The sequence below is a fragment of the Neotabrizicola sp. VNH66 genome, assembly GCF_049445895.1.
Taxonomy (GTDB): Bacteria; Pseudomonadota; Alphaproteobacteria; order Rhodobacterales; family Rhodobacteraceae; genus Pseudogemmobacter.
Window position 1 is genome coordinate 110240 of the sequence record NZ_JBMSDW010000008.1, and the last position, 55387, is coordinate 165626.

At 66.6% G+C, this 55387-nt stretch carries 54 protein-coding genes, 1 tRNA gene and 1 riboswitch (2 of these 56 cut by a window edge); of the genes, 25 read left to right on the plus strand and 30 right to left on the minus strand.

Annotated elements, in window-relative coordinates; all coding sequences use genetic code 11:
- The 5 genes from ACO2Q5_RS13260 to ACO2Q5_RS13280 all read left to right on the plus strand — a co-directional run.
- Positions 1–277, plus strand: partial view of a DUF1428 domain-containing protein gene (locus tag ACO2Q5_RS13260; RefSeq protein ID WP_423291768.1) — the 3' portion only. Its footprint begins 86 nt before the window's first position; only the last 277 of its 363 coding nucleotides appear in the window; its start codon lies beyond the left edge, outside the window; the stop codon is at positions 275–277.
- Between the two features lie 3 nt (positions 278–280).
- Entirely contained in the window at positions 281–1036 is a 756-nt protein-coding gene (locus ACO2Q5_RS13265; protein WP_423291770.1) for a VOC family protein, read from the plus strand.
- A 109-nt stretch (positions 1037–1145) separates the two neighbouring features.
- Positions 1146–4259: a valine--tRNA ligase gene (locus ACO2Q5_RS13270; protein ID WP_423291772.1), complete on the plus strand. Its 3114-nt coding sequence runs from the start codon at positions 1146–1148 to the stop codon at positions 4257–4259.
- Positions 4260–4412: 153 nt separating this feature from the next.
- Positions 4413–4745 (plus strand): DUF1992 domain-containing protein, encoded by a 333-nt coding sequence (locus tag ACO2Q5_RS13275; RefSeq protein ID WP_423291774.1) that lies wholly within the window; start codon positions 4413–4415, stop codon positions 4743–4745.
- A 76-nt stretch (positions 4746–4821) separates the two neighbouring features.
- Positions 4822–5922, plus strand: a complete 1101-nt coding sequence (locus ACO2Q5_RS13280; RefSeq protein ID WP_423291776.1) for a pyridoxal phosphate-dependent aminotransferase — start codon at positions 4822–4824, stop codon at positions 5920–5922.
- A gap of 15 nt (positions 5923–5937) precedes the next feature.
- Here the strand turns inward: ACO2Q5_RS13280 and ACO2Q5_RS13285 are convergent, their stop codons facing one another.
- On the minus strand, positions 5938–6333 hold the full coding sequence (locus ACO2Q5_RS13285; protein ID WP_423291778.1) for a DUF4177 domain-containing protein: 396 nt from the start codon (positions 6331–6333) through the stop codon (positions 5938–5940).
- A 317-nt stretch (positions 6334–6650) separates the two neighbouring features.
- Here ACO2Q5_RS13285 and ACO2Q5_RS13290 point away from each other — a divergent pair, with 317 nt between their 5' ends.
- A complete protein-coding gene (locus tag ACO2Q5_RS13290) occupies positions 6651–6929 on the plus strand; it encodes a hypothetical protein (RefSeq protein WP_423291780.1) in 279 nt (92 codons plus the stop codon).
- Positions 6930–6989: 60 nt separating this feature from the next.
- On the opposite strand, the gene ACO2Q5_RS13295 is transcribed toward ACO2Q5_RS13290, so the two are convergent.
- Together ACO2Q5_RS13295 and ACO2Q5_RS13300 are read right to left on the minus strand one after the other, a co-directional pair.
- Positions 6990–7076 (minus strand) — tRNA-Leu (locus ACO2Q5_RS13295).
- A 97-nt stretch (positions 7077–7173) separates the two neighbouring features.
- On the minus strand, positions 7174–8880 hold the full coding sequence (locus ACO2Q5_RS13300) for a peptidoglycan-binding domain-containing protein (RefSeq protein WP_423291782.1): 1707 nt from the start codon (positions 8878–8880) through the stop codon (positions 7174–7176).
- 106 nt (positions 8881–8986) lie between these two features.
- Here ACO2Q5_RS13300 and lipB point away from each other — a divergent pair, with 106 nt between their 5' ends.
- From lipB to ctaD, 3 genes are all read left to right on the plus strand, one after another.
- Complete coding sequence (gene lipB, locus ACO2Q5_RS13305; protein ID WP_423291784.1) at positions 8987–9664, plus strand: lipoyl(octanoyl) transferase LipB; 678 nt, start codon at positions 8987–8989, stop codon at positions 9662–9664.
- Between the two features lie 121 nt (positions 9665–9785).
- The gene (locus ACO2Q5_RS13310) at positions 9786–10196 is read left to right on the plus strand and encodes a c-type cytochrome (protein ID WP_423291786.1); all 411 of its coding nucleotides are present in this window, start codon (positions 9786–9788) and stop codon (positions 10194–10196) included.
- A 258-nt stretch (positions 10197–10454) separates the two neighbouring features.
- Positions 10455–12125, plus strand: a complete 1671-nt coding sequence (gene ctaD / locus ACO2Q5_RS13315; protein ID WP_423291788.1) for a cytochrome c oxidase subunit I — start codon at positions 10455–10457, stop codon at positions 12123–12125.
- Between the two features lie 84 nt (positions 12126–12209).
- Here the strand turns inward: ctaD and ACO2Q5_RS13320 are convergent, their stop codons facing one another.
- Both ACO2Q5_RS13320 and ACO2Q5_RS13325 read right to left on the minus strand, forming a co-directional pair.
- The gene (locus tag ACO2Q5_RS13320) at positions 12210–12821 is read right to left on the minus strand and encodes an HAD-IA family hydrolase (RefSeq protein WP_423291790.1); all 612 of its coding nucleotides are present in this window, start codon (positions 12819–12821) and stop codon (positions 12210–12212) included.
- Between the two features lie 161 nt (positions 12822–12982).
- A complete protein-coding gene (locus ACO2Q5_RS13325; protein WP_423291792.1) occupies positions 12983–13171 on the minus strand; it encodes a DUF3008 family protein in 189 nt (62 codons plus the stop codon).
- Between the two features lie 168 nt (positions 13172–13339).
- Here ACO2Q5_RS13325 and ACO2Q5_RS13330 point away from each other — a divergent pair, with 168 nt between their 5' ends.
- Positions 13340–13831, plus strand: a complete 492-nt coding sequence (locus ACO2Q5_RS13330) for a DUF2244 domain-containing protein (RefSeq protein WP_423291794.1) — start codon at positions 13340–13342, stop codon at positions 13829–13831.
- A gap of 50 nt (positions 13832–13881) precedes the next feature.
- On the opposite strand, the gene ACO2Q5_RS13335 is transcribed toward ACO2Q5_RS13330, so the two are convergent.
- A complete protein-coding gene (locus tag ACO2Q5_RS13335; RefSeq protein WP_423291796.1) occupies positions 13882–14340 on the minus strand; it encodes a GatB/YqeY domain-containing protein in 459 nt (152 codons plus the stop codon).
- Between the two features lie 190 nt (positions 14341–14530).
- On the opposite strand from ACO2Q5_RS13335, the gene carA reads away from it, so the two are divergent.
- Both carA and ACO2Q5_RS13345 read left to right on the plus strand, forming a co-directional pair.
- Positions 14531–15685, plus strand: coding sequence for a glutamine-hydrolyzing carbamoyl-phosphate synthase small subunit (carA, locus tag ACO2Q5_RS13340; protein ID WP_423291798.1), 1155 nt, complete (start codon positions 14531–14533; stop codon positions 15683–15685).
- 76 nt (positions 15686–15761) lie between these two features.
- Entirely contained in the window at positions 15762–17549 is a 1788-nt protein-coding gene (locus tag ACO2Q5_RS13345; protein WP_423291799.1) for a glycosyltransferase, read from the plus strand.
- Positions 17550–17572: 23 nt separating this feature from the next.
- On the opposite strand, the gene ACO2Q5_RS13350 is transcribed toward ACO2Q5_RS13345, so the two are convergent.
- A complete protein-coding gene (locus tag ACO2Q5_RS13350; protein WP_423291801.1) occupies positions 17573–18208 on the minus strand; it encodes a GntR family transcriptional regulator in 636 nt (211 codons plus the stop codon).
- A 117-nt stretch (positions 18209–18325) separates the two neighbouring features.
- On the opposite strand from ACO2Q5_RS13350, the gene ACO2Q5_RS13355 reads away from it, so the two are divergent.
- From ACO2Q5_RS13355 to ACO2Q5_RS13370, 4 genes are all read left to right on the plus strand, one after another.
- A complete protein-coding gene (locus ACO2Q5_RS13355; protein WP_423291803.1) occupies positions 18326–18976 on the plus strand; it encodes a pyrimidine 5'-nucleotidase in 651 nt (216 codons plus the stop codon).
- A 96-nt stretch (positions 18977–19072) separates the two neighbouring features.
- The gene (locus ACO2Q5_RS13360; protein WP_423291805.1) at positions 19073–19321 is read left to right on the plus strand and encodes a hypothetical protein; all 249 of its coding nucleotides are present in this window, start codon (positions 19073–19075) and stop codon (positions 19319–19321) included.
- Between the two features lie 64 nt (positions 19322–19385).
- Positions 19386–20585 carry a UbiH/UbiF family hydroxylase gene (locus tag ACO2Q5_RS13365; protein ID WP_423291807.1) on the plus strand — a complete coding sequence of 400 codons (1200 nt, stop codon included), beginning with the start codon at positions 19386–19388 and terminating at the stop codon, positions 20583–20585.
- A gap of 137 nt (positions 20586–20722) precedes the next feature.
- Positions 20723–21820 (plus strand): Hint domain-containing protein, encoded by a 1098-nt coding sequence (locus tag ACO2Q5_RS13370; protein ID WP_423291809.1) that lies wholly within the window; start codon positions 20723–20725, stop codon positions 21818–21820.
- 123 nt (positions 21821–21943) lie between these two features.
- Here the strand turns inward: ACO2Q5_RS13370 and ACO2Q5_RS13375 are convergent, their stop codons facing one another.
- From ACO2Q5_RS13375 to ACO2Q5_RS13385, 3 genes are all read right to left on the minus strand, one after another.
- Positions 21944–23068, minus strand: a complete 1125-nt coding sequence (locus ACO2Q5_RS13375) for an aminotransferase class V-fold PLP-dependent enzyme (RefSeq protein WP_423291811.1) — start codon at positions 23066–23068, stop codon at positions 21944–21946.
- A 129-nt stretch (positions 23069–23197) separates the two neighbouring features.
- On the minus strand, positions 23198–23659 hold the full coding sequence (locus ACO2Q5_RS13380) for an Lrp/AsnC family transcriptional regulator (protein WP_423291813.1): 462 nt from the start codon (positions 23657–23659) through the stop codon (positions 23198–23200).
- The gene (locus ACO2Q5_RS13385) at positions 23656–24114 is read right to left on the minus strand and encodes an Lrp/AsnC family transcriptional regulator (protein ID WP_423291815.1); all 459 of its coding nucleotides are present in this window, start codon (positions 24112–24114) and stop codon (positions 23656–23658) included. Before ACO2Q5_RS13385 ends, ACO2Q5_RS13380 begins: the two co-directional genes overlap by 4 nt.
- A gap of 126 nt (positions 24115–24240) precedes the next feature.
- Here ACO2Q5_RS13385 and ilvC point away from each other — a divergent pair, with 126 nt between their 5' ends.
- The gene (gene ilvC, locus ACO2Q5_RS13390; RefSeq protein ID WP_423291817.1) at positions 24241–25263 is read left to right on the plus strand and encodes a ketol-acid reductoisomerase; all 1023 of its coding nucleotides are present in this window, start codon (positions 24241–24243) and stop codon (positions 25261–25263) included.
- Positions 25264–25332: 69 nt separating this feature from the next.
- On the opposite strand, the gene ACO2Q5_RS13395 is transcribed toward ilvC, so the two are convergent.
- Entirely contained in the window at positions 25333–26166 is an 834-nt protein-coding gene (locus ACO2Q5_RS13395) for a hypothetical protein (protein WP_423291819.1), read from the minus strand.
- Between the two features lie 238 nt (positions 26167–26404).
- Here ACO2Q5_RS13395 and ACO2Q5_RS13400 point away from each other — a divergent pair, with 238 nt between their 5' ends.
- Complete coding sequence (locus ACO2Q5_RS13400; RefSeq protein WP_423291821.1) at positions 26405–27706, plus strand: MFS transporter; 1302 nt, start codon at positions 26405–26407, stop codon at positions 27704–27706.
- A gap of 57 nt (positions 27707–27763) precedes the next feature.
- Here ACO2Q5_RS13400 and glmM read toward each other — a convergent pair whose 3' ends face one another.
- The 8 genes from glmM to ACO2Q5_RS13440 all read right to left on the minus strand — a co-directional run bounded on the left by glmM (position 27764) and on the right by ACO2Q5_RS13440 (position 38542).
- Positions 27764–29107 carry a phosphoglucosamine mutase gene (gene glmM / locus ACO2Q5_RS13405; RefSeq protein WP_423291823.1) on the minus strand — a complete coding sequence of 448 codons (1344 nt, stop codon included), beginning with the start codon at positions 29105–29107 and terminating at the stop codon, positions 27764–27766.
- A complete protein-coding gene (gene folP / locus ACO2Q5_RS13410) occupies positions 29104–30123 on the minus strand; it encodes a dihydropteroate synthase (RefSeq protein WP_423291825.1) in 1020 nt (339 codons plus the stop codon). The genes glmM and folP overlap by 4 nt, the downstream gene beginning before the upstream one ends.
- 64 nt (positions 30124–30187) lie before the next feature.
- A complete protein-coding gene (locus ACO2Q5_RS13415; RefSeq protein ID WP_423291827.1) occupies positions 30188–31084 on the minus strand; it encodes a dihydroneopterin aldolase in 897 nt (298 codons plus the stop codon).
- A 106-nt stretch (positions 31085–31190) separates the two neighbouring features.
- A complete protein-coding gene (locus ACO2Q5_RS13420) occupies positions 31191–31952 on the minus strand; it encodes a cell wall hydrolase (protein WP_423291829.1) in 762 nt (253 codons plus the stop codon).
- Between the two features lie 200 nt (positions 31953–32152).
- Positions 32153–34696, minus strand: coding sequence for a putative PEP-binding protein (locus ACO2Q5_RS13425; RefSeq protein ID WP_423291831.1), 2544 nt, complete (start codon positions 34694–34696; stop codon positions 32153–32155).
- Between the two features lie 117 nt (positions 34697–34813).
- The gene (gene glyS, locus ACO2Q5_RS13430; protein ID WP_423291833.1) at positions 34814–37129 is read right to left on the minus strand and encodes a glycine--tRNA ligase subunit beta; all 2316 of its coding nucleotides are present in this window, start codon (positions 37127–37129) and stop codon (positions 34814–34816) included.
- A gap of 4 nt (positions 37130–37133) precedes the next feature.
- The gene (locus tag ACO2Q5_RS13435) at positions 37134–37610 is read right to left on the minus strand and encodes a DUF6446 family protein (protein WP_423291835.1); all 477 of its coding nucleotides are present in this window, start codon (positions 37608–37610) and stop codon (positions 37134–37136) included.
- Positions 37607–38542: a glycine--tRNA ligase subunit alpha gene (locus ACO2Q5_RS13440; RefSeq protein ID WP_423291837.1), complete on the minus strand. Its 936-nt coding sequence runs from the start codon at positions 38540–38542 to the stop codon at positions 37607–37609. The genes ACO2Q5_RS13435 and ACO2Q5_RS13440 overlap by 4 nt, the downstream gene beginning before the upstream one ends.
- 180 nt (positions 38543–38722) lie before the next feature.
- Here ACO2Q5_RS13440 and ACO2Q5_RS13445 point away from each other — a divergent pair, with 180 nt between their 5' ends.
- The gene (locus tag ACO2Q5_RS13445) at positions 38723–40507 is read left to right on the plus strand and encodes a serine protease (RefSeq protein WP_423291839.1); all 1785 of its coding nucleotides are present in this window, start codon (positions 38723–38725) and stop codon (positions 40505–40507) included.
- 164 nt (positions 40508–40671) lie between these two features.
- Here the strand turns inward: ACO2Q5_RS13445 and ACO2Q5_RS13450 are convergent, their stop codons facing one another.
- The 3 genes from ACO2Q5_RS13450 to metZ form a co-directional block, all read right to left on the minus strand.
- Complete coding sequence (locus ACO2Q5_RS13450; protein ID WP_423291841.1) at positions 40672–42123, minus strand: TrkH family potassium uptake protein; 1452 nt, start codon at positions 42121–42123, stop codon at positions 40672–40674.
- Positions 42124–42204: 81 nt separating this feature from the next.
- Complete coding sequence (gene folE2 / locus ACO2Q5_RS13455) at positions 42205–43296, minus strand: GTP cyclohydrolase FolE2 (RefSeq protein WP_423291843.1); 1092 nt, start codon at positions 43294–43296, stop codon at positions 42205–42207.
- A 131-nt stretch (positions 43297–43427) separates the two neighbouring features.
- Positions 43428–44609 (minus strand): O-succinylhomoserine sulfhydrylase, encoded by a 1182-nt coding sequence (gene metZ / locus ACO2Q5_RS13460; protein WP_423291845.1) that lies wholly within the window; start codon positions 44607–44609, stop codon positions 43428–43430.
- 51 nt (positions 44610–44660) lie between these two features.
- Positions 44661–44737, minus strand: a riboswitch (SAM riboswitch).
- Positions 44738–44815: 78 nt separating this feature from the next.
- Here metZ and ACO2Q5_RS13465 point away from each other — a divergent pair.
- The gene (locus ACO2Q5_RS13465) at positions 44816–45505 is read left to right on the plus strand and encodes a glutathione S-transferase N-terminal domain-containing protein (protein WP_423291847.1); all 690 of its coding nucleotides are present in this window, start codon (positions 44816–44818) and stop codon (positions 45503–45505) included.
- 308 nt (positions 45506–45813) lie between these two features.
- Positions 45814–47187 (plus strand): tetratricopeptide repeat protein, encoded by a 1374-nt coding sequence (locus tag ACO2Q5_RS13470; RefSeq protein ID WP_423291849.1) that lies wholly within the window; start codon positions 45814–45816, stop codon positions 47185–47187.
- Between the two features lie 26 nt (positions 47188–47213).
- On the opposite strand, the gene ACO2Q5_RS13475 is transcribed toward ACO2Q5_RS13470, so the two are convergent.
- The 4 genes from ACO2Q5_RS13475 to ACO2Q5_RS13490 all read right to left on the minus strand — a co-directional run bounded on the left by ACO2Q5_RS13475 (position 47214) and on the right by ACO2Q5_RS13490 (position 50294).
- Positions 47214–47840, minus strand: coding sequence for a hypothetical protein (locus ACO2Q5_RS13475; protein WP_423291851.1), 627 nt, complete (start codon positions 47838–47840; stop codon positions 47214–47216).
- 73 nt (positions 47841–47913) lie between these two features.
- On the minus strand, positions 47914–48537 hold the full coding sequence (locus tag ACO2Q5_RS13480; RefSeq protein ID WP_423291853.1) for an inner membrane-spanning protein YciB: 624 nt from the start codon (positions 48535–48537) through the stop codon (positions 47914–47916).
- An 11-nt stretch (positions 48538–48548) separates the two neighbouring features.
- A complete protein-coding gene (gene ftsY, locus ACO2Q5_RS13485) occupies positions 48549–49541 on the minus strand; it encodes a signal recognition particle-docking protein FtsY (protein ID WP_423291855.1) in 993 nt (330 codons plus the stop codon).
- A 60-nt stretch (positions 49542–49601) separates the two neighbouring features.
- Positions 49602–50294 (minus strand): lysoplasmalogenase family protein, encoded by a 693-nt coding sequence (locus ACO2Q5_RS13490; RefSeq protein WP_423291857.1) that lies wholly within the window; start codon positions 50292–50294, stop codon positions 49602–49604.
- A 63-nt stretch (positions 50295–50357) separates the two neighbouring features.
- On the opposite strand from ACO2Q5_RS13490, the gene ACO2Q5_RS13495 reads away from it, so the two are divergent.
- The 3 genes from ACO2Q5_RS13495 to ACO2Q5_RS13505 all read left to right on the plus strand — a co-directional run bounded on the left by ACO2Q5_RS13495 (position 50358) and on the right by ACO2Q5_RS13505 (position 52353).
- Positions 50358–51452 carry an alkane 1-monooxygenase gene (locus ACO2Q5_RS13495; protein WP_423291859.1) on the plus strand — a complete coding sequence of 365 codons (1095 nt, stop codon included), beginning with the start codon at positions 50358–50360 and terminating at the stop codon, positions 51450–51452.
- 68 nt (positions 51453–51520) lie between these two features.
- On the plus strand, positions 51521–51928 hold the full coding sequence (locus ACO2Q5_RS13500; protein WP_423291861.1) for a hypothetical protein: 408 nt from the start codon (positions 51521–51523) through the stop codon (positions 51926–51928).
- Between the two features lie 2 nt (positions 51929–51930).
- Entirely contained in the window at positions 51931–52353 is a 423-nt protein-coding gene (locus ACO2Q5_RS13505; protein WP_423291863.1) for a hypothetical protein, read from the plus strand.
- Positions 52354–52480: 127 nt separating this feature from the next.
- On the opposite strand, the gene xseA is transcribed toward ACO2Q5_RS13505, so the two are convergent.
- Complete coding sequence (gene xseA, locus ACO2Q5_RS13510; protein WP_423292011.1) at positions 52481–54115, minus strand: exodeoxyribonuclease VII large subunit; 1635 nt, start codon at positions 54113–54115, stop codon at positions 52481–52483.
- Between the two features lie 90 nt (positions 54116–54205).
- Here xseA and ACO2Q5_RS13515 point away from each other — a divergent pair, with 90 nt between their 5' ends.
- The gene (locus tag ACO2Q5_RS13515) at positions 54206–54448 is read left to right on the plus strand and encodes a ribbon-helix-helix domain-containing protein (protein ID WP_423291865.1); all 243 of its coding nucleotides are present in this window, start codon (positions 54206–54208) and stop codon (positions 54446–54448) included.
- Here ACO2Q5_RS13515 and ACO2Q5_RS13520 read toward each other — a convergent pair.
- From ACO2Q5_RS13520 to ACO2Q5_RS13530, 3 genes are all read right to left on the minus strand, one after another.
- Positions 54409–55044 (minus strand): DUF1638 domain-containing protein, encoded by a 636-nt coding sequence (locus tag ACO2Q5_RS13520; RefSeq protein WP_423291867.1) that lies wholly within the window; start codon positions 55042–55044, stop codon positions 54409–54411. The genes ACO2Q5_RS13515 and ACO2Q5_RS13520 overlap by 40 nt on opposite strands.
- 21 nt (positions 55045–55065) lie before the next feature.
- Positions 55066–55224 carry a hypothetical protein gene (locus ACO2Q5_RS13525; protein ID WP_423291869.1) on the minus strand — a complete coding sequence of 53 codons (159 nt, stop codon included), beginning with the start codon at positions 55222–55224 and terminating at the stop codon, positions 55066–55068.
- A 104-nt stretch (positions 55225–55328) separates the two neighbouring features.
- Positions 55329–55387 carry the final stretch of a corrinoid protein gene (locus ACO2Q5_RS13530; RefSeq protein WP_423291871.1) on the minus strand. 640 nt of this gene lie beyond the right edge of the window, so only the last 59 of its 699 coding nucleotides appear in the window; the start codon falls outside the window, past its right edge — the gene reads right to left on this strand; the stop codon is at positions 55329–55331.

Below are 55387 nucleotides of genomic sequence, written 5' to 3' on the forward strand. Positions count from 1 at the left end.
CTTCCGCGATCTGGGCGCGCTCACGCTGGTGGCGGGCTGGGGTGATGATGTGCCCCCGGGCAAGCACACCGATTTCCTGCGCGCCGTCGACCTGCAGGAGGGCGAGACCGTCGTCTTCTGTTGGATGACATGGCCGGACAAGGACACCCGCGATGCCGCCTATAAGAAGATGATGGAGCGGTCGGAGACCGACCCCGGCATGACGCCGGATGCCATGCCCTTCGACGGCAAGCGCATGGTTTATGGCGGTTTTACCCCCCTGATCATGGAAGGCTGAGCGATGCGCAAACACGGCAGACCCTATTGGTATGAGCTGATGACGGCCGATCCGGCGGCCTCGTCCGGGTTCTACGGTCCTGTTCTGGGCTGGACCTTCCGCGATGCCGGCATGGCCGAGATGCCCTATCTGCTGGCCTTCGCGGGCGAGGCGATGGTGGCCGGTCTCCCCACCCCGCCCGAGCCGATGCCGGATGCCTGGACACTTTATATCGAGGTCACGGATTGCGATGCCGCCGCGGCGCAGGTCACCGCTCTGGGCGGTCAGATCATCGCCGGGCCGGATGACATCCCGGAAACCGGGCGCTATGCCATCTGCACCGATCCGCAGGGCGCGGTCTTCGGACTGATGCAGCCGCTGCCGGGCGACACCAGCGCGGCCTTCGATCAGGCCAAGACAGGCCATGGCAACTGGCATGAGCTGCATTCCACCGATCCCGTCGCCGGGCTGGCCTTTTACGGTGCATTGTTCGGCTGGGAGAAAAGCACCGCGATGCCGATGGGCGAAATGGGGGATTACCAGCTGTTCCGCCATGGCGGCGCCGATATCGGCGGGATGATGCGGCTGATCGTTCCGGCCGACGTGCCGCCGCATTGGCTGCCCTATTTCGGTGTTGGCAGCGCAGGGGCGGCAAAAACCGCGATCGAGGCCGCGGGCGGCACGGTGATCCATGGCCCCGCCGAAGTGCCCGGCGGTGCCTTCATCGTCATGGCGCTGGACCCGCGCGGCGCGGGCTTTGCGGTGGTTGGCCCCGCCTGAGTGTCAAAGGTGGCGCCGCCCGCCCCGGGACGGCGCCGCGCAACTACGCAGAAACTTGCCCCTTCGGCCCGCAAAGGCTACATCCCGCGCAGCACACGGGAGACGCCAGATGCCGATGGAAAAGACCTTCAACGCCGCCGAGGCTGAGGCCCGCATTTCGAAAGCCTGGCTGGACGGCAAGGTCGGCCGCGCCGGGGCGAATGCCAAACCCGGCAAGCCCGCCTTTTCCATCATGATTCCGCCGCCCAATGTGACGGGCAGCCTGCATATGGGCCATGCCTTCAACAACACGCTGCAGGATGTGCTGACGCGCTGGCACCGGATGCAGGGGCATGACACGCTGTGGCAGCCCGGGACCGACCATGCCGGCATCGCCACCCAGATGGTGGTGGAGCGGGAGCTGGCCAAGACCAACCGCCGCCGCACCGATTTCTCGCGCCCCGAGTTTCTGGACCTCGTCTGGGAGCAGAAGAAGAAATCCCGCAGCCATATCATCGGCCAGCTGCAGCGCCTTGGCGCGACCTGCGACTGGGACCGCGAGGCGTTCACCATGTCCGGCGCCCCCGGCGCCCCCGCGGGCGAAGAGGGCAATTTCCACGATGCCGTGATCAAGGTCTTCGTGGACATGTACAACAAGGGCCTGATCTACCGCGGCAAGCGACTGGTGAACTGGGACCCGCATTTCGAAACCGCCATCTCGGACCTTGAGGTCGAGCAGACCGAGGTGGACGGCCATATGTGGCATTTCAAATATCCGCTGGCGGGCGGCGAGACCTATATGTTCCGCGTCAAGGACGAGGACGGCACTGTCGTCTTCGAACAGGAGCGCGACTATATCTCCATCGCCACCACCCGGCCCGAGACCATGCTGGGCGACGGGGCGGTGGCGGTGCATCCCTCGGATGAACGCTATGCCGCGCTGATCGGCAAGATGTGCGAAATCCCGGTGGGGCCGAAGGAACACCGCCGCCTGATCCCGATCATCGCCGACATGTATCCCGACCCGGATTTCGGATCCGGCGCGGTGAAGATCACCGGCGCGCATGACTTCAACGACTATGGCGTGGCGCAGCGCAACGGCCTGCCGCTTTACCGCCTGATGGACACCAGGGCGCGGATGCGCGACGACGGGCTGTCCTATGAGGAAAGCACCGCGCGGGCACAGGCGATCCTGGAAGGAGCCAGCTTCACCGAGGCCGAGGTCGATCTGATCAACCTCGTCCCGCCCGAACTGCGCGGTCTGGACCGCTACGAGGCGCGCAAGGCGGTGATCGCGCAGATCAATGCCGACAAGCTGGCCGCAACCGTGCTGGTCAAATCGGTCGATCCGGAGACGGGGGCCGAGCATCTGGAGCATGTGCCTTACGTCGAGGCGAAGAAGATCATGCAGCCCTTCGGCGACCGCTCGAAGGTGGTGATCGAGCCGATGCTGACGGACCAGTGGTTCGTGGACACCTCGCGCATCGTGGGCCCGGCGCTGGATGCCGTGCGCAACTCGGACACGGTGATCCTGCCCGAACGCGACACCAAGACCTATTTCCACTGGCTGGAGAATATCGAGCCCTGGTGCATCAGCCGCCAGCTGTGGTGGGGCCACCAGATCCCGGTGTGGTATGGTCTGGACATCTGGCCCGCGGGCTTCCGCGACGATCAGGGCGACAATGCGCTGGACGAGGTGGAGATCTTCCGGCTGCTGGCCGATGGCGGCTTCAACCATGCAGAGCCGGTCTATTTCTGCGACGCCACGCTGGACGGGGTGACGGAGAAGTTCCGCGATGCGCTGGCGCCGCTGCCGATGCCGCTGAACCATGCGCGCATCGTCGAAGTGGCCGACAAGGCCGAGGCGGTGGAAATGCTGGCCGCCGCGCTGGCCGAATACAACCTGACGCAGGACCCGACGAAGCTGGCCTATCCGGTCTGGCGCGATCCCGACGTGCTGGACACCTGGTTCTCGTCCGGTCTCTGGCCCATCGGCACGCTGGGCTGGCCGGAACAGACGCCGGAACTGGCGCGGTATTTCCCGACCTCGGTCCTCATCACCGGGTTCGACATCATCTTCTTCTGGGTCGCCCGGATGATGATGATGCAGCTGGCCGTGGTGGATCAGGTGCCGTTCCGCACCGTCTATGTCCATGCCCTTGTCCGTGACGAGAAGGGCAAGAAGATGTCCAAGTCGCTGGGCAATGTGCTGGACCCGCTGGACCTGATCGACGAATTCGGCGCCGATGCCGTGCGGTTCACCCTGTCGTCGATGGCCGCCATGGGCCGCGATCTGAAGCTGTCGAAAGACCGCATCGCCGGCTACCGCAACTTCGGCACGAAACTGTGGAACGCCTGCCGCTTTGCCGAGATAAACGGCGTCTGGGAGGGGCATGCCACGCAATCCGCCCCGCCCGCGGCCACCGCCACGGCGAACCGCTGGATCATCGGCGAGACGGCGAAGACGCTGGCCGAGGTGGACCTTGCGCTGGCCGAGTTCCGCTTCGACCAAGCGTCGGATGCCCTTTACAAGTTCGTCTGGGGCAAGGTCTGCGACTGGTATGTCGAATTTGCCAAACCGCTGTTCGACGGGCCGGATGCCGAAGAGACCCGCGCCGTGATGGCCTGGGTGCTGGATCAGTCGATGATCCTGCTGCATCCGTTCATGCCCTTCATCACCGAGGAGCTGTGGGCCACCACCGGCACCCGGGCAAAGCCGTTGGTCCATACAGACTGGCCGGAATATGGACCTGCCCTTCAGGATGCCGCCGCCGCGGCGGAGATGGGCTTTGTCACCGGGCTGATCGACGAAATCCGTTCCGCCCGGGCGCAGGTGCATGTGCCCGCAGGGCTGAAGATCGACCTTGTGGCCACCGACCTGTCGCCCGCCGCCCGCGCGGCCTGGGAGAAGAACGAGGCGCTGATCCGCCGCATGGCCCGGATCGAGGGCGTGTCGGAAGGCGCGGCGCCCAAGGGCTCGATCGCGGTCACGCTGGAGGGGGCTGCTTTCGCGATCCCGCTGGAAGGGCTGATCGACATTGCCGAGGAAAAGGCCCGGCTGCAGAAGGCGCTGGACAAGCTGCGCAAAGAGATTGGCGGGCTGAAGGGGCGGCTGGACAATCCGAAATTCGTGGCCTCGGCGCCCGAAGAGGTGGTGGACGAGGCCCGCGCCAATCTGGAAGCGCGCGAGGATGAGGCCGGAAAGGTCGAAACCGCCCTGAAGCGCCTGTCCGAACTGGCCTGATTTGCGGAGCAGCCGCCAAAGGCGGCTGCATTCCCGGTCCTCGCCTCTGGCCTGCGGCCAACCGGCTCAGAGCTTTTTGAGTATTTGGATCAAGAGGAAGAGGCTTGCCGGGTGCCTTCGGCGGGTTCATTCTGCAGGGGCAGGAGGTGACGCATGTCGTGGCTTTCCAGACTGGCGGAGCGGCGGATGCAAGCGGCCCGGGCCAAGGGCGAATTGCAGGGGCTGGCGGGCGAAGGCAAACCGCTGCCCGAGCGGCCGGGTGATGCGTTCATCTCGGCAGGCGATGCCGTGGGCTTTCGCATCATGGCCGAGGCGGGCGTGCTGCCCGAGGAGATCGTGTTGAAGAAGGCCGCGGCGGCGCAGCGCGAGGTGCTGGCCGGGCTGACCGATCCGGAAGAACGCCGCGCGGCGATGGCGGAACTGGCGCGGATCGAGATGCGGCAGGCGATTGCCGAGGAAAGCCGCCGCCGGTTCCTGAAGGGCTGAGGCCCAAGAGAAGCCTTTTCTCTTTTGTCCGTGCCCCCTTGCGGCCGGGCGGGTCCGCGGCCATTGTCCCGCCGCCATGACATCCTTCCTGACCCCGCTGGCAGCGGCCCTGCCCTCCTCCGTTCCCTTCACCGGCCCAGAGACGCTGGAGCGCCGGGAGGGCCGTCCCTTTCGTGCCCGGCTGGGGGCGAATGAATCGGGCTTCGGCCCCTCCCCCCAGGCGGTGGCCGCAATGCAGCGGGCCGCAGCAGAGGTCTGGATGTATGCCGATCCGGAAAACCACGATCTGAAGGTGGCGCTGGCGGCGCATCACCGGGTGACGCCTGCGCATCTGGTGGTGGGTCCGGGGATCGACAATCTCCTGAACCTGACCTGCCGGCTGACGCTGGCGCCGGGCGTGCCGGTCGTCACCAGTCTGGGCGCCTATCCGACCTTCAATTTCCATGTCGAAGGCTTTGGCGGCAGCCTGCACCGGGTGCCCTATCGCGGCGATCACGAGGACCCGGACGCGCTCTTGGACAAGGCGCGGACAACCCGCGCGCGGCTTTTGTATCTGGCCAATCCGGACAATCCGATGGGCAGCCACCATCCCGCGGTGGTGATCGAGGATCTGGTGGCCAATCTGCCGCCGGAGACGCTCCTCCTGCTGGATGAGGCCTATGCCGATCTGGCCCCCGAAGGCACGGTGCCGCAGATCGCCGCGGACCATCCGCAGGTGATCCGCTATCGCACCTTCTCCAAAGGGTACGGCATGGCGGGTGCGCGCGTCGGCTATGCGCTGGCCGCGCCGGAAATGGCCCAGGCCTTCAACAAGGTCCGTGATCATTTCGGCATGTGCCGGATTTCACAGGCGGGCGCACTGGCGGCTTTGCAGGATCAGCCCTATCTGCGCGGTGTGCAGACCGCGGTCGCAACGGCACGCGCCCGGGTGGGCCGGATCGCAGCGGCGAACGGGCTGCGGGCGCTGCCCTCGGCCACCAATTTCGTCTCGGTCGATTGCCGGCGCGATGGCGATTTCGCCCGGCGGGTGCTGGCGGAATGCCAGTCGCGCGGGCTGTTCATCCGCATGCCCGGCGTGGCGCCGCTTGACCGCTGCATCCGCATCAGCCTTGGCCCCGAGGCTGCGCTGGATGTGCTGGAGGAAATCCTGCCGCAGGCTTTGGCCGCGGCAGGCTGATCCCTGGCAGGCGCGTTATTCGGCCGCCAGCTCGGGCTTGGCAGGGCCGATGGCCGGGGCGGGACCGGCGGGCGCATGGGCCGCGCCCAACCGCAGCGGCGGCAGCGGGGCGGGTGCTTCGGCCACCGGATCAGGCAATGCAGGCGCCATCTGCGGCGGGCGGGCGGGCTCTGCCTCTTCTACCGGGCGGCGGAAGACCAGCATGTTCTGGAACGTGGTCTTCGTCCCGGTCAGGCCGACACGTTCGTCGCAGGGCAGCGCATCGGCGCGGACATAATCCCAGCCCTCGGCCCCCATCTGGTTCATCAGGCTGGTCAGCGCCAGCGCGAAACGATCTTCGGTCGTCTTGATGCCGCGGGCCTTTTCCCCCCGGCGCGGCGCCGGAACGACACGATATTCGTAACGCTGCATTCTTGCTGTCCTGCCCCTGTGGTTGCGCGAAGTATAATGAGCTTTGGCCGACAAGTCCAAACACAGAAACACTTTTCCGGGGTTTCTGGCACGGCCTTGCCGATTGGCCCGCATCTGGTGTTCGGCGGAGATCGGCCCGCAACGGGTGGTATCGCCGCAAGTGCACACCGGCCGCAATATCCCGGCAGCCGGCTCTCGTCTTTGTGTATCCGGCCTGTCTCTGCCGCTTCGACAGCCTGCGCTCGCGGTCGCCACCCTTTTGCCACAGTTGTGCCGCCAAATGCGCGAACCCCCTTCTGGTTGCACGGAGCGCCGTGATGGAACACGACAGGCTGAACCACCATCTTCAGGAGCTGATCTTCGCGGATTTCCTGCATGCGCTGGATCTGGTGAGAATCGGCACCGCCCCGGACGAGGCTTTCCGCTCGCATGAAGCGCGGGTCCGGCCGCTGCGCGACATGGCACGTCACCTTGAGACCGCCCCCGCAACGGCGCCAGACACGGCCCGGCTTGAAGATTTCGTGCTGGGCCGCAGCCGCATTCCGCGCAAGGCGCACAGGGTTCCGGAAGCGGTCGGCAAACTCAGCATCGCCTGACACAGGATTGACGCAGGAAAAGAAAAAGCCCCGGAATTTCCGGGGCTTTTTCGTTCAAGCTGGTGCGGATGAAAAGACTCGAACTTTCACTCCGGTTAAGGAACAGCGACCTCAACGCTGCGCGTCTACCAATTCCGCCACATCCGCATGCACCGGCTCGGGTGGCGCGTTCTTAGCCGCTGCGCACGGCGAAGAAAAGGGGGATTCTGCGCCGTCCTGCGGTCGAGAAAATCTCCCCTTCCCCTCAGTTCGCGGCGAAGAGGAAGAACGGCAGGCTGGCCGCCACGGCCACCGCTTCGGCCCCCGCGCGCATCACCTCGCCCGTCGGCGAGGGCACGGCAGGGGCGGTTTCCAAAGCGGCCGAAGCCTCGGTCGGCGCAGGCGCCGGTGCTGCAGGGACTGCCGCGACCGCCACCGGGGCCGGATCGGCCACCGGGGCAGCCGCCGCCGGGGCCGGAACCGGGACCACGGGCGCGGGCTCTGGCGCGGCGGCGACTGCGGTGGCAGGGGTTTCGGCCGGAACTTCGAAGACCGGCAGCGCCGCCTCCTGCACTGCGGGCTGCGGGGCCAGTTCCCAAGCCCGGCCTGCGATCGTGTAGGCGGCCTTCTTCACCAGCTCATTGCGGCCCGTCATACCGGGGGCGAAGACATCCGTCCCGCCCGACAAGGCGGGCAGCGCGATTTCGTACCATTCCACTGCCAGATCCTTGCGCGCCGTCGCGCCGAAGCCCTGGCTCAGGTGATGGCCCAGCAGCTCGGCATAACCGGTCTCGCCCATGGCGGCGAGGAGAAGGGCCGAGCCGATGGCCACATCCATCTGGTCCCGCTCATACCCCACACCCAGACAAACCTTGGCCGTGCCTGACAATTGCGCGGGCGACATGCCGGAATTCAGGATGAACCCCTCCACCCCGGCCAGCACCTCATCGGCGGGGCGCAGCGACAGGGCGGCGACCTGATCCTTCATCATCGGGCCAAAAGAGGCGCATTGCGCGGCGATCTGATCGGGGGTGAAGCCTGCGACCTTGGCCGTCAGCTCATGCCCGGTGGCAATGGAGGCGGCCCGGGTCAGGCAGAACTGCTCGGCCAGAGCGGCATTCGCATCGGTCATGGTCGCGGCGGTGACATAGCCACCCTTTGCACTCGCGGCCAGCGTCACCGCGTTGCATTCGGCCGAAAGCGTGCCCTTGGCGCCGTTCGCCCCCATGAAGGACGGCAGCGCCGGTTCGGCCGCGGCGGTTGCCACCGGAGCTTCGGCCGGTGCCGGGACGGGCACCGCCACGACTTCGGGCGCAGGGGTGATCGGGGCCGCCGGGGCCGGGGTGGCAGGTTCGGGCAGGAGGACCGGGATCGCAGCAGCGGCAGCAGCAGCCACGCTGCCGGGGGCGGCGGCGGCCGGGGCACCTGCGGCAAGACCGGCGCCGCTGGCGGCGCGCATCTCATCGCGCTGCGCCAGCAGGATGCCGCGGGTGCCATGCATGCTGGAGGCAACGATGTTCTGGATCACCGCGCCGCCCGCCATCCCGCGGGCATGGGCGGTGACAAGGATCGACCGCTGGTCGGCGGTCAGGTCTCCGGTGATCCCCTCTCCCAGAAAGGCCTGATAATCACGGATCGCCGACTTCGACTTGTTGCCGAGCACACCGTCCGCGGTGCCGACATTCCAGCCGAAGTAATTCAGCGCGGACTGCACCTCGATATTCGCGGCCTTCTGTTCGGCGGTCAGGCCCGAAGATTTCGATTTGGTCGATTTCGACTTGGCCTTGGCCGGGGCCTTCTTCTTCGACCCTTCGTTGATCGCCGCGCCGACGATGCCGCCGATGATCAGCCCCGCGACCACATCGCCGGTATCGGCATGGGCGGGGGCCACGATCACCGGAACCGGCGCGAAGGACAGCGAAGCCACAAGGACGGTGGTGGCGGCCGAGGTTGCAAATGCCTTGGACTTCATTACATCGCTCCACGAAGACAGATTGGAAATTCGCGCGATCCTAGCATGGCTTCCCTCTCAGGAAAGCCGGGAATCCCCGAAGCGGGCCGCGCCTCAGGAACAGGACGTGCAATCCTTGGTCGAATGGAGCCATCTTCCCGGTCTTTCGCCCTATGCCGAGACCCTTGCCGCCATGGAAGCGCGGGCTGATTCGATGGCCCGCGGCGAAACGGATGAGGCGATCTGGCTGCTGGAGCACCCTCCGCTCTATACCGCGGGCACCTCGGCCCGGGCCGAGGATCTGGTGGCGCCGGACCGTTTTCCGGTCTTTCCGGTCGGGCGCGGCGGACAATATACCTATCACGGCCCCGGTCAGCGGGTGATCTACACGATGCTGGACGTGAAAGCCCGCGGCGGTGACGTGCGCTGCTTCGTCCGCGCGCTGGAGAAATGGGTGATCGCCGCGCTGGCGGAATTCAACGTGAAGGGCGAAATCCGGCCCGGCCGCGTGGGCGTCTGGGTCGTGCGCCCCGACCGGCCACCCAATGCCGACGGCACCCCGGCCGAAGACAAGATCGCCGCCATCGGCATCAAGATCCGCCGCTGGATCAGCTTTCACGGCATCTCGATCAATGTGGAACCGGACCTCACGCATTTTTCCGGCATCGTGCCCTGCGGCATCCGCGACCATGGCGTGACCAGCCTTGTCGATCTGGGCCTGCCCGTCACCATGGCCGATCTGGATGCCGCTTTGATGCGGACCTTCGAACCCAGCTTTGCCGAAGGCCCCGCCTGCCGCCGCTGAAGGCCCCGGACGCCGCGCCGCAGCGGCCTAATGCCAAAGTGCTATTGCATAGCAAGGGCTGCCGCACCCATGTTTGGCCGCGTGGGGCGCGATTCTGCGGCGCCCGCTTGATGAGGACGCCATGACCAAGCTCTCGCTTCTGTCGGCCGCCGCACTCCTGCTGGCCGGACCCGCCTTCGCCGCCGATCCCGCGACGGGCGAAGACCTGTTCAAGAAGTGCAAGGCCTGCCACTCGATCGTTGCCCCGGACGGAACCGAGATCCAGAAGGGTGGCCGCACCGGACCCAATCTTTACGGCATCATGGGGCGGGCCGTCGCCTCGGACCCGGATTACACCTATGGCCCGTCGATCCTTGCGGTCGGGGCTGCGGGCAAGACCTGGGATGCCTCGGCCCTGTCGGCCTATCTGGCCGATCCCGCCGGCTGGCTGAAGACCGAGACGGGCGATTCCGCCGCGCGGTCGAAGATGTCGTTCAAGCTCGGCTCGGGCGGCGAGGATCTGGCGGCCTATCTGGCCTCGGTCGTGCAGTGACCCGCATCTTCTGATCCGTGCCCGGCGCGGAAGACCACCTTTCCCCGCCCGGCTTGGCCGCGGCGGGGTTTGTCATGCGCCTGTTCTCCGGACGGCAATGCAGCCGCAGCGTGACACTGCCACCCCTGCGTCAATTGGAGTTGATCTGGATCAAACTCGCGTGTTGCGGCGCCGGGGACGCAGGGCTAAACAGGGCGCAGCGAGGAATGAGCCTGCCGGCATCCACGGCAGGCCGAGCGAATTTAGCGGGAGACGCCCATGGCAGACGCAGCCATCCACGGGCATGAACACGACAGCCGGGGCTTCTTCACCCGCTGGTTCATGTCCACCAACCACAAGGACATCGGGATCCTTTACCTGTTCACCGCAGGGATTGTCGGCCTGATCTCGGTCATCTTCACCGTCTACATGCGGATGGAGCTGATGCACCCGGGCGTCCAGTACATGTGCATGGAGGGCATGCGGCTGACCGCGGCGGCCACTTCGGAATGCACGCCCGACGGGCACCTCTGGAACGTCACGGTCACCGCCCACGGCATCCTGATGATGTTCTTCGTGGTGATTCCCGCGCTGTTCGGCGGTTTCGGCAACTATTTCATGCCGCTGCAGATCGGCGCGCCGGACATGGCCTTCCCGCGCATGAACAACCTCAGCTACTGGCTTTATGTCGCGGGCACCTCGCTGGCCATCGCCTCGGTCTTCGCACCGGGCGGCGACAGCCAGCCGGGTTCGGGCGTGGGCTGGGTGCTTTACCCGCCGCTGTCGAAGATCGAGGGCGGCTATTCGATGGACCTCGCCATCTTCGCCGTCCACCTCTCGGGCGCCTCGTCGATCCTGGGCGCCATCAACATCATCACCACCTTCCTGAACATGCGCACCCCCGGCATGACCATGCACAAGGTCCCGCTGTTCGCATGGTCGGTCTTCGTCACCGCCTGGCTGATCCTGCTGTCGCTGCCCGTTCTGGCCGGCGCCATCACCATGCTGCTGACGGACCGCAACTGGGGCACCACCTTCTTTGACCCCTCGGGCGGCGGCGACCCGATCCTCTACCAGCACATCCTGTGGTTCTTCGGCCACCCGGAAGTCTATATCATCGTGCTGCCGGCCTTCGGCATCATCAGCCAGGTCATCGCCACCTTCTCGAAGAAGCCGGTCTTCGGCTATCTGCCGATGGTCTATGCGATGGTCGGCATCGGTGTTCTGGGCTTCGTCGTCTGGGCGCACCACATGTACACCGTCGGCATGTCGCTGACCCAGCAAAGCTACTTCATGATGGCCACCATGGTCATCGCGGTGCCCACCGGCATCAAGGTGTTCAGCTGGATCGCCACGATGTGGGGCGGCTCGGTCGAGTTCAAGACGCCGATGCTCTTCGCCTTCGGCTTCCTGTTCCTGTTCACCGTCGGCGGCGTGACCGGCGTGGTGCTGTCGCAGGCTCCGATCGACCGCGTCTATCACGACACCTATTACGTCGTGGCCCACTTCCACTATGTGATGTCGCTGGGCGCCGTCTTCGGGATCTTCGCCGGGATTTACTTCTGGATCGGCAAGATGTCGGGCCGCCAATATCCGGAATGGGCGGGCAAGATCCACTTCTGGGCCATGTTCATCGGCGCGAACCTGACCTTCTTCCCGCAGCACTTCCTGGGCCGCAACGGCATGCCGCGTCGTTACATCGACTACCCCGAGGCCTTTGCCTACTGGAACTGGTTCTCGTCGATGGGTGCGTTCCTGTCCTTCGCCTCGTTCGTGTTCTTCATCGGCATCGTGTTCTACACGCTCTTCGCCGGCAAGCGCGTGACCGAGAACAATTACTGGAACGAATACGCCGACACGCTGGAATGGACCCTGCCCTCGCCACCGCCCGAACACACGTTCGAGCAGCTGCCGAAGCGCGAAGACTGGGACAAGCACCACGCCCACTGAATGCCGAAAGGCCCCGGGAAAACCGGGGCCTTTTGCTTTTGGCGTGATGGTTCGCTGCTGCCCAACACCGTGAGCCCGTAGCCTTCAGCGGAGGTAGATCGTTCTTACGATGTCCAGGAGGCTGGCATCCCCTATCCAATGGAAGGCATGCCATCCGGCCCGACGGGCTGCTTCGACATTTTCTTCAGTATCATCCACCAGAAGGGTCTGCTTCGGATCAAACCCGCTTCGTCGGAGGGCCATTTCGAAGAACAGGGGATGCGGTTTTCGCGCCCCGACTTCGGCGGAGCAGATCATTCCGTCGACATGTTTTCCAAGACCCAGATGGTTCATCAGATGACTGGCGCGCAGATGTTCCTGATTGGTCGCAAGGAAGATGCGCACGCCGCATCGACGCAGCTCGTCACAATCTGCCAGAATTTCGGTATTCATGCGGGCGTCCCTGGAGAACCAGTAATCGACGAGCTGCCGCGCCGACAGGAACGGCGCAATTTCCGTCAGGCAATCCTCAAGCACATCGAGAAGCGGCTTCTTTCCCGTAACGATATCTGTCCAGAAGGGGGCGAAAAAGGCAGTGCGCAGCTGGTCCGGGCTGATGCCGAGATCGCGATGCATATCCGTCTCCCACGGCAAGCCGTCTTGCGAACGCCCGTTGATGACCACCCCGTCAACGTCCAGCATGAGACAGAAAGTCATCGTTCCCTCCGCACCACATCCAGACCCTAGCGGATCTTGAGCGAAGGATTACACGCGGATGACCACAAAGTCCCGGTGGCCGTCAAAGACTGAGATGTCATCCCGGCAGGTGTCACTCCTGCGACCGTGCTCGCGCGAAGAGGAAGTCCCGCGGGCCGGGTTCACTCCCCCTCCGCCCGTTCCGGCAGTCCCTCATGGTCGGTGGAGGCAAGATCTTCCAGCTCGGCCTCGGTCATCGACTTGTACATCTCTTTCGACGCGCCCTTCAGGTCGCGGACACGGGTTTCGCCGCGTTTGGCCGACAGGGCGGCCCCGGCGGCACGTTGCTGGGCTTTGGAAACGGCGGGCATCGGCAGGTCTCCTTCGGCAAAGGATCGGTTGCGCTATCCCGGTCAACCCATGCGCCCCCCACGAAGTTCCCGCCTCAGGCCTGCGACCTTGCGGTTCCGGAACCGGGCGACAGGTCCAGACCCGCGGCCCCCCCTTCCCCGCCAAAAATCCGGCGCTATGATCCGGCCATGCCCTATCAATGGCTTCCCCCCGAGGGCCAGACGAAGCGCCTGCATCTCTGGCCGCACCGTTCGCTGGACCAGCGCGGATTCGTGCTGTTCATCGGCGCGACGGCCGGGCTGATCGCGGCCCCGGCGCTGGCCGTCCTCGGCTCGCCCGTCCTGTGGGCCCTGCTGCCCTTCCTCTTGGCCGCCGTGGGGGCGATCTGGTTCGCGCTGCGCAAGAATGCACGCGACCGCGAGATCATCGAGGATCTGACCCTTGCCCCCGACCGCATGGTCCTGACCCGCCACGGCCCCCGCCGCCAGCACCGCGCATGGGAGGCCAATCCCTATTGGGTCCGCGTCACCTGCCACCCCAAGGGCGGCCCGGTCCCGAACTACCTGACCCTGTCCGGCGGCCCGCGCGAGGTGGAGATCGGCGCCTTCCTGTCCGAGGAGGAGCGGCTGGCGCTCAAGAACGAGTTGTCCACGGCCCTGAACGGGCTGCGGGGCATCTGAGCGCACCTGCGGCGACAAAGGGGAGAAGGCGCGCCGCTAGGCGGCGGTGATCAGCCGAACCGGCCCTTCACCAACGCGCCCACGGCGCCAAAGTCCATCTGGCCGGCGTATTTCGCCTTCAGCACGGCCATGACGCGGCCCACGTCGCGGATCGTCGCCGCGCCGGTTTCGGCAATTGCCGCTTCGATCGCAGCCGTGGTTTCTTCCGACGAAAGCTGACGCGGCAGGAATTCCTGAATCACCGTGATTTCGGCGAGTTCCTTCTCGGCCAGTTCCAGCCGCCCGCCCTCTTCATAGGCGCGGGCTGATTCCTGGCGCTGCTTGATCAGCTTGCCCATGATGGCGGTGATCTCGGCATCGGGGACCATGCCCTCGCCGCCTTCGCCGCGGTTGGCGATGTCACGGTCCTTGATCGCGGCATTGATCAGCCGAAGGGTCGACAGGCGGTCGGCCTGCTTGGCCTTCATCGCCTCCTTCAGCGCGGTCTGCAAACGGTCTCTCAGCGACATGACATTCCCCAAACTGTCATACGATTTGGCAATCTATCCCGGATCGTCCTTTGGCGCAACCTCGCTGCTTTGCAGCAAGATACTGTAAAACATGAATATTTTCAGAATGCCCAAGCCTTGACCCTTGGCGCGGCTGTCTTTAGGTTCGCGCCAATTTGCCTGCCCCCATCCGACAGCCCGGAGACTCACCATGCCTGCGCCGCAGAATGCCACCGCCTGCCTTGCCCTTGCGGACGGAACGCTCTTCTACGGACGCGGCTTCGGCGCGGTCGGAGAGACGGTGGCCGAACTGGTCTTCAACACCGCGATGACCGGCTATCAGGAGATCATGACCGATCCCAGCTATGCCGGGCAGGTGGTGACCTTCACCTTCCCGCATATCGGCAACACCGGCGTGACGCCCGAGGATGACGAGACGACCACCCCCGCCGCCGCCGGAATGGTGGTGAAATGGGACGCGACCGAGCCGTCGAACTGGCGCGCCATGGGCGATCTGGAAGCCTGGCTGAAGAAGGTGGGCCGCATCGGCATCGGCGGGGTGGACACGCGGCGGCTGACCCGCGCGATCCGCCAGCAGGGCGCGCCGCATGTGGCGCTGGCCCATGACCCCGAGGGCAAGTTCGATATCGAGCGTCTGGTCGCCAAGGCGCGGGCGTGGCGCGGGCTGGTGGGTCTGGATCTGGCCAAGGATGTGACCTGCCCGCAAAGCTATACCTGGAATGAAAAACGCTGGGCCTGGCCCGAGGGCTATGCCCCGCGGAGCACGCCCGGGCTGAAGGTCGTGGCGGTGGATTACGGCGCCAAGCGCAATATCCTGCGCTGTCTGGCCAGCGCGGGCTGCGATGTGACCGTGCTGCCCGCCACCGCCACCGCCGAAGACGTGCTGGCCCATAGCCCGGACGGTGTGTTCCTGTCGAACGGCCCCGGCGACCCGGCGGCGACCGGCGCCTATGCGGTACCAATGATTCAGGGCGTGCTGGAAAAGGATCTGCCGCTGTTCGGCATCTGCCTTGGCCACCAGATGCTGGCGCTGGCGCTTGGCGCAAAGACCCGCAAGATGAACCACGGCCACCATGGCGCGAACCATCCGGTGAAGGACCTGACCACCGGCAAGGTCGAGATCACCTCGATGAACCACGGCTTCACCGTGGATGCCGACACTCTGCCCGAAGGGGTGGTGGAAACCCATGTCTCGCTGTTCGACGGCACCAATTGCGGCATCGCGATGAAGGACCGTCCGGTCTTCTCGGTCCAGTATCACCCCGAGGCGAGCCCCGGCCCGCAGGACAGCTATTATCTGTTCGAGCGTTTTGCCGAGGCGATGAAGGCGCGCAAGGCGGGCTGACCCAACTCGAGCCGGCGCGTCTTAACCCGCCATTAACCATCGCTCGGCCACCCTGTCATGAACAGGGACGGCCGGCATGGCGATCGAAAAGCCGAACACATTTCAATCCCGACAGCCGGTCGCGCTGCCGGACCCGGCCGGGGCCTTCCTCGCGCTGGCCTTTCCGGCCGGGGCGCCGCCCCTGAGCGAGGATCAGCGGCTTTCCCTGGCCGAGGCCTGTTTCGGTACCCGCCGCCTGCGCCCCGCAGAAATGACGCCCGACTCGCGGCTCATCGCGCGCTATGGGGCGCTGAACTGCCTGCGGCAGGGCCTGCTGCCGGTGCGCCGGGCGGGCGGGCTTGTCCTTGTCGCAACCTCAGAGCCAGAACGCTTTGCCGACCGCCGCGCCGGGCTGGCCGCTGCGCTTGGCGGGCGGGTGGCCATGGTGCTAGCCTCCACCGTCCAGATCGAGGCGGCGCTGCTGCAGGCTTGTGGGCCAGAGCTGGCCCGCGTTGCCGAAAGCCGCGTCCGGCTGGACGAAAGCTGCCGCACCTGGGGCGGGCCGGATCTGCGCGCGGGCGCTCTGGCCCTCGTCATGGCTTTTGCCGGCATGGCGTTCTTTGACCCGATATTGCCGGGCCTGATTCTGGTGGTTGCGGCCGTTCTGGCGCTGCTCTCCGGCTTCGTCCTCAAACTGGCCGCGCTGCGCGCTGCGTTGCGCCCCCCGCCCAAAGAGCCGCCACCGCCGCTGATCGCGCGGTTGCCGGTCGTGTCGGTCATGGTGGCATTGTTCCGCGAAGGTGACATTGCCGCCCGGCTGGTGGAGCGGCTGTCGCGGCTGGATTACCCGCGCGATCTTCTGGACATCGTGCTGGTGGTCGAAGAGCAGGACCACCTGACCCGCAATGCCCTGGCCGTGGCCGATCTGCCGGGTTGGATGCGCACCGTTGCCGTGCCGCATGGTGCGGTCAAGACCAAGCCGCGCGCCCTGAACCATGCGCTGGACCAGTGCCGCGGCAGCATCATCGGCATCTATGACGCCGAAGACGCACCCGAGCCGGACCAGATCCGCAAGGTGGTGACCCGGTTCCACAGCCGCGGGCCGCAGGTGGCCTGCCTGCAGGGCCGGCTGGATTACTACAACCCCTGCACCAACTGGATCTCGCGCTGTTTCACACTGGAATATGCCGCATGGTTCCGGGTGCTGCTGCCCGGTGTCGCACGGCTGGGGCTGATGGTGCCCCTTGGCGGCACGACGCTGTTCTTCCGCCGCCCCGTGCTGGAGGAGCTGGGCGGCTGGGATGCCCATAACGTGACCGAGGACGCCGACCTTGGCATCCGCCTGTTCCGTCGCGGCTACCGCACCGAGATTCTGGACACCGTGACCTATGAAGAGGCGAATTGCCGCCCCGTCGCATGGGTCAAGCAGCGGTCCCGCTGGATCAAGGGCTATATGATGACCTGGGCCGTGCACATGCGGAACCCGGTTCTGCTGTGCCGTCAGATCGGCTTTCGTCGCTTTGCCGGGTTTCAGGTGCAGTTTCTGGCCACCCTGCTCAGCCAACTGCTGGCGCCGGTGATCTGGCTGTTCTGGCTTCAGCCCTTCGGCCTGGACCATCCGATGACAGGGCCGGTGCCCTGGGCGCTGGCCATGACGGTGGCCGTGATGTTCTTCCTGTCTACCCTTCTGGACATGGCGGTGACGCTGATCGCGCGCCGCCGCGCCGGACACCGGTTTTCACCGCTGTGGATTCTGGCGCAGCATGCCTATTTCCCGCTGGCCACGCTGGCCGCTTACAAGGCGCTGCGCGAGATGATCACCGCGCCCTTCTACTGGGACAAGACCAGCCACGGCCATTTCGACCAGCCGCAGAGCCCGCATTAGCAGGGTCCCAACAGGCCCGCAGCTCAGCGCAGGCGCAGCTCTCCCGCCTCGACGCGCAGCCGCGTCTCGAAGGCGCGGCTGATATGGGTCTTCAGCGCCTGATAGGCGGCATCGCCATCGCGGGCCGCAATCGCCGCCACGATGGCCGCATGTTCCGTCAGCGCCACCTCGTCCCGACCTTCGGCCGCGAAAGAGGTTTCGGCCATCAGCGCCATGCTGCGGTGCACAAGGTCCAGCTGCTGCACCAGATAGCGGTTGTGGCTGGCCAGATGGATCTGCTTGTGGAACCGTTTGTTGGCCCGGCTCAGCGCGCGGGGATCGCCGCCCAGAAGGGCCTGATCCTCGGCCACCATGCTGTGCAACACGCGGATTTCCTCATCCGTGGCATGGCGCGCGGCCAGACGGGCGGCCAGCCCCTCCAGCTCGGTCCGCACGGCATAAAGCTCGGACAGCTGGTTGTGATCCAGCGAGGCAACGATCAGGCTGCGCCCGTCGCGCGACAGCATCGACTGTGTTTCCAGCCGCTGCAACGCCTCGCGCACCGGGGTGCGGGACACGCCGAACCGCTCGGCCAGCTCGCTTTCGACCAGCCGGTCGCCGGGCTTGTAGGTCCCGGCCTCGATCGCCTCGACGATCAGCGTATAGGCATCCTTCTGCACCGGCCCTCCCGCCGTCTTGAACCTGTTACAGGCGCAGCACCCTAGACCCGGCTCCGGCGCCGATCAACCCTCCGTTGGTCCCTTTCCCCTGCCCGCCCAAGGGCGTATCAAGCGCCCATGCCAAGCACATCCTTCCGCCATGTCGACACCTGGGTCTTTGATCTGGACAATACGCTTTACCCGCCCGCGATGCGCGTGTTCGACCAGATCGAACGGCGTATGACCGATTGGGTCATGACCCGCCTCGGGGTGGACCGTGACCAGGCCGACCGCCTGCGCGCGCAATACTGGGCGCTTTACGGCACCACTTTGGCCGGGCTGATGCACGAACACCGGATCGAGCCGAGGGAATATCTGGCCGATGTCCACAACATCGACTTTTCGGTTCTGTCGCCCGATCCGGCGCTGGCGGCGGCCATTTCGGCCCTGCCCGGACGGCGGATCGTGTTTACCAATGCCGACACGCCCTATGCCCACCGGGTGCTGGCGGCGCGGGGGCTGACCGGCCTGTTCGATGCCGTCTATGGCGTGGAAAACGCGGGCTACCGGCCAAAGCCCGAACAGGCCGCCTTTGACGCGGTCTTCGCGCTGGACGGGCTGAACCCCGCCACGGCGGCCATGTTCGAGGATGATCCCCGCAATCTGGCGGTGCCCCATGCGATGGGAATGCAAACGGTGCATGTCGCGCCCGAAGCCGCGCCCGCCCCGCATATCCATCACCACACCGACGATCTTGCCACCTTCCTGCGCCTGTTGCGACAGGGCTGAAGCGTCGCAGGACAGATTGCCGCACTGCGGCATCGCGTCTCTTTGCCGGCGCGGGAAAATGATTATTCCAGATACATCTCTGGAAAGGACTCTGCCATGGCCCAAGCCGCCGCCGTTCCCGCTGCCCCCTCGCGCTTTGATCGCATCCTGTTCTCGCTGCCGATCATCGGCATCTTCGCCCGCGACATTGCCCGCGACGTGAACAACGTGTTCTGGTTCCTGCCGATCCTGATCCTTGGACTGGTGCTGGCGGTGCAGGCCTGGGGTCTGGCCGCGCTGACGATCTTTGCCCTGTGCCTTGTGCCGATGATGTTCCTGTTCTTCGTGGCAATCACCTGGCCGTAACCAGGGGCGGGCCGGGACAACCTGTCACTGGCCCCCGCCCCCACGCCCGGCTATTCTGCCGGGCATGAGCGTGACGACAACCGATATCCTGATTTCCGGCGGCGGTGTTGCCGGGCTGACCGCCGCGGCGGCCTTTGGTGCGGCCGGGTTCCGCGTGATCTGCGTAGACCCCGAACCGCCGGTAACGGACGAAACCGCCGCCACCGCGGACCTGCGGACCACGGCCTTCCTGCAACCCTCGCTGCCGGTGCTTCAGGCCGCGGGCCTCTGGGACCGGCTGGCCCCCCATGCCGCCGCGCTGCAGATCATGCGGATCGTCGATGCCGGCGGGCCGCAGCCGGAGGCGCGGATCGTCAAGGATTTCAACGCCGCCGATATCTCGGACCGGCCCTTCGGCTGGAACCTGCCCAACTGGCTTCTGCGGCGAGAGATGGTGGCCCGGCTGGCCGAATTGCCCAATGTGGACTTCCGCCCCGGCACCGGCACCGCCCGCGTCTTCACCCGCGCGGCAGAGGCACGGGTTACGCTGACCGATGGCACGACCGTCTCGACAAAGCTGCTGATCGGCGCCGATGGCCGGAATTCCCCGGTGCGAGAGGCACTTGGCATCCCGGTCACGACCCGCCGCTACGGCCAGAAGGCGCTGGCCTTCGCCGTCACCCACCCGCTGCCGCATCAGAATGTCTCGACCGAGGTGCATCGCTCCGGCGGGCCATTCACGCTGGTGCCGCTGCCTGACCGCAATGGCGGCCCCGCCTCGGCCGTGGTCTGGATGGAGACCGGGCCGGAGGTGGCGCGGCTGGCCGCCCTGCCCGTGCCGGAGTTCGAAGCGGCGATGACCGCGCGGTCCTGCGGCATCCTTGGTCCGCTGACGCTGGCCTCGCGCCGGTCGGTCTGGCCGATCATCAATCAGGTCGCGGCGCGGATGTCGGGCGAACGCACCGCCCTGATCGCCGAGGCGGCCCATGTCGTGCCGCCCATCGGCGCGCAGGGGCTGAACATGTCGCTGGCCGATCTGCGGGTGCTGCTGGATCTGGCCTGTGCCCATCGGGACGACCCCGGCACCGCGGCCATGCTGGACCTTTACCACCGCCGCCGCCACCCGGAGGTGGAGCTGCGCGCCCGCGGGATTGACCTGCTGAACCGCAGTTCCATGCTGTCCGCACCGCTGCTGCGCGATCTGCGCGCAGGCGCGTTGGATATGCTTTATTCGGTGTCTCCGGTGCGCCGCACCCTGATGCGCGCCGGGCTCGGCCTGCGCTGATCTGACCGAATTTCCAGCAAATCCGCGGGTTTCGTCCCCAAGGGGGCGAAAAACCATTGCCCTGTGCCGCCGCCTGCTGCTACCCTGACGCGAACAAAGACAGGCCGGAAACCGGCCACGAGCAGACGCAGACAGGCATGGCAAGCATATCGATCCTCTCCGTCGCCGCGGTGAGCGTCACCAATATGGCGGGCGCGGCCACACGCAACGGCAATACCCTGACGAACGCCCTCTGGGGCGATGCGTTCAGTTGGGAAGTGCCAGACAATCTGAAATTCACCTTTGATTTTTCGAACCAGACCACCCTGAACTTTTCGGATTCCGACGGAATCCTGAAAGACGACCCCTATAACGGCGATCAGGTGGCGGACCAGAAGCTCACCTCCCCCGTCACCATCGGCGGGCAGACCTGGACACCGAACAGCTCCAACACCCGCTGGCAATGGCCGGCGCCTGTCACGGTCGAGGATGAGTACCACGTCACCCTGTTCGATGCCGCGGGCAAATCCTACACGCTCGTCGCCGTGTCGATCACCAGCGGCTATACCACGCAGGTGGTGGGCGTCACCTTTCTGGGCGAAGCGCCGCCTTCGGGCACGACGCTGTATTATATTCAGGGCAAGTCCACCTATAACGGCAACCCCCAGTCCCCTATTCCGAACCTGACGGTCACGCCGCCCGCGCCACCCTGCTTCCTGCGCGGCACGCGGATCGGCACACCGGACGGCCCCCGCCCCGTGCAGGCGCTGCAGGCGGGCGATCTGGTGATGACGGCCGATCATGGTGCGCAACCCATCCGCTGGATCGGTTCGGCCCGGGTGGCCGCAGAGGGCGACCTTGCCCCGGTGCGGATCGGTGCCGGTCAGATGGGCAACGACCGGGATCTGCTGGTTTCCCCCAACCACCGGCTGCTGGTCAGCGGCGGTCAGGCGGAACTGCTGTTCGGCGAGGAGGAGGTGCTGGTCGCCGCGCAGCATCTGGTCGATGGCGAAGGGGTAACGCGCGAGCCGATGCCGCAGGCCGAATATTTCCATATCCTGCTGGACCGGCATGAGATCCTGAGCGCGGAAGGCGCCCCGGCCGAAAGCCTGTATCTGGGGACCGAGGCCTTGCGCGGCCTGTCACCGGAAGCCCGGGCCGAGATTGCCACCGTCTTCCCCACGGCGCCATGGCGCCGCGCCCTGTCGCGCCCCGCCCTGACCGGACGCGAGGGGCGGCTTCTGCGCGCCGCTTAACGCATCCCTGCCAGGATCGGCGGGACCCCGGCCTTGGTGCAGGCCGGGGAAAGGCGGAACAAAACCCACAGTTTGCCAGTCATGTTTTGCCTTCGACCCGGGCCGGATCGAAGGCAGCGCGGCCTAAAGCACCGCCTCCACCCCGCGGGTCAGACGCGCCACCGTGCCGTCCACATCCCCCAACTTGTCCAGCCCGAACAGGCCAAGACGGAAGGTGCGGAACGCCTCGCCCTCGCCCACCTGCAGGGGGACACCGGCGGCGATCTGCAGGCCCAGCTCGCGGAATTTCGCGCCGTTCTGCACCTGCGGATCGGCGGTATAGCTGACCACCACGCCCGGCGCCTGATAGCCTTCGGCCGCCACCGACATCACACCGCGACCTTCCAGCAGCGCCCGCACACGGCGGCCCAGCTCCCATTGCGCGGCCTTGGCCTCGGCAAAACCCATGGCCTTGGTCTCCAGCATGGCATCGCGCAGGCCAAGGATGGCATCGGTGGGCATGGTGGCATGATAGGCGTGGCCGCCGTCCTCATAGGCCTTGATGATCGCGCGCCATTTCTTCAGATCCAGCGCAAAGCTGTTCGATTGTGTCTCCGCCAGCCGCGCCTCGCCCCGCGGGCCAAGTAGGACGATCCCGGCCGAGGGCGAGGCGCTCCACCCCTTCTGCGGGGCCGAGATCAGCACATCGACCCCGGTGGCCTCCATATTCACCCAGATCGCGCCACTGGCGATGCAGTCGAGGACGAAGATCGCCCCAATCTCATGCGCGGCCTTGGCGACGGCGGCGATATAGTCATCGGGCAGAATGATGCCGCTTGCGGTTTCCACATGCGGGGCAAAGACCGCCTCGGGCTTTTCGGCATAGATCTTGGCCACCACATCCTCGACCGGCGGCGGCGCATAGGCCGCAGGCGGCGCATTCCCCGGCGCGCGGGCCATCAGCACATGCACTTCGGGCGTGAAGCCGCCCGCCTCGAAAATCTGGCTCCAGCGGAAGCTGAAGAACCCATTGCGGATCACCAGCACCCGGCCCTGCCCGAACTGCCGCGCCACCGCCTCCATCGCGCAGGTGCCGCCGCCGGGGACCAGCGCCACCGCGCTGCCGTGATAGACCTCGCGCAGCAGGGATGAGACATCGCGCATCACCCCCTGAAACCGCGCCGACATGTGGTTCAGGCTGCGGTCGGTGAAGACCACCGAAAACTCCTCCAGCCCCTCGGGGTCGATATGGTCATGCGGCAGTTTCATCGGCAGGTCCTCCCATTGCCGGCGCAGCCTAGCGCCCTCTGGCGCGCGCCGCCAGCATCACAAAGCCGCAGCAGCCTCTTCCTCTTGATCCAAATACTCTGGGGGTCCGGGGGTGAAACCCCCGGGGCGTCACCCCAAAGGCCCCGGCCGCCGCTCCTCGGTCAGGACCACATTGGCCTCGACATTGCCCACGCCGGGCAAGGTCATCACCCGCCGCCGCAGCACCCGTTCGAAATCGGCCAGATCGCGGGCCACCACCCGCAGGCGGTAGTCGAACAGGCCCAGCACATGCTGCACCACCTGCACCTCGGGGATGGCCGTCGCCGCGCGCTCGAAATCCTCCAGGCTGACCCGGCCCTTGGTGGCCAGCTTGATGCCCAGAAACACGGTGACGCCAAAGCCAAGCGCGGCGCGGTCCACCTCGACCCGCGTGCCCGCCAGAACCCCCGCCTCCTCCAGCCGCCGCACCCGGCGCCAGGCGGCGGGCTGCGACAGGCCCAGACGGCGGCCCAGTTCCCCGGCGCCCAGACCGGCATCCGCGGACAGTGCGCGCAGGATCGCGCGGTCGGTATCGTCCAGATCCAGGCTCACAGCGGCAGCCCCCCCTCATCTTTGATGGTAGAGATCAGCATCAGCGCCTCCACCTCGGCGATATGCGGCAGGGTCAGGATGCGGGCCCGGTAAAGCTCGGTCCAATGCGCCATGTCGCGGGCGATAACGTTCAGGCGCAGATCGACGGTGCCGAGGAAGGTCTCGATCGCCAGCACCTCGGGCACCTCGCGCGCGGCGGCGATGAATTCGTCAAAGGCGCGGGGATCGGTCTTGTCGAGGGTGAAGCGGAGCGAGACCTCCACCTCATAGCCAAGCCTGCGCCAGTCGATCACCGCGTTCTCCGACCGGATGACACCGCCTTCGCGCAGCCGCTCCAGCCGGCGCCAAAGGGTGGCCGTCGTCACCCCGGCCCGCGCCGCCAGATCGCCGCGCGGCAGGCCGGGTTCGGCCAGCCAATGGCGCAGGATGCGCCGGTCCGTGTCGTCGATCTGCATGGATTATCCGTCTGACCACCATATGGCGCATGAAAATTCGCACATAGGCCGCAGATCGTCAAACATTGCACGGATCACGCGGCAGATTTTCCTATTCTGCCCCCATCTACAGCAAAGGAGAACGCCATGCGCGTTTACTATGACCGCGACGCCGATGTGAACCTGATCAAGAACATGAAGGTCGCGATCCTCGGCTACGGCAGCCAAGGCCACGCCCATGCGCTGAACCTGCGCGATTCGGGTGCGAAGAACGTCGTCGTCGCGCTGCGCGAAGGCTCGCCCTCCGCGAAAAAGGCCGAAGGCGAAGGCCTGAAGGTCATGGGCATTGCCGAAGCGGCGGCCTGGTGCGACCTGATCATGTTCACCATGCCCGACGAGCTTCAGGCGGAAACCTATAAGAAATACGTCCATGACAACCTGCGCGAAGGCGCGGCGATTGCCTTCGCCCACGGCCTGAACGTGCACTTCGGCCTGATCGAGCCGAAGAAGGGCGTCGATGTCATCATGATGGCGCCGAAGGGCCCGGGCCACACCGTGCGTGGCGAATACACCAAGGGCGGCGGCGTGCCCTGCCTCGTGGCCGTCCATCAGGACGCGTCGGGCAAGGCCATGGACATCGGCCTGTCCTACTGCTCGGCCATCGGCGGCGGCCGTTCGGGCATCATCGAAACCAATTTCCGTCAGGAATGCGAAACCGACCTGTTCGGCGAGCAGGCCGTTCTTTGCGGCGGTCTGGTCGAGCTGATCCGCATGGGCTTTGAAACCCTGGTCGAGGCCGGCTACGAGCCGGAAATGGCCTATTTCGAATGCCTGCACGAAGTGAAGCTGATCGTGGACCTGATCTACGAAGGCGGGATCGCCAACATGAACTACTCGATCTCGAACACCGCCGAATATGGCGAGTATGTTTCGGGCCCGCGCATCCTGCCGTATGAAGAAACCAAGGCCCGGATGAAGGCGGTTCTGACCGACATCCAGACCGGCAAGTTCGTGCGCGACTTCATGCAGGAAAATGCCGTCGGCCAGCCGTTCTTCAAGGCGACCCGCCGCATCAACGACGAACACCAGATCGAACAGGTCGGTGAAAAGCTGCGCGCCATGATGCCCTGGATCTCCAAGGGCAAGATGGTCGACCGTTCGCGGAACTGACCAGACTGGCGGGGAACCTCCGCCAGCCACAGAATCCGGGCCGGAGGAGCGATCCTCCGGCCCTTTCGTTTATTGCGCCAGCCGTGCGGCCAGATCGTCCCGCACCCATTGCGGCCATTGGCTGTTGTCGGCGGGGAACATATGGTCGGTCGCGTCACCATCCTCCCGCCAGAAGGCAAAGACCTGCTGACGGTCACGGTCCAGCCACAGAAGCGCGAATTCGGTCTGGCAAACCAGCTTGGTGCAGGCCTCGCCCCGGTAGCCCTGCGCCACCAGCCCGCCCGAGCCGAGCCCCGACAGGATGCGCGACAGGGTTTCCCACTCTGCCGGGGGCAGCCCTCCGGTCAATGCGGCATAGACCGGCGCAACCTTCAGCGCCTCAACCGGATGGGCACGGTCCAGAACGGCCAGATCGCCCCAGCCTTCAGTTGCATCCGGGGCAAAGGCCTGATCGGCGCCGGGCGCAAAGCCCGCGGCGGGGGTCCAGGTCCACACCTCTCCCGGCAGGTCGGGCAAGGGTTCCGAGGACCAGACCAGCGCCTCCGGCCCCGGCTCCAGCGCCATGTAGGAACAGGTATCAATCGGCCCGTCCAGCCGGGCGGCCTGGCCTTCGGGCAGCGACAGCACGAACGGCGCCGCATCGCAGGCATTGCCGCCCGGACCCGAAACCCCGGTCAGCACCGGCATGCCCGCGACGGTCAGTTCCTGATCCAGAAGGATCAGCCCGTCTTCCAGCACGACCTGCCCGTCCACCCGCAATTCCTGCATGAAATCATCGGTGTCGGTGACGGTCACCTCATGCCCGGCCACCTGTCGCGGATCCTTGGGGCCTGCCCCTTCCTCCGCCAGCGCCGCCGCAACCAACGCCAGAAGCGCGGTGCCTGCGAGAAAAGCCTGTTTCATGCCTCTGCTCCGTATCCTGTTGCAAAGACAATCCTCCGACGCTGCGGAAAGTTCCAGCCCGGCGCGCGCCCGACGCACCCGGGCAGGCCGGAACCGGCCAGCCATGCGCGCACTGCAACCCCGCCTTCCGCAGGCGCTTTGCTGCTTTCGGGCCCGCCGGCAAAGGCGTAACGCGCAGAACGGATATCGGATTTCGGCAATGCCGCCGATAGCGCAATAAAATTACCCGGATACCACAATGACCGAAACAACCCTTGCCCAAGGCGCGCGCGCTACAGCGAAGACTGGCCCGGTGAATTCGCCGCGGCAGGTGCTGCTGGCCAGCCTGATCGGCACCACCATCGAATTCTTCGACTTCTACGCCTATGCCACCGCCGCCGTTCTGGTCTTCCCGGCGCTGTTCTTTCCGGGCAGCGACCCGATGACGGCGCTGCTGGCCAGTTTCGCCACCTTCTCCATCGCCTTCTTCGCCCGGCCCTTCGGCGCCATCGTCTTCGGCCATTTCGGCGACCGGGTGGGCCGCAAGGCCACGCTGGTGGCGGCGCTTCTGACCATGGGTGTGTCCACCGTGATCATCGGTCTGTTGCCGACCTATGCGCAGATCGGCGTCGCGGCACCCTTGCTGCTGGCGCTGTGCCGGTTCGGGCAGGGCTTTGGCCTTGGCGGTGAATGGGGCGGCGCCGTGCTGCTGGCCACCGAGAACGCCCCCGAGGGCAAGCGCAGCTGGTATGGCATGTTCCCGCAACTGGGGGCGCCGGTGGGCCTCTTCCTGTCGTCGGGCTTCTTCTGGGTCCTGCTGCATTACATCACCGAAGAGCAGTTCCTGACCTGGGGCTGGCGCCTGCCGTTCCTGACCTCGATCCTGCTGATCGGGCTGGGGCTCTGGGTGCGGCTGTCGATCACCGAGACGCCGGAATTCGCGCAAGCCATCGAGAAGGAAGAGCGGGTGCAGGTCCCGGTGGCCGAGGTCTTCCGCAACCACAAGCGCAGCCTGTTTCTGGGCACCTTTGTCGCGCTGGTGACCTTCGTGCTGTTCTACATCTGCTCGGCCTGGCTGTTGTCCTATAACGTCAAGGTGCTGAAGATCCCCTTCGTTCAGGCGCTGGAGGTGCAGATCTATGGCTCCGTCATCTTCGGGCTGGCCATCGTTCTTGCGGGCAAGGTCGCGGACCGCACTGGCCGTTACGGCTTTCTGATCGCGGTCACGGTCGCCATCGGCATCTTCTCGTTCTTCCTCGCGCCGCTGACCACCAGCGGGCTGGCCACGATCTATCTCTTCGTGACCATCGGCATGGCCCTGATGGGGCTGACCTACGGGGTGATCGGTGCCGCGCTGGCCGCCCCCTTCCCCACACGGGTGCGCTATACCGGGTCGTCCATCACCTTCAACTTCGCCGGGATCTTCGGCGCCTCGCTGGCGCCCTATGCGGCCACATGGCTGCAGGCGAACCATGGCATGGCCTCGGTCGGCTATTACCTGCTGGGTGCCGCGGTGATCACGCTTCTCTGCGTCATCGCCTCGGGCCGGGACGAGGTTTAAACGACAAGGGGGCAAGGCCCGTCGGCCCTGCCCCCTTATCCTGTCCGGCGATGGCGCTCAGACCGCCGCTTCGACCGCGCCCACGATGTCATCCACCACATCGGACAGCAGCGCCGGATCCTCGCATTCCGCCATGACGCGGATCAGCGGCTCGGTCCCGGATTTGCGGATCAGCAGGCGGCCCTTGCCCGCGATGCGGTTTTCGCCCGCCGCAATGGCCGCCTGAACCGAGGGCACCTCCAACGGCGTAGCGCCCGCGGCAAAGCGAACGTTCTTCAGCATCTGCGGCACGGTGTCGAACTGGCGGGTCAGCGTGCTGGCCTTTTCTCCCGTCCGCACCATTTCGGCCAGGAATTGCAGCCCCGCCAGCAGCCCGTCGCCGGTGGTGGCGTAATCGGTCATCACGATATGGCCGGATTGTTCGCCCCCAAGGTTCCAGCCGCCGCGACGCATCGCCTCGACCACATAGCGGTCGCCCACGGCGGTGCGCTGCAATTGCAGGCCGCGGGCGGACAGGAACCGCTCCAGCCCCAGATTGGACATCACCGTCGCCACCAGGGTATCGCCGCGCAACCGGCCGTCCTCGGCCCAGCGGGCAGCCATCAGCGCCATGATCTGATCGCCATCAGCCACCGTGCCGCGTTCGTCCAGGATCATCACCCGATCGGCATCACCGTCCAGCGCGATGCCGACATGGGCGCCATGGGCCACCACCGCCTCAGCCGCGGTCTGCGGATGGGTCGATCCGCAACGTTCATTGATATTTGTGCCATTGGGCGAGACGCCGACCGGGATCACCTCGGCCCCCAGCTCCCACAGCACTTCGGGCGCGGTGCGGTAGGCGGCGCCATTGGCGCAATCCACCACCACCTTAAGCCCGTCCAGCCGCAGCCCGGCCGGAAAGCTGGTCTTGACGAATTCCTGATAGCGGCCGCGGCCATCTTCGATCCGGCGGGCACGGCCGATGTTCTGCGCCTGTGCCAGCGCGATCTCGCCCTCCACCATGGCCTCGATCTCGGCCTCGGCCTCATCCGAGAGCTTGAAGCCGTCCGGTCCGAAGAACTTGATCCCGTTGTCCTGATGCGGATTGTGGCTGGCGCTGATCATCACGCCCAGATCGGCACGCATGGATTTGGTCAGAAAGCCCACGGCGGGGGTGGGCACCGGCCCCAGCAGCAGAACGCTCATCCCGGTGGAGGTCAGCCCCGCCGTCAGCGCGTTTTCCAGCATATAACCTGACAGCCGCGTATCCTTGCCGATCACCACGCGGTGCGCACCACCGCCTGCCGGGCGGAAATAGCGGCCCGCGGCAGCCCCCAGCTTCAGCGCCAGTTCCGCCGTCATCGGCCAGGCATTGGCCCGGCCCCGCACGCCGTCGGTGCCGAAAAGCTTGCGTGTCATGCTCTGTCCTCTTCCTCTGCCCCGGCCATGGCCAGCCACAGGCGCAGGGCCTGCCGGGTTTCTTTTGTATCATGAACGCGCAGGATCTGCGCCCCGGCCGCCGCCCCCTGCAGCGCCACGGCGACCGAGCCTGCCATGCGGTCTTCCGCCATTTCAGCCCCGCCAAGCGTGCCGATGAACCGCTTTCGGCTGGCCCCCAGCAGGATGGGGGCGCCCAGGCCATGCAGCGCGGGAAGGCCGCGGATCAGGTCAAGGTTATGCGCCGCCGTCTTGCCGAAACCGATGCCGGGATCGGTCACGATCCTGTTTTCGGCAATGCCCGCGCGCAGGGCCGCCTCCATCCGTTCGGCCAGATGGTCCAGCACCTCGGTCAGCACGTCGCGGTAATTGGCATGGGCCTGCATCGTCTCGGGCGTGGCGACCGAATGCATCAGGCAGACCGGCACACCCCGTTCCGCAACCAGTGCGGCCATCCGGGGATCAAACCGGAGGGCGGTGACATCGTTCACCATATCGGCGCCCGCATCCAGCGCCGCCTCGGCCACGCGGGCCTTGCGGGTGTCGATGGAGATGGGCGTGGCGATCCCTGCCTCCCGGATCGCGCGGATGACCGGCGCGGTGCGGGCGATCTCTTCATCTTCCGGCACCTCGCGCGCGCCGGGTCGGGTGCTTTCGCCACCGATGTCCAGAATGTCGGCATCCGCCGCCATCACCTGCGCGCGCGCCACGGCGGCGGCCAGATCATTGTGGCGCCCGCCGTCGGAAAAGCTGTCGGGCGTGACGTTCAGGATGCCCATGATCCGCGGCCGGTCCAGGGACAACCCGCACAGGGGCGCCCGCACCGCCGACAGCCGGTCCCGCAACCCGGGCGAGACGGAGGCCGCTGCAAACGGCCCCCCCGCCCCGCGCAACAGCGCGGCCCGGTCCCAGACCACCGACCGGCTGCCCGCCAATGCCAATGTCCCGGGCGCCGCGGGCAAGCGGGGGATCGGCAGCGGCATCAGATAGGCGGTCATCCATGTCTCCGGCAGGGCGGTGCCCCCGGTTTGGCCCTGCGGCAGCGCTTTGGCAAGCCCGGGCTCAGGCGCGCTCGACCGGCACGCGGCTTCCTGCCGGGATTGCAACATCGCCGTGAAGCACGATCCGCTCTGCCGCCATCTGTTCTGCCAGCCACAGCGCCAGCGCCACCGGCTCGCGGCTATGGGGGCCGTCGGCGGCGTCCAGCACCAGCTTCGACGGGGCCCAGACGACCGAACGGCCGCGCTTGATCGCCCAGTCGATCTCGGTCCGGCTGGCGACGACCACACAGCGCGGATCACGCGCGGCCAGAACCCAGGCATTCTGCTCGATCGCCAGCAGGTCGATCCGGCGCTGCGTCGGCTTGTGCCCGGTCTGCGGCCGCGGACCTTCGGGCAGGCCCACGCAGAAGATCACCGGCAGGCCGCGCCCGATCAGCGCATCCAGCCGGAGGCCAAGGTCCGGCGCAGCGATGGTGGCATTGTCCAGCCAGACCACCAAGGGATGCACGGCCGCCCCCTCCACCCGCACCGGCACCTCGGCGCGGGAGCGGACGATCTCCACCCCAAGGGCATAGGGGCCGACATCCAGCTTTTCGATCCGCACGAAGACGCGCATCGCCGCGGGCTCCGCCAACAGACGTTCGGCCACCTTTTCCGCCAGCGTCTCCAAGAGGTTCAGCCGCTCGGCCGCCAGCGCCTCGGCAATCGTTTCGGTGATGCGGTCATAGGACAGGATGCGGTCCACGTCATCGTCCAGCGGCACCGGCGCGGGCCGCACCTCGACCACCACGTTGAAGCGCAGCCGCTGTTTCAGCCCGCGCTCCTTCTGGAAGGCGCCGATATCGGCCTCGACCACATGGTCGCGCAGGGAAATACGGTCGCGCGGCGCGGCCCCGGCCGAGGCTTCGGCCCGCTCTTCAGGATGCGCAAAGGCAAGGGTGATGTCGCTGGTGGTCATGGCGTCGCTCCCGGGCCGGGCTTTGGCGCCAGACTAGGGGCGGCGCGCGGGCTGGCCTTGCCTCAAGACGGCAGGCGGCGCAAGTCCTGCGACATCCGGCGCGCGGTCAGCCGCGGGTGCCGGGCTGCCGGTAGAACAGATGCGCCCCGATGGCGGCGGTGCGGGGGAACCGCTTCGACCAGACCGGCGCGACGGCGCGGGTGTGGAAATGGGTGGCACCTTCGGTCAGCTTGCGCGGCGCACCGTCCAGCATCAGCCGGGCGATCCGCATGGCCAGCGCCCGGGCGCCGGGTTCGCGCATGACATCCGAAGCACCGTCGCAGGCGTAAGAGAACTGGCACGCACCGCCGCCGCCCTGTTTCACCACCCCGCAGACCGAGGCCGGATAAAGCCCGCTGTCGCGGCGGTTCAGGATGACCTCGGCCACGGCGAATTGCCCGGCCACGGATTCGCCCCGCGCCTCGTGATAGATCGCCTCGGACAGGCATTGCCATTCGGCATCGCCGGTGGGCGCGGGCTGCGCCATGACCCATGCGGCGGAATAATGCAGTTCGGCAGGTTCGGCCTCCGCCTCGCCCTTCTTCTTGCGCAGGACCACCTTCTTGCCCTTGGGGGCTTCCTCTGCCGCAGCGGTCTTTTCAGCCACCGACGTTGCGGCCTTTTCGGGCCCGCTGGCGATGGCGCCCAGATCGGCACCGGACAGCGCCTTCAGCCGCATTTTCTCCGAGGACAGAAGCACCGACATCTGATCGGCAATCGCTGCATCGGGCGTGTTTTTGTCGCTGCGCGAGACCTCTGCCTGCGCCGACGGGGCAAGGGCCATTCCCGCGGCCACCGCGGCGGCCAGCATCTTCCCTGTGCGTTCCATGCTCTGTCCCAAAGCTGTTTCAGCGGTCCCGACAGGGCCTGCCGGTTCACAAGGGCGCGATTAGGACAGATTTCTGTGGCCGGTAAACCTGTGTTGCATTTTTGCCACATCATTTCCGACGGGATCGGCGGAAAGCCGCCGAGATTCTTAAGGCATCACTTCAGGATCACGCCACAAACACATGATATAGTGTCGTTAATTCAACTATCCACATGGTCGTTCAGCGCCAGATGCGCCGCTGCCAGACGGGCCATGGGCACCCGATACGGGCTGCAAGAGACGTAATCGAATCCCGCCCGGCGGCAGAAGGCTATCGATTCGGGGTTCCCGCCATGCTCGCCACAGATCGACAGGGTCAGGTCCGACCGCGTCTCCCGCCCGCGTCCGGCCCCCATGAGAAGCAGCTCTCCCACCCCGTCCACGTCAAGAATATGGAACGGATCTTCGGGGAAGACGCCCTGCTGGACATAGGTGTTCATGAACCGCCCGGCATCGTCACGGCTGAGGCCATAGGTCATCTGGGTCAGGTCGTTGGTGCCAAAGGACAGAAAGGCCGCATGCTGCGCGATCTCTCCGGCGCGCAGGGCCGCGCGCGGGGTTTCCACCATGACGCCCAGCTTGAAGTCGAAATCCGCCTTGGCACGGGTGCGCACCATGGCGGCCACCGCGTCGATCCGGGTCTTCACCAGCTCCACCTCGCGCCGGGCGCTGACGAGGGGGATCATCACCTCGGGCACCACCGGCGCGCCGCGGCGGGCGCTTTCCAGCGTCGCCTCGAAAATCGCCTGTGCCTGCATGTCATAGATTTCGGGCAGGACCACGCCCAACCGGACACCGCGCATGCCCAGCATCGGGTTCACCTCGCGCAGCGCCTCCACCCGGCGGGTGACTTCGGACAGCGGGCGGTCCAGCGCCTCGGCCAGTTCGCGCATGCCTTCGCGGGACGAGGGCAGGAATTCGTGCAGCGGCGGGTCGAACAGGCGGATACAGACCGGCAGGCCGTGCATGATTTCGAACAGCTGGACGAAATCGGCGCGCTGCATCGGCAACAGCCGCGCCAGCGCCGCCGCCCGGTCGCCGGGGCTGTCGGCAAAGATCATCTCGCGCATGACGATCAGCCGGTCTTCGTCAAAGAACATATGCTCGGTCCGGCACAGGCCGATGCCCTGCGCGTCGAACTTGCGCGCCGTCGCCGCATCGGCGGGCGTGTCGGCATTGGCGCGCACCCCGATGTCGCGGAACTCATCCGCCCAGCTGAGGAGCATGCGGAAAGCTTCGTCCAGCGCGGGTGGCAACATCACCGCCGCCCCGGCCAGTGCCTGCCCCTTCGATCCGTCGATGGTGACCACATCGCCCGCACGGAACACCCGCCCGTCCGAAGCGGTGATCTTCTTCTCGCGCGCGTCCAGCCGCAGGTCCGAGGCGCCCACCACGCAAGGAAGGCCCAGACCGCGGGCGATCACCGCGGCGTGGCTGGTCATGCCGCCGCGTTCGGTCAGCACCCCCACGGCGGAATGCATGCCGCGAATATCCTCGGGCGCGGTTTCGCGGCGGACAAGGATGCAATCCTCGCCCCGGGCCGCATGGGCCTGCGCCTCTTCGGCGGTGAAGACCAGCTTGCCGGTCGCCGCACCGGGCGAAGCCGCCATCCCGCGCGCGATCACGTCGCGCGGGGCACGCGGGTCCACCTGATGGTGCAGAAGTTCGGACAGCGCCCGCGGTTCCACCCGCAGCACGGCATCCTTCTTGTCGATCACCCCGTCTTCGGCCAGCGCGACGGCGATCTTCAGCCCGGCCCGGGCCGAACGCTGCACCTTCACCGCATCCAAGACCGACAGCCGCCCGTCCTCGACGGTGAATTCGATCTGCATCTCCTCGCGCAGGCCGATGCGGCAGGCGGCGCCGTGGCGCAGCAATTCCGCGAACAGGTCGGGCGCCAGCTCCTCCAGCGAGGGGCCGCGCGGGTCGCGGGTCAGATACATCGCCTCCTGCGCGGTCAGCGCGTCACGGCCCTGGCTCTGGCCCAGATAACGCCCGGTCACCCGGCGGGTGCCGGTCACGCTGTCGACGAACTGGATCACGCCCGAGCCGGAGACGCCCTGCCCCAGCCCCTGCGTCATCTCCTGCACCACAAGGCCCAGCCCGGCATCCGCAGGTGCGCCCTTGGCCGCGCGCAAGAGCCGGGCCGAGGTGCCTTCCCATGCCCGGGCAACAGAGCGGAGCACATCGGACAGCTGCCGCGCGGGATCCTGCGGGAAAGGCTCGTCAGTCTCCGCTTCGTAAAGCTTCAGGACCTCGCCCAGGGCGCCCTTCCCCGGCTCGATGTCCTCGAACATATCGGGGTCAAGCCGGGCCACATGGATGGCGTATTTTTGTATGAAGCGAACACAAAGGGCGTCCGCCGCCTCCCGCCCATGGGTTTCGGTCAACAGGCGGTGGCGGTTTGCATTCAGCCCCACATTCAGAATCGTCGCAGGCCCGCCCCATTCCGGCTCGGCCGGGGACGCCCGGACCGAAACCAGCGGCTCCGGCCCGAAAGCAGCCAGAATCCCCGCCGAATCCACCGGATGGCCCGCGGCGATGGCGCGCACCGTATCAGCCGGCAGCGCCACCGATTTCGGGACCGGCAGCTCCAGCCGGACCAGACGCTGCAGGCATTTCGCCTTCCACCCATGTTCGGCTGTCACCACCCGCGCGGCGGGGGCGATCTCGACATATTCGGGAATCGGGTCGAATTTCTGCACCGCAGCATCCTCTTTCCCCGGCAGGATACGCCGGAAATGCCGCCGCGCAAGGGGAAGCCGCGGCGGGGGCTTTCCGCCCCCGCACCCCCGAGGATATTTGCACCAGTATGAAAGGGATCAGCCTTCCAGTCTGGTCAGATCGGCCACCCCGGAACAGACCGCGCGGATGCGGTGGAGGAGGTTCAGCCGGTTGCGGCGGATGACTTCGTTGTCGGCATTGACTTGCACGGCGGTGAAGAAGGCATCGACCGGCGCGCGCAGGGCCGCCATGGCCTGCATGGCGGTGGCGAAATCCTCGACCTGCATGGCGGGGCCGATCTTCGCCTCGGCCGTGTCGAGGGCGGCAAAGAGGGCGCGTTCTTCGTCGGTTTCGGCGAATTTCGGATCGGCACCGAAGGAGTATTCGACGCCATCCTTGGCCTCGGCCTGGCTGAGGATGTTGTTCGCCCGCTTGAACCCCTGCAACAGGTTCGCCCCATCCTCGGTCTTCAGCGTGTCGCTGAGCGCGGTGGCGCGCTTGACCAGCAGCGTCAGGTCGTCATTGCCGGGCATGGCAAGGCAGGCGTCGATGACATCGTGCCGGATGCCTTGGTCCTTCAGGTAGACTTTCAGGCGGTCGTGGAAGAAGGAGAGGAGGTCGGGCACCCTGAACAGTTTGTTTTCTAAGAACTGGAAGTGAACCAAACGGAATATGAACACCTCAAAGTGGCTCTGATCAATAGCGGGGTTCATCGCTAGCAGAGCTTCTACAAAAGCACTCTTGGCGTCAGCCAAATCCGCGAAGGACCCAGCTTCTATTGTTAGGCAGATTGATCTCACCGCATCAAAAGGAAGTGACACGACATCAGCTATATATTTTGCGACATCGCTAAATTGCTCTTGATCAGCTTTTGCACCGCGAAGATACTGCTTGTTAATCTGTATTAGTAGCTCTTCAAACAGCTCAACCCGAACCCCATTCCCCAGCACCAGCCGGATCACGCCAAGCGCCGCGCGGCGGAGGGCGAAGGGGTCTTTGCTTCCCGTGGGTTTTTCATCAATGGCCCAGAAGCCGGTCAGCGTGTCCAGCTTGTCGGCCAGTGCGACGGCGATGCTGACCGGTTCGGTCGGCACGGCGTCGGAGGGGCCGAGGGGGGAATAGTGGTCGCGGGCGGCATTGGCCACGGCCTCGGGCTCTCCGGCCTCCAGCGCGTAGTAGCGGCCCATGGTGCCCTGAAGTTCCGGGAATTCGCCGACCATGGCGCTGCGCAGATCCAGCTTGGCCAGACGGGCGGCATGTTCCGCCTGCGCCGGATCGGCGCCGACCAGAGGTGCGATTTCGCGGGCCAGCGCGGCAATGCGGTCGATCCGTTCCGCCTGTGAACCCAGTTTGTTGTGGAAGGTCACGGCCTTGAGCCCCTCGGCCCATTCGGACATGCCCGCCTTCGCCACGCGCAGGTCGTTTTCCCAGAAGAAGCGGGCGTCGGACAGGCGGGCGGTCAGCACCTTCAGGTTGCCCTTCAGGATGGTGGCGCCGTCATCGGGGGTTTCGATATTGGCGACGGTCAGGAAGGCCTCGATCCGGCCGGTTTTCGGGTTGCGGGCGGAAAAGAACTTCTGGTGTTCGCGCATGCTGGTCTGCAGCACTTCGGGCGGCAGGCCGAGGAAGGCCTCGGGGATGCGGCCCAGAAGCGGCACCGGCCATTCGACCAGCCCGGCGATCTCGGTCAGAAGGCCCCTGTCTTCAACCACTTCCAGCCCGGCGGCGAAGGCCAGGTTCTGGGCGCCCTGCCAGATATGCGCCTCCCGCTCCGCCGGGTCGAGCATGACCTTGGCGCGGCGCAGCTTGGCGGCGTAATCGTCGAAGGAGGTGACGGCGAAGGCGGCGGGCCCCATGAAGCGGTGGCCGCGGGTGGTGTCGCCCGAGGCGATGCCTTCGACCGTCAGCGGCACCACGCGGGCGCCCGCCTCATCGGACAGGAGGCACAGGATCGAATGCAGCGGGCGCACCCAGCGGAGCGTGCCATTGCCCCACCGCATCGACTTGGGCCAGGGGAAAGTGCGGATCGCGGCCTCCAGCACCTCGGCCACGATGTCATCGGCCTTGCGGCCCGGCTTTTCGATCACAGCGAAGAAGACCTCGCCCTTCTTGTCGGCGCGGCGTTCCAGCTGGTCCAGCGTCAGCCCGGTGGAGCGCAGGAAGCCCTGCACCGCCGCATCGGGCGCGGTGGTCATCGGGCCCTTGCGTTCCTCGCGCACGGGGCGGCTTTCCGCGGTCAACCCCTCGACCGCCAGCACCAGACGGCGCGGCGTGGAAAACGCCCCGGCGGAGGCATAGGTCAGGCCCGCACCGACAAGACCGTCCGTCACCAGCTTTTTCAGCGCCTCGCGCGCGGCGGGCTGCATGCGGGCCGGGATTTCCTCGGAGAAGAGTTCGATCAGCAGATCCGGCATGGGATCAGTCCTTCATCTCGTCGTTCAGCTGGTGCCAGGCATAGGCCCGGCCATCGGGAAATACCGCGACAACGCGGTCCACCCCGGGGTGAATGTCATGTTCGGACAGGAAGGCCAGCGCCTGCCCCTGCTCCAGCGCGGCACCGATAGCGGCGGCGTCGAAGCAGTCGAACCAGCCCGGCGCATTCAGCGGCTCGGGCTTGTCATAGATCTGATAGGTCTCGGTCAGCAGGGATTGCGACAAAGGTGTCGTGAAACAGGCGCGGAACCGCAGCGGAGAGCTGTCGGCATCAATCCCCTCGGCCCCTTCGATCACGATGGCCTCGGGCTGGCCGGAGACGAGCGAGGTCAGACGGATTTCCTGCCCTGTGGTGAAGGCCACCGGCTGGTAGAAGGCATAGACCTGAAGCCAATAGACCAGAACCCCGGCCACCGCACCGCCGATCACAAGGGTTCCTGCCGCGATCTTGCCGACATTCACGCCCCCACCTCCGCATCACGGCCCGCTTCGGTCTGACGGAAGGCATCGGCGCATTTCTTGGCCAGCGCGCGGACGCGGCCGATATAGGCCTGCCGTTCGGTGACCGAGATCACGCCCCGGGCATCCAGCAGGTTGAAGAGATGGCTGGCCTTGATGGTCTGGTCATAGGCCGGATGGGCCATGATGATCTGCTTGCCGGTCTTCGGGTCCTCAGCCGGGAAATCCAGCAGGCGCTGGCATTCGGCCTCGGCATCCTCGAAATGGCGGAACAGCATTTCGGTCGTGGCGCCGTCAAAGTTGTGGCGGCTGTATTCCTCTTCGGTCTGGCGGAAGATGTCGCCATAGGTCAGCGGGATGGGTGCATCGGGCGCATTGAAGGGCATGTCCATGACATGGCCCACATTCATCACATACATCGCCAGCCGTTCGAGGCCATAGGTCAGCTCGCCCGAGACGGGGCGGCAGTCATGCCCGCCGACCTGCTGGAAATAGGTGAACTGGCTGACTTCCATCCCGTCGCACCAGACCTCCCATCCCAGACCCCAGGCGCCCAGGGTGGGGCTTTCCCAGTCATCCTCGACAAAGCGGATGTCATGCAGGCCAAGGTCGATGCCGATGGCGGCCAGCGAGCCGAGATACAGCTCCTGCAGGTTCGCCGGGCTGGGTTTGATGATGACCTGATACTGATAGTAATGCTGAAGGCGGTTCGGGTTCTCGCCATAGCGGCCATCGGTCGGGCGGCGCGAGGGCTGGACATAGGCCGCGGCCCAGGGCTTGGTGCCAAGGCTGCGCAATGTGGTGGCCGGGTGGAAGGTGCCCGCGCCCACCTCCATGTCATAGGGTTGCAGGATGGCGCAGCCCTTATCGGCCCAATAGGCCTGAAGCCGCAGGATGATTTCCTGAAAGCTTTTCGGAATGCCAGCCTCTGCCATCTTCCGGTCCTTCCCTTGCGTGCGCGCCTTCCCTACCCCCCGCCCCTTTCGCGGTCAATTCCCCGGGAGCAACCCGCCCCCGCATGCGGGAGCCCTTGCCCTGCCGCAGGGCATCGCGCAATGGTAACCGCGACGTGAACGCCCGGCCGTGCGATCCGGGCCAAAGGACCTGTTTACCTGATGTTTCAAGCTCTCCGGCCCGCCATCCGGCGCCCCCGCCTGTCCCTGCGCCTGCCCGCCGCCCTGCTTGCCCTGTTCGTTTCCCTTTTGCTGACCCTGCGGCCCGCCACCGCGCAAGATCTGATCTGGGTTCAGGTCGAGGCGCAGCCCACCCGGGCCGAGGCGCTGGACCGGGCCGGCGCCTATGCAGGCCTGTTCCCCGAAACCCGCGGCTTCGTCCTGCGGTCGGGCTGGCATGCCATCGTCCTTGGCCCCTTCCCCGCTGCGGAGGGTCTGGCCCGGATGCAGAGGCTGAAATCCGACGGGATGATCCCGCCCGACAGCTATATCACCGATGGAGCCGAATTCCGCGAACCGTTCTGGCCCGTGGCCGGGGCAGAACCCGCGCCCCCCCCGGCCGTGACAGAGGCGCCCACCGCCGAAGTCGTCCCGGTGGAACCGCCCCCGCCGGCCGAGGAAACGACGGCGCAGGCCCGCGCCTCCGAGGCGGCGCTGAGCGCGGACGACAAGAAGATGCTGCAGGTCGCGCTGCAATGGTTCGGCCATTATGCCGGGGCGATCGACGGCTCCTATGGTTCAGGCACCCGCAACGCGATGGCCGCATGGCAGACCGCCCTCGGGCTGGAGCCGACGGGCATCCTGACCACCCGCCAGCGCGCCACGCTGGTGGCGAATTACGAGGCGGATCTGGCCGAATACGATTTCCGCACGGTCGAGGATGCGCAGGCCGGAATTTCCGTCACCCTGCCGATGGCGCTGGTGGAATTCGACCGCTACGAGGCGCCCTTCGTGCAGTTCAAGCCGAAGGGTGAGGATGGCCTGTCCATCGTCCTGATCTCACAACCCGGCGATGCGGCCACCTTTGCCGGGCTTTACGACATCCTCCAGACGCTGGAAGCCGTTCCCGAAGGCGGAGAGCGCAGCCGTTCCGACCGGCAGTTCCGCATCCACGGCAGCTCGGCCGGGAAAGAGGCGCTGATCTGGGCCGGGTTTCAGAACGGGCAGATCAAGGGCTGGATGATCCTCTCCACCCCCGCCACCGCCGAACGCGATGCCCGCATCATGCAGGTGGTCGAACAGAGCTTCCGCTCCATCGGCGATGCCGCGCTGGCCGTGCCGCAGCAGCCGCTGACCGAGGCGGCCCGGCGCGGGCTGATCGCCGGGCTGGCGGTGAAGACGCCGAAATCCGGCCGTTCGGGCTTTTACATCGACGGCCGCGGCACCGTGCTGACGACCGTGGCCGCGGTGGAAAGCTGCGGGCGCATCACGCTGGACCGCGCGACCGATGCCACCGTGGCCTTCACCGATGCCGCCAGTGGCCTGGCCGTGCTAAAGCCCGCGGCGGCCCTGTCGCCCCCCGCCTTCGCGACCTTTGCCGCCGCACCGGCCCGGGTGGGCGATGCCGTGGCGGTGGCTGGCTATTCATACGCCGAACGCCTGCCTGCGCCCGTGCTGACCTTCGGCACCGTCGAGGAACTGGCCGGTCTGGCTGGCGAGGCGGGGGTGAACCGCCTGTCAGTGGAAACGCTGCCCGGCGATGCGGGCGGTCCGGTGCTGGATGCTTCGGGCGCGGTTCTGGGCATGCTTTTGCCGACAGACACCGACCCGGCGCGCAGCCTGCCGCGCGGCGTGGGCCTTGTGGCCGATGCGGCGGCGCTGACCGGCGCACTGGCGGCTGCGGGCATCCAGACGGTGAAAGCGCCCGCCGATGCCGCCGCCCTGCCGCCCGAACCGCTTCAGCGCAAGGGCACGGGCATGACCGTCCTTGTGTCCTGCTGGGAATGATCTGAGCGCGGAACGCAGATTATGGGGGCGGCTTTGCCGCCCCTTTTTGCTGCGCCGGACCAGGTTTCCCGATCAGGGTCCGGCTGACCGGAGGGAAGGCGCGAGATATCCAACCGCCTGCCCGCCGCGGATTGCATCCAACCGCAGGTCTCTTGCAACCCGCCCTAGCGCCGCCAGAAGGCGGGCAGCAGCAGCACCAGAATGGCCAAAAGCCCCAGACGGCCCAGAATCATCGCCAGAGTCATGATCCAGATCGCCCCCTCCGGAAAGGCGCGGAACGTGCCCTGCCCCGCCGCCACCAGCGGGCCGAAGCCGTAGCCCACATTGCCCAGCGTGGTCCAGACCGCGAAGACCGAGGATTCGAGGTCCACCCCCAGAAGCGAGATGGCCACCCCCAGCACGCCCAGAATCAAGATGTAGCTGGACACGAACATGATGATGGCGTGGATCACATCCTCATCCACGCTGCGCCCGTCGTATTTGACCGGATGGATGGCCGAGGGGCGCAGGATCCGCAGCACCTGCTGGCGCAGGATCTTCATGGCGATCTGCATGCGGAACACCGACAACCCCGATGCGGTGGACCCCGAACAGGCACCCACAGTGCCAAGGACGAAGGCCACCACCAGCATCAGACCGCCCCAGCTTGGGAATGACCCCGAGAAGGTGCCGGTCGAGGACATGATCGAGGTCAGGTTGAACAGGCTTTCGCGAAAGGCCGGTTCCAGCGCCATGTCCGATGTGGACCAGCGCCAGACGGTGACGATCAGGACCGATCCCATCAGCCAGCGGAAATAGCCGCGGACCTGCGGATCGCGCCAGACGGCCGCCGGCAGCCCGTTCACCATCTGCACATAGCGCACGAAGGGCAGGCTGCCCAAAAACATGAACATCGTGCCGAAATATTCATTCAGCCAGGTCAGGCCGGTGAAAGAGGCATCGAAAGGCGAGAACCCCCCGGTCGAGACGGCCGACATGCCGTGGACCACCGCGCCCAGCGGCGACTGGCCCAGCATGGCAAATACCGTGATCGCCGCCATGGTCAGCCCCAGATAGACGAACAGCAGCTGCCGCGCGATATCGGTCGCCCGCGGCAGCGCCTTGCCGAAGGTGTCAAAGCCCTCGGTCCGGAAGAACTGCATGCCGCCGACCCGCATCAGCGGAAGAAAGATCATAGCGATGAAGGCGATGCCAAGGCCCCCGGTCCAGTTCAGCATGCCCCGCCAGAGATTCATCCCCGCAGGCATGGTGTCCAGCCCGACGATGACAGTGGCCCCCGTGGTGGTCAGACCCGAGACCGCCTCGAAATAGGCATGCGACAGGCGCAGGCCCGGCGCACCGATCACGAAGGGAATGGCGGCAAAGGCCGGAACGATCGTCCAGATCCCCGCGGTCAGCAGATAGGCCTGCCGCACATCCAGCGAGGTGCCAAGCGCGTTTCCCGTGGCCAGCGCCATGGCCACCCCGACAAAGCCGGTGATCATCGCCGCCCGGGCAATGTCAAATCCATTGGGGTTTCCGGCCCGCCAGTCCACCAGCGCGGGTGCGACCATCAGGATGGCAAGGACGATCAGGATGCGCCCGATCACATAGAAGACTGGCCTGAGGTCGATCATGGGCCAAGGCTTAGGGCCTTGGCCCGTCTGCGTCAAAGGGGCTTTGGTCCGGCCTGGGCGGGCGGCATCGCCCGCGGCGGATCAGCCGATGTGGTAAAGGCTGGCAAACAGCCGCGGGTCAAGGCTCGCCTGTGCGAAGGTCTCCCCCTCGGTCAGGACCGACACGGCATCATGGCTGTGCAGGCTTTCCTGATGGCTGGCCACCACCCGGAAATCGCCGATGCGGGGATCGGCGCGCAGCACCTCGCAGAAGGACCGGGCGGCATCCTCGACGAAGATCGGATTGGCGCCGTTCAGCTCTGCAAAGGCCTGCTCATCCTCACGCTTGACCATGACCTGCGTCTCTGTCGGCACGCCGCGGCGGGCAAGGTCGATCAGATCCTCGAACCACAGCCGCGCGCCCTCCTGCACCACGACCGACAACCGCGCGACCGACCGCTGCGAATGCGGCGTGGCCAGTTGCCCCCGGACCCGGCGCGCATGTTCGGAAAGTTCAAGAGAACAGGGGCAGGTGCTGGAGTAGACATAGTCCAGATGTATGATTTTTCTGCGCTGGCCGTCCTGATCCACCAGCTCCATCGCGATGTCGTAATACTGCCAGCCGGACAGGCCCGAGCGCAGGCTGTCCACCTTGACCGGGAAGGAGAGCCGCATCTGAATGCGCGCATCAAAGCTGTCGAGATCGCGCTTGTAGGCATCGACCGCGGCGGCCATCACCTCGAAGCTGAACTGCCGTTCCGACTGGCCATAGAAGGACCGCATGATGCGGCTCATGTTGATGCCCTTCTTTTCCGCCTCAAGGCTGACGGTGCCGGTCACGCTGGTTTCCAGCGTCAGATCGCCGTTGTCGCGGGTGTGATAGCGGATCGGCAGCCGGAAGTTCGAGATGCCGACATGCTGGATCATCACCCGCGCGCCCTTGATCAGGCTGGCCGGGCCATTCTGCAGATCGGGCAAAGTGGCGCGATAGGCGGCATCGGCCTCGAAATCCTCAGGATAGGCGCGCTTCAGCGCCGGATAGGCATGCTCAGGCAGCAGGTTGCCGACCGCCGGGTCCAGAGCCGCGATTTCCTCTTCGCTGGAGCGTATCGCCCATTGCCGAAGAAGGCGCAGCGCCGCCTCCGCCTCGGCCCGCGAGGGGCTGTTGTCGATCTCCGGCATATGGATCGTCATGGCGCGGTTCCTTCCCGTTCCGGGGGCGCAGGGACCCAATCTAGTGCGGATCGGTCCCGCGTCCAACCTTTTGCCAAAAAGATACGTCGCCTCTGCAACGGCGGATCACCGGAATCCGCCGTTGCAGGGTCTTACACCGCCGCCAGACCGCCGCGCAGGTCGGCGATCAGATCCTCGGCATCCTCCAGACCGACCGAGAAGCGGATCAGCCCGGGCGTGATGCCAAGGCGTGCCTTCTGGTCATCGGGCAGGCGCTGGTGTGTCGTGGTTGCGGGATGGGTCGCGATGGATTTCGCATCGCCCAGATTGTTGGAAATCTTGGCGATTTCCAGCGCGTTCTGGAAGCGGAAGGCCGCCTCTTTCCCGCCCTCGATCTCGAAGGTGACCAAAGTCCCGCCCGAGCCCATCTGCGCCATGGCCAGCGCGTGCTGCGGGTGGCTTTCCAGCCCCGGATAGATCACTTTCTTGACCTTCGCCTCGCCCTCCAGCGCGCGGGCGATTTTCAGCGCAGACTCCGCCATGGCCCGGCAGCGCAGGTCCAGCGTCGCCATGCCGTTCAGCATAATCCATGAGGTGAACGGGCTCATGCTGCCGCCGGTGTGCTTCATGTAGGGTTCAACCGTCTTGCGGATGAACTCGGTCGTGCCGCAGATCACCCCGCCCAAGGCGCGGCCCTGCCCGTCGATGTGCTTGGTCGTGGAATAGACCACCACATCGGCCCCCTGCTCCACCGCGCGGGAAAAGATCGGCGTGGCAAAGACATTGTCCACCACCACAAGCGCACCCGCCGCATGGGCAATCTCGGACACGGCGGCGATATCCACCAGTTCCAGCGTGGGGTTCGACATGGATTCGAAGAACACCGCCTTGGTGCCCGGCGTGACGGCGGCGCGCCACTGGTTCAGATCGGCGCCGTCCACGAAGGTGACCTTCACACCATAGCGCGTCAGGATTTCCTCAAGGATATACAGGCACGAGCCGAACAGCGCGCGCGAGGACACCACATGATCCCCCGCCCGCAGCATCGAGGTCAGCGCCCCGTTGACCGCCGCCATGCCGCTTGCCGTGGCGAAGGCATCCTCAGTCCCCTCAAGCGCGGCGATCCGCTCTTCGAAAGTGCGGGTCGTCGGGTTGCCGTAGCGGGCATAGATGAACTCATCCTCGCCCGTCTTGATGAAGCGGGCCTCGGCGCTTTCGGCATCGGGATAGGCAAAGCCCTGGGTCAGGAAGATCGCCTCGGCCATCTCGCCATACTGGCTGCGCCGGCTGCCCTGATGCACCAGCTTGGTGCGCGTCTTCCACTTTTCCGTCATCGTCCGCGGCCTCCGGGCCAAAAGAAAACCCCCAACCGGAACGGGCGGGGGCTTTGCGGGCCCGACACCTTTTAGCGGTTTGTTTAACGTGGCCCGCAATCCGGTCACAAAGCGCCACGAAGGGCGGGATACGCCTGTTCCGCGCCGTGGTCAACCTTGCACCCGCGCCGCAGGGCGGCCATGCTGCCCGCGCAAAGGAGACCGCCATGATCGAACTACATTACTGGCCGACCCCCAACGGCCACAAGATCACCATCGCGCTGGAGGAGCTGGGCCTGCCCTATGAGGTGCGGCTGGTGAACATCGGCGCGGGCGACCAGTTCAAACCGGAGTTTCTGGCGATTGCGCCGAACAACCGGATGCCCGCCATCGTGGACCCGGACGGTCCGGACGGGGCGCCGGTGTCCATCTTCGAATCCGGCGCCATCCTGCAATACCTTGGCCGCAAGACCGGCCAGCTTTATGGCGCCACGGAACGCGACCGGATCGAGGTCGAGCAATGGCTGATGTGGCAGATGGGCGGCGTCGGGCCGATGGCCGGGCAGGCGCATCATTTCCTGCATTACGCCCCGCAGATGGACCCGCCGCAGGTGCTGCCCTATGCGCAGGACCGCTACCGGCGCGAGGTGGGGCGGCTTTATGGCGTGCTGAACAAGCGGCTGGCCGACCGGCCCTTCGTCGCGGGGGATTTCCTCTCCATCGCCGATATCGCCATCTGGCCCTGGGCCAAAGGGTGGGAGCGGCAGGAGCAGGTGCTGGACGACAAGCCGCATTTCGCCCGCTGGCTGCAGGCGCTGGCCGACCGCCCGGCATTCCAGCGCGGCGTCGCCGTCGCGGCCGAGGCGCGCAACCCCAACCATGACCGCAAGGCGCAGGAGATCCTGTTCAAACGCTGAGGCCCGCGGGCGGACAGCACCTTTCGCCCCTCTCGGGCCGGGCTTGCGGGACTGCCCCGCATCTCACCAGCGAATGCCGCGATCCCGCACCGGCAAGACCCGCGGCCCGCGGAAGGGCGTCCCCCGCTTCGCTTTGCAGATGCCGCGGTCCCGCACCGTCAATCGCCCGGCGCCGCGTCGGCATGCCCCTGGACCCGCGAGCCCGGGATTTGCGGCGGGGTCAAAGCGGCGGGCCGCACTTGATTTCCGTCGCGTTCCGGCAAAGGGTGGCGAGGCATTCACTCGCCATCCGTTTTCCGGGGTTCCCCATGCCGCTGCGCCGTATTCTTGCCGCCACCACCCTTGCCTCCGGGCTTCTGGCCCTGCCTGCCGCCGCCTCGACCTGCACGGACAGCGGCAGCGGGGTGGAACTGGAAGACCGCGTTGCCGCCTGCGAGCAAGAACTGGGCTCTGTCTACGACCGCTCGGCCTATACGCATCTGCTGTTCAATCTGGGCCGGTCCTTGCGGCTTCTGGGTCGCAACGAAGAGGCGCTGGCCCCGCTGAACGAAGTGCTGAGCTATCAGCCGGACAATCCGCTGTATTGGGCGGAACTCGCACGGCTCTATCTGGCGCTCAACGAACCCGGCACGGCGGCGGCGATGTTCGGTCAGGCGCTGGCACAGGAGCCGGGCAACCCCTGGCTCCTGGGCGACCGGGCCGAGGCATGGGCCAATCTGGGCCGTCCGGCGGATTGTCTGGCCGATCTGGAGACGGCATTGCCGCTGATGGGCGATGACCCGGATGTGCCATGGTACATCAACCTGCAGGGCCGCTGCCATGCCGGAGAGGGGGATCAGGACGCCGCTTTCGCCGCTTATGATCGCGCCGCCGCCATGCGCCCGGATTATGCCGATGCGCAGGGCAACCGGATCACCGCGCTGGCCGCACTGGGCCGCTATGACCGGGTACTGTCGGAAAGCGCCGCGCTGATCGACCCCGCGGCCGGACTGTCGGACGGCTGGGCGCTGAGCCTTTACGGCCTGCGGCTGGATGCGCTGATCTACTCCGGACAGTCGGCGGCCATTGACGGTGAACTTGCCGCGCTTCAGGCACGCTTTCCGCAGGGCGGCTTGCCGGTGGCCAATCTGGCGGCCTGGGCGCTTTTGATGGCCGGGCGCACGGAAGAGGCGGACAAGGCCGCGGCCCCGCTGCGCGAGATGTATTACGATGCCGCGATGCAGGGCTACATGCTGGACACTCTGGGCCAGATCGACCTTGCGCTGGACCGGCGCGATCAGGCCATTCAGGCGCTGCATGATGCGGTCTGGCTGCAGCCCGGGCTGGCATCAGCGTGGATTCCGGCGCTGATCGAACAGGGCTTGCTGCCCACCACCCGCACCGCCGACGACATCCTGCTGACCGTCACCCGCTGCATCGAGGACAAGGGCCCGGCCTGCGACCTGAAGCCCCGGCCGGCGGGCGGCCCCTCGGCCGAGGTGGTGGTGGCTGCGCGTCCCGATCAGCCCGCGCCCGAAGGGCTGGGAACGGGGCCGGGCGATGCGCCCGCCTTCGAACCCGCGCCCGGGGCACCGGGCGCGGTGCCGGTCTCTCCCGCTCCGGCCCCTGCCCCGGCCGCAGAACCGGAGCCGGAAAAGCCCCGGCTTGGCGCCGCGCCGAAACCGGTGAAACCCACGCCCTGAAGGCTCAGCCCTGAGCGCAGCGCCGCTTAGTCACGGCGATCCCAGATCTCGACCACGGACAGGATCATCAGGCTCAGCGCAACATGGGTCAGCACGGGCAGCACCGCCCAGAACACCAGCCAGCCGCCGGGCGGCAGGGCGCGGATCAGTGTCTCGTTCAGGACAAGGAAGGTCAGGCAGAACAGCACCATGGACCGCGTCAGGGGCGCCAGATAGGGCCGCATTTCTGCCATGGGCCAGAAGCGCCCGGCCATATCCTCACGCCCGGCCAGCATGTCCGACAGGAACATCGCGCCAAGGACGATATACCATGCGCTTTGCGCCCGCTGGCACCACAGCGGGTCGTCCAGCGTGGCCAGAAGCGCCAGTGGCCCAAGCCCGATCAGAAGCGCGGTCAGCACCGTCTCGATGCGCGACAATTCACGCAGAAGATGCGACAGGATACTGTCGAACCGCAAAGCGATGCGGAAGGCCAGCGCCACAAGAAAGGCCGTGACGAAGGCCGCGCCTTCCTCGCCCGGGCCGGCCATCAGCGACAGGACCGGCCAGACCGCCAGCAGCACCGCCCCCGACACGAGGTTGCGCGCCGGAACCGGCGGAACGGCGCGGAACAGGGCTACAAGAAGGCGAAGGCGTCGAATCGTCTGGCGCATTGGATCAGCGGTCCCCGGGGCAACTGACGCCGGGATAGACGCGGATCATGGCAGTCAGACGGCGGAACCGCGTCTATTCCGCGCGGTCGTCTTTGGGTGCCTGATCGGGGTCGATCAGATAGCGGTTCAGCATGGTCAGCTGCGCCATCAGGAAGACGAACAGCAGGGCCGGAAAGGCGAAAGTCTCCAGCCAGACCCAGGTTTCCTCGGACTGGGTGCGCCAGATCACCTCATTCGCCACCGCCAGCACCGCGAACATCGCGGTCAGGCGGCGGGTCAGGATCATCCAGCCTTCGCGCTGCATCGGCAGGGTGGCGCCCAGGATCCATTCCAGCCAGCTTTTCCCGCGCAGAAGACCGATGCCCAAGAGCACGGCAAAGGTGCCATAGACCAGCGTCGTCTTCATCATGAAGAACCGCTTGTCGTTGAACCACGCGGTCAGCCCGCCGAAGAAGATCACCACAAGGCCGGTGAAAACCTGCATCCGGCTGAGTTCCCCGGTCAGTGCCCAGAGCGTGGCGATCCCGGCCAGAAGGATCGGCACGAAGACCAGCGCCGCCACGATGAAGCCGGAATATTCCGTGCCGCCAATCGTATAGGTCTTGTCCTTGATCAGCATGTAGATCGCGAAGAACAGGATCGTCGGACCCAGTTCAAGCGCCTGCTTCAGGGCGGGATTGATCTTCTTTGTGGCCATGTGCTTTGTCCTTACCCGTCGATGCCCACAAGGGCGCGGGCGAAATCCTCGGGGTCGAAGGGGGCAAGATCGTCGATCTGCTCTCCCAGACCGATGGCATGGATCGGCAGGCCGAATTTGTCGGCCAGCGCGACAAGGACGCCACCCTTCGCGGTGCCGTCCAGTTTCGTCATCACAAGGCCCGAGACATCGGCGATCTTGCGGAAAATCTCCACCTGCGTGACGGCGTTCTGCCCGGTGGTGGCATCCAGCACCAGCAGCGTGTTGTGCGGCGCGGTCGGGTCCACCTTGCGGATGACGCGGACGATCTTCGCCAATTCCTCCATCAGGTCGGCCCGGTTCTGCAAGCGGCCCGCGGTGTCGATCATCAGAAGGTCGGCCCCCTCGGCCCGCGCCTTTGTCAGCGCGTCAAAGGCCAGCGAGGCGGGGTCAGACCCTTCCGGCGCGGTCAGGACCGGCACGCCCGCGCGGTCGCCCCAGACCTTCAGCTGGTCGACCGCCGCCGCGCGGAACGTATCGCCCGCGGCGATCACCACCTTTTTGCCCGCTGCGCGGAACTGCGAGGCGAGCTTGCCGATCGTCGTCGTCTTGCCCGATCCGTTGACGCCCACCACCAGCACGACCTGTGGCTTTTGCGGATAAAGCGGCATCGGACGGGCCACCGGCCCCATGATCCGCGCCACCTCTGCGGCCAGCGCCTCGCGCAGTTCCCGGCTGGAGATGCGCTTGCCAAACCGGCCCTCGGCAATGTTCGCGGTCACCCGGACGGCGGTTTCCACCCCAAGGTCGGCCTGCACCAGCACATCCTCAAGGCTTTCCAGCATGGCATCGTCCAGCTCGCGCCGGGGTTCGTCCGGCTTGACGCCGAACATCCGGCCGATCAGCCCGGGCTTCTCCGCCTCGGCCATCGGGGCGGGCGCCTCTTCGACCAGCGCCTCCAGCCCCTCTCCGATCTTGTCGGAGGAGCGGAACATCCGGTCCTTGAGTTTCTTGAAAAAGGACATGGGCGGGCCTTTGGCTGCGGTTTCCTTCACCTAATGCCTTCCGCCCGGGTTGGGAAGGGTTCAGCCCGGCCAGAGCGCGTAAAGCGCCGCGCCCCCGGCAATCAGCGCCTGACCCAGCCAATAGGCGGGCCAGAGCGACAGCGACAGCGCCCGCTGCGCCCGCGGATCGCGCGCCACGAAGAGCCGCAGCGCCAGCATAAGGTCCGACAGGATGAACAGCACGCCGCCGGACAGGATCAACGGCGCGCCCGCCCCGCCGGGCAGCGCCAGCAGCGCCGCCCCCATCAGCCCGATCAGCAGCACATAGGCGCGGACCGGCCAGAGAAGCGCCCCGGTGCGCGGCGCCAGCCAAACTTCTGTAGACAGGAGAAGCAGCGCCAGCACCCCCGCCGCAGCCAGATGCAATGTGGTGATTTCAGGCCAGCCCCGCGCGGCAGCCAGCGCATAGATGCCGCTTACATAGGCCAGATGGCCCAGACCAAAGGCCGCCATCCCGGCCAGAAACGACCGTTCTCCCGGGCGGGCAAGGAACCAGTCCCCCGCCGCCCCCAATGACAGGCCAAGCGCGAAGGGCCAAAGGAGTGCTGCCTCCCCCTGCCCCGTCTGCAGCCAGAGCGCCAGTGCCACGAACCCGGTTGAGGCGGTCTTGATCGCCGCGCCCTGCAATCCCGGCGTATCCCGCCACGAAAGGCGCAGCCAATAGGCGACAGCCGCCGCCAGACCGAAGGCCCCCGCAATCATAGGCCCGTCCATTTCGCCCCCTCTGCGGCATGCTGCGGCCTTTCGGGCGCCGCGATTTCGTGCTGCACTGCCAGCATGACCGCCTCACCCGAAAACCGCAAACCTGCTTTCTCGACCGAGTCCTTTGCCGTGGCGTCACTGGCACCCATCCCCCTGCTGCTTCTGGGTGCATGGGCGGGCGGGCCGTGGCTGTGGGGCGGGTTCCTCTACATGGCGGTTTTGTCCTTCCTTCTGGATCAGCTGATCCCCATGGTCATGGGCGATGCGGAAGAAGGGCAGGAATTTCCGGGGGCCGACCTGCTTCTGGCCGGCATTGGTATCTCCGCGCTGGTCCTCTTGCCGGTGGCGACATGGGCCATCGCCGGGCCGTCCGCCCTGTCCACGGGGGAGAGAGTGCTGCTGTTTCTGGGCTGCGGCTACTGGCTGGGCCAAGTCGGCCATCCGGCCGCGCATGAGCTGATCCACCGTTCCGCCCGCCCGCTGTTCCGGCTCGGGCAGGCGTTCTACGCGGCGATCCTGTTCGGCCAGCATGCCAGCGCGCACCGTCTGGTGCATCACCGCCATGTGGCGACCGACCTTGACCCCAACTCCGCGCGAGAGGGCGAGGGGTTTTACCGCTTCGCCCTGCGGGCATGGCCCGGCAGTTTCATCGCAGGCTACCGCGCCGAAACCGCGCTGCGCGCCCGCGCGACCACGGCGCAGGGGCCCCATCCCTATGCAGTCTACCTGACCGGCTATGCCGTGGCGCTGGCCGTGGCGGCGCTGGTCGCGGGGCCGTGGGGCATGTTGGCCTGGGCGGGGCTTGGCCTGCATGCGCAGATGCAGATCCTCGTCTCGGACTACGTCCAGCATTACGGGCTGCGCCGTGCGATCCTGCCCGACGGGCGGGTCGAGCCGGTGGGGCCAAGGCACAGCTGGAACACGATTCACTGGTTTTCCTCGGCCATGATGCTGAACGCGCCGCGGCATTCCGACCACCACGCCCACCCGTCGCGCCCCTATCCGGCGCTGCGTCTGCCGGCAGAGGAGGAGGCGCCCCGCCTGCCCTGGCCCCTGCCGGTGGCCTGTGCCATCGCCTTTGTGCCGCGGGTATGGAAGCGGGCGATCCGGCGGCATCTCAGACGCTGGCAGCCTCGCGCTGATGTGACCGGCCCGGTCACGCGGGCCTGACTGGCAATCCGCCCGCCGCTCTGGCAGGCTGCGCCCGGTCCGAACCGCCGTCCGAACCGGAGAAGCCGATGTCCCTGATCCTGCGCGCCCTTTCCGTGGCGGCTCTGCCCGCCCTAGCCCTGCCCGCCCATGCGGCGGAACCGATGGATGCCGCCCAGTTCGAGGCCTATGTCACCGGCAAGACCCTGACCTATTCGCAGGGCGGTCAGGTTTTCGGAATCGAGGAATACCTGCCGGGGCGGAAGGTGCGCTGGCAGTTCACGCAAGACGAATGCCAATATGGCAGCTGGTTCCAGAAAGAGGACCTGATCTGCTTCGTCTATGAATATGACAGCACCGAACATTGCTGGACCTTCTGGAAGGAAGGCGATGTGCTGCATGCCCTTTCGGTCAGCGACGCGCCGGGGGCGGCGCTGTCCGAGGTGGCGCAGACCACGAACGGGCTGGCCTGTCCCGGCCCGGATGTGGGGGTGTGACGATGCGCGCAACGCTTCTGGCGCTGCCGGTCGCCCTGCTGGCCCTGCCCGCGCTGGCCGAAGGGCCGGCAACCACGGTCACCGACGACCCGCCCCTGACAGCCGAGGAATTCGACGCGCTGACCCGCGGCAAGACCATGGACACCCATGACGCCCTCTCCGGCCTTTACGGGGTCGAGACCTTTCTGTCGGGCCGCCGCGTGGTCTGGAAGGATGCCGAAGGCTGCATGAACGGCACGTGGGAGCAGGTGGGAGAGCAGATCTGCTTCATGTATGACGGCAAGCCGAACGATCCGGTCTGCTGGACCTATCACGACCGCGGAACATGGATCGAAGGCTTCTTCCGCGGCGACCGGCAGATGGTGCCGATCATGCTCTATCCCGGCGGGGTGCCGGTCAGCTGCGGCGAATATCTGGGGGCCTGAGCCGGCCCCCGGGTGCTATGCGCCCGCCGGAATTCGCAGATGGATTTCGGCGCGCAAGATGCGCTGCCGCCGCATGTCCGCGGATCACAGTTGCCGGGGGCCGGAGGGTTTTGGCGGCCCGCGCGGGTCAGAACAGACTGCCCTGTTCCGGTCCACCGCCGCCCTGGCTGCCCTCTTTCGGCTTTCTGGCCACCGGCCGGGGCGCGGGCTCTGCGGCGCGGGGCGCAGAGCCCGCGGCGGCTGCATCTGCGGGGGCAACCTCCACGCGGCCGTCCTGAAACTGGATTTCCAGATGCGGCGCGGCACCGGCGGCGCTGGCGGTGGTGACCACATGCCCGCCCGCGCGGACCACGGCAAAGCCGCGCTTCAGCGTCTGCTCATAGCCCAGACCGTCCAGTAACCGGGCCGCGGCCACCAGCCTCTCCTCTCCGCGGCGGGCGCGGCGGTCGGTCGCCGCCTCCAGCCGCTCGGACAAGGTATTGAGCCGCCCCTGCCCTTCCACCGTGCGGCGGGCAGCGTCGGACAGAAGCCGGGCCAGCGCCGGGTCCAGCCGCGACGCCCAGTTCTGGAACGCCGCCCGCTGCCGGTCCAGCCGCCGGTGCAGCCGCGACTCGGCCGCCTCGGCCAGCCGCATCAGCGCCGCCTGCCGCCGGTCCAGACTGCGCAGGAGGAGGTCCGGCTGCATCCGCGCCGCGGCGCGTTCGAATGCCGTCCGCCGCCGCGCCACGGTCAGGCCAAGCGCCCCGCCCAGCCGTCCCGCCGCATGGTCCAGCCTTTGCGCCGCCTGCCCGGTCAGCGCCTCGGGCCGCGGCAGGGCGCGCGACAGATCGGCCAGCCGCTGCCGCCGCCGGTCCAGCGCCGACAAGGTGCCGCGCGCCAGCCGCGCCGACAGCGCCGACAGCGTGGCGATCAGATCGGCGCGCACCGGCACCGCCAGTTCCGCCGCCGCCGTGGGCGTGGGCGCGCGCAGGTCGGCCGCATGGTCGATCAGCGTCGTATCCGTCTCATGCCCCACGGCGGAAATCAGCGGGATGCGGCTTTCCGCGGCCGCGCGGACCACGATTTCCTCATTGAAGCCCCAGAGATCCTCAAGACTGCCACCGCCGCGCGCGACGATCAGAAGATCGGGCCGCGGAATCGGGCCGCCCTCGGGCAAGGCATTGAAGCCGCGAATGGCGGCGGCCACCTCTGGCGCGCAGCGCTCGCCCTGCACCGCCACCGGCCAGATCAGCACATGGCGGGGAAAACGGTCGCGCAACCGGTGCAGGATATCGCGGATCACCGCGCCGGAAGGCGAGGTGATGACGCCGATCACCCGCGGCAGATAGGGGATCGGCTTCTTGCGGGCGGGATCGAACAACCCCTCGGCCTGCAGCGCGGCGCGGCGCTTTTCCAGCATGGCCATCAGCGCGCCCGCCCCCGCAGGGGCCAGATCGTCGACGATCAGCTGATATTTGGACTGGCCGGGAAAGGTGGTCATCCGGCCCGTGGCCACAACCTCCATCCCCTCCTCCGGGCGGACGGTCAGCCGGGCGGCCTGCCCCTTCCATGTGATGGCCGCAATGACGCTGCGATCATCCTTCAGGTCATAATACAGATGCCCCGAGGCCGGGCGGGAGACGCGCCCCACTTCACCCCGGACCCGGACAAGACCAAACTCACCCTCGATCACGCGCTTCACCGCGCCGGACAGTTCCGACACGGTATATTCCGGCTGGTTGCCCTGCGGGGCGGGGGCATCGTCTTCGAACATGTCCATGATCACAGACTAAGCCCCCCGCGGGCCAAAGAAAAGCCGCGGACTGGCTCTGCCCGCGCCGCCCCGCTATGCTGAAACCGCAAGGGGAGCGCGATGACCGGACGGCCCGAAAAACACTCGCTGACATTGCGCGGCCACCGCACCAGCGTGTCGCTGGAGGCGCCCTTCTGGCAGGCCTTCCGCGCCATCGCGGCCGAGCGCGGGCTGTCGGTGAACGAAATGGCCTCGGAAATCGACGAAGGGCGCACGGGGGATGAGGGGCTGGCCACCGCGATCCGGCTTTACTGTCTGGATTATTACCGCAGCCGGGCCAGCGCACCCGCCAGATCGCCATAGCCGGTGAAGCGGCGCTCATAGGCCAGACCCAGCCGGGCCGCGCAGTCCTCAGCGCGGGCATCCAGCGAGGCGTCCTCAGTCTGCGCCTGATAGACCAGCTTGGTGTAATTGCCGAACAGCATGTCCCGCAGCTCGGGGTGGCGGTCCAGACCCATCGGCCGCCAGACGAAAGCATCGAACTGGCGCACCAGAAAATCGGTCAGGTAGAAGGCGGTGATCTCGTCTTCAGCGCGGGCCGCAAAGGCGGCATTGCCCTCGAAGAACGAATAGCAATGCGGGCCTTCGACCATCTCGACCCCCAGCTCCCGGCATTTCGCGGCCAGAAGCCCGCCGGTCCCGCAATCGGCATAGACGACGAAGATACCGTCATAATCGGCGCGGCGGGCCAGCACCGTCTCTTCGACCGCGGCAGTGATCCGGTCAGGCCAGAGATGCAGATTGGCGGGCAGGCATTGCAGGTCCAGATGCGACCAGCCATTGGCCGCGCGCAAGTCCAGAATCTCGCGCGCCAAGGCACCGCAGGCGATCAGAAGGATGCGCCCCTGCCGGGCGGGAGGCAGTCCGGTCTCGGCCAGAACCGAATCGTCCGGGATCATTGTCGCCCCGTCACCCCTGTGTCAGCGCCACTGCCGCGCGCCAAGGATCAGGCTTCCCGCCAGCGCGGCGAAGGACAAGGCCACCAGCGGCACCTGCGCCCAGAAAGCCAGCGCCACGGTCAGCCCCGCAGTCAAGATCACCACGGCCAGCAGCCCGAGGAAATGAGTAAGCGGCATCATCAGACCCTCCACTCCCTCAATCTAGGGACGCGGGCGGGGATCACAAGCCCTGCCCCTGCCCCGAAGGCGGGACCCGGCCGGGACCCGCCGCAGATGCCGCAGGATCAGGCACCCATCTGGTTGTGCTTGCGCGCGACCAGCGTCTTGGCGGTTTCCACCGCCA

Bases quoted from the DNA above. Each gene is read 5' to 3' on its own strand.
- ACO2Q5_RS13300 (WP_423291782.1), bottom strand. From the start codon at position 8,880: ATGAAGTCCAAGGCATTTGCAACCTCGGCCGCCACCACCGTCCTTGTG.
- ACO2Q5_RS13275 (WP_423291774.1), top strand. From the start codon at position 4,413: ATGTCGTGGCTTTCCAGACTGGCGGAGCGGCGGATGCAAGCGGCCCGG.
- ctaD (WP_423291788.1), top strand. From the start codon at position 10,455: ATGGCAGACGCAGCCATCCACGGGCATGAACACGACAGCCGGGGCTTC.
- ilvC (WP_423291817.1), top strand. From the start codon at position 24,241: ATGCGCGTTTACTATGACCGCGACGCCGATGTGAACCTGATCAAGAAC.
- ACO2Q5_RS13420 (WP_423291829.1), bottom strand. From the start codon at position 31,952: ATGGAACGCACAGGGAAGATGCTGGCCGCCGCGGTGGCCGCGGGAATG.
- ACO2Q5_RS13285 (WP_423291778.1), bottom strand. From the start codon at position 6,333: ATGCAGCGTTACGAATATCGTGTCGTTCCGGCGCCGCGCCGGGGGGAA.
- ACO2Q5_RS13480 (WP_423291853.1), bottom strand. From the start codon at position 48,537: ATGGCCACAAAGAAGATCAATCCCGCCCTGAAGCAGGCGCTTGAACTG.
- ACO2Q5_RS13365 (WP_423291807.1), top strand. From the start codon at position 19,386: ATGAGCGTGACGACAACCGATATCCTGATTTCCGGCGGCGGTGTTGCC.
- ACO2Q5_RS13475 (WP_423291851.1), bottom strand. From the start codon at position 47,840: ATGCGCCAGACGATTCGACGCCTTCGCCTTCTTGTAGCCCTGTTCCGC.
- ACO2Q5_RS13440 (WP_423291837.1), bottom strand. From the start codon at position 38,542: ATGGCAGAGGCTGGCATTCCGAAAAGCTTTCAGGAAATCATCCTGCGG.
- folP (WP_423291825.1), bottom strand. From the start codon at position 30,123: ATGACCGCCTATCTGATGCCGCTGCCGATCCCCCGCTTGCCCGCGGCG.
- ACO2Q5_RS13280 (WP_423291776.1), top strand. From the start codon at position 4,822: ATGACATCCTTCCTGACCCCGCTGGCAGCGGCCCTGCCCTCCTCCGTT.
- ACO2Q5_RS13525 (WP_423291869.1), bottom strand. From the start codon at position 55,224: ATGATGCCGCTTACTCATTTCCTCGGGCTGCTGGCCGTGGTGATCTTG.
- ACO2Q5_RS13400 (WP_423291821.1), top strand. From the start codon at position 26,405: ATGACCGAAACAACCCTTGCCCAAGGCGCGCGCGCTACAGCGAAGACT.
- ACO2Q5_RS13345 (WP_423291799.1), top strand. From the start codon at position 15,762: ATGGCGATCGAAAAGCCGAACACATTTCAATCCCGACAGCCGGTCGCG.
- ACO2Q5_RS13495 (WP_423291859.1), top strand. From the start codon at position 50,358: ATGACCGCCTCACCCGAAAACCGCAAACCTGCTTTCTCGACCGAGTCC.
- glyS (WP_423291833.1), bottom strand. From the start codon at position 37,129: ATGCCGGATCTGCTGATCGAACTCTTCTCCGAGGAAATCCCGGCCCGC.
- ACO2Q5_RS13330 (WP_423291794.1), top strand. From the start codon at position 13,340: ATGCCCTATCAATGGCTTCCCCCCGAGGGCCAGACGAAGCGCCTGCAT.
- ACO2Q5_RS13395 (WP_423291819.1), bottom strand. From the start codon at position 26,166: ATGAAACAGGCTTTTCTCGCAGGCACCGCGCTTCTGGCGTTGGTTGCG.
- ACO2Q5_RS13520 (WP_423291867.1), bottom strand. From the start codon at position 55,044: ATGATCCCGGACGATTCGGTTCTGGCCGAGACCGGACTGCCTCCCGCC.
- ftsY (WP_423291855.1), bottom strand. From the start codon at position 49,541: ATGTCCTTTTTCAAGAAACTCAAGGACCGGATGTTCCGCTCCTCCGAC.
- ACO2Q5_RS13370 (WP_423291809.1), top strand. From the start codon at position 20,723: ATGGCAAGCATATCGATCCTCTCCGTCGCCGCGGTGAGCGTCACCAAT.
- ACO2Q5_RS13515 (WP_423291865.1), top strand. From the start codon at position 54,206: ATGACCGGACGGCCCGAAAAACACTCGCTGACATTGCGCGGCCACCGC.
- ACO2Q5_RS13490 (WP_423291857.1), bottom strand. From the start codon at position 50,294: ATGGACGGGCCTATGATTGCGGGGGCCTTCGGTCTGGCGGCGGCTGTC.
- glmM (WP_423291823.1), bottom strand. From the start codon at position 29,107: ATGACACGCAAGCTTTTCGGCACCGACGGCGTGCGGGGCCGGGCCAAT.
- ACO2Q5_RS13355 (WP_423291803.1), top strand. From the start codon at position 18,326: ATGCCAAGCACATCCTTCCGCCATGTCGACACCTGGGTCTTTGATCTG.
- ACO2Q5_RS13375 (WP_423291811.1), bottom strand. From the start codon at position 23,068: ATGAAACTGCCGCATGACCATATCGACCCCGAGGGGCTGGAGGAGTTT.
- ACO2Q5_RS13360 (WP_423291805.1), top strand. From the start codon at position 19,073: ATGGCCCAAGCCGCCGCCGTTCCCGCTGCCCCCTCGCGCTTTGATCGC.
- ACO2Q5_RS13265 (WP_423291770.1), top strand. From the start codon at position 281: ATGCGCAAACACGGCAGACCCTATTGGTATGAGCTGATGACGGCCGAT.
- ACO2Q5_RS13270 (WP_423291772.1), top strand. From the start codon at position 1,146: ATGCCGATGGAAAAGACCTTCAACGCCGCCGAGGCTGAGGCCCGCATT.
- metZ (WP_423291845.1), bottom strand. From the start codon at position 44,609: ATGACGGAAAAGTGGAAGACGCGCACCAAGCTGGTGCATCAGGGCAGC.
- ACO2Q5_RS13290 (WP_423291780.1), top strand. From the start codon at position 6,651: ATGGAACACGACAGGCTGAACCACCATCTTCAGGAGCTGATCTTCGCG.
- ACO2Q5_RS13445 (WP_423291839.1), top strand. From the start codon at position 38,723: ATGTTTCAAGCTCTCCGGCCCGCCATCCGGCGCCCCCGCCTGTCCCTG.
- ACO2Q5_RS13320 (WP_423291790.1), bottom strand. From the start codon at position 12,821: ATGACTTTCTGTCTCATGCTGGACGTTGACGGGGTGGTCATCAACGGG.
- folE2 (WP_423291843.1), bottom strand. From the start codon at position 43,296: ATGACGATCCATATGCCGGAGATCGACAACAGCCCCTCGCGGGCCGAG.
- ACO2Q5_RS13465 (WP_423291847.1), top strand. From the start codon at position 44,816: ATGATCGAACTACATTACTGGCCGACCCCCAACGGCCACAAGATCACC.
- ACO2Q5_RS13310 (WP_423291786.1), top strand. From the start codon at position 9,786: ATGACCAAGCTCTCGCTTCTGTCGGCCGCCGCACTCCTGCTGGCCGGA.
- ACO2Q5_RS13500 (WP_423291861.1), top strand. From the start codon at position 51,521: ATGTCCCTGATCCTGCGCGCCCTTTCCGTGGCGGCTCTGCCCGCCCTA.
- ACO2Q5_RS13470 (WP_423291849.1), top strand. From the start codon at position 45,814: ATGCCGCTGCGCCGTATTCTTGCCGCCACCACCCTTGCCTCCGGGCTT.
- ACO2Q5_RS13335 (WP_423291796.1), bottom strand. From the start codon at position 14,340: ATGTCGCTGAGAGACCGTTTGCAGACCGCGCTGAAGGAGGCGATGAAG.
- ACO2Q5_RS13385 (WP_423291815.1), bottom strand. From the start codon at position 24,114: ATGCAGATCGACGACACGGACCGGCGCATCCTGCGCCATTGGCTGGCC.
- ACO2Q5_RS13325 (WP_423291792.1), bottom strand. From the start codon at position 13,171: ATGCCCGCCGTTTCCAAAGCCCAGCAACGTGCCGCCGGGGCCGCCCTG.
- ACO2Q5_RS13415 (WP_423291827.1), bottom strand. From the start codon at position 31,084: ATGACCACCAGCGACATCACCCTTGCCTTTGCGCATCCTGAAGAGCGG.
- ACO2Q5_RS13450 (WP_423291841.1), bottom strand. From the start codon at position 42,123: ATGATCGACCTCAGGCCAGTCTTCTATGTGATCGGGCGCATCCTGATC.
- ACO2Q5_RS13505 (WP_423291863.1), top strand. From the start codon at position 51,931: ATGCGCGCAACGCTTCTGGCGCTGCCGGTCGCCCTGCTGGCCCTGCCC.
- carA (WP_423291798.1), top strand. From the start codon at position 14,531: ATGCCTGCGCCGCAGAATGCCACCGCCTGCCTTGCCCTTGCGGACGGA.